Source organism: Maricaulis sp. (assembly GCF_034670125.1).
Lineage (GTDB): Bacteria > Pseudomonadota > Alphaproteobacteria > Caulobacterales > Maricaulaceae > Maricaulis.
In genome coordinates this window covers 171589-226202 of sequence record NZ_JAXMOC010000002.1, presented here as the reverse complement: position 1 = coordinate 226202, position 54614 = coordinate 171589, and the positions used below count along the sequence as shown (strand labels likewise).

The window sequence follows — 54614 nt, the reverse complement described above, 5'->3', positions numbered from 1 at the left end:
CTCGTGAAGGCATGCGCAGCGGCCACATGCCCGGCGCCCGCAATCTGCCCTTCACCGAATTGCTCGATGCCAACGGCCTGTTGCGCCTCGACCCGACACTGTTCGAGCGCGCCGGCGTTGAGCCTGGCCGCCCGGTGATCACGACCTGCGGCTCCGGTGTCACCGCCTGCATCCTGTCACTGGCGCTGGATTGCCTTGGCCGGGAATCAACCGTCTATGATGGGTCCTGGACCGAATGGGGCAGCCGTCCCGATACCGAGATCGAAACAGGACGGGCCCCGTCATGAAGGATGATACCAAACTCACCCGCCTCGGCCGGCCTCATGATGATCGCGGCCAGGTCAATCCATCCGTGGCCCGCGGCTCGACCATGCTCGCCCCGTCGGCCTCCGCCCTTTACGACTTCCCACCCGGACGCAAGCATTACGGCCGGGTGGGCCTGGAAACCCATGACGCCCTTCGGGGTGCACTGACAGACTTGCAGGGCGGCGCGGGCTGCGCGCTCACCTCGTCCGGACTGATGGCGAATACCTTGTCCATCCTCGCCGCGACACAGGCGGGCGGCGAAGTCCTCGCCGCCGATTGCATCTATGGACCGGTCCGCAATTTCCTGACCACCCAGATGACGCGCTATGGCGTAAAGACGCGCTTTTTCCCGCCCCGGATGGGGTCTGAGATCCGCGACCTCATCACCGATGAAACCCAGGCCATCCTGCTGGAAAGCCCCGGCTCACTGACCCTGGAGATGCAGGACGTTCCCGCCATCGCCAAAATCGCGCGCGAGCGGGGCGTGGTCACCATTATCGACGATACCTGGAGTGCCGGACTGACGATGAAGCCACTCCAGCTGGGTGTCGACTACGCTGCCCAGGCCCTGACCAAATATGTGGGCGGACACTCCGACTTGCTGATGGGAGCCGTGGTCGCCCGTGACGACGTCCTGTTCCAGCGGCTGCAGACAACCGAACGTGCCTTTGGCTTTCACACAGCACCGGATGATGCCTATCTCGCCCTGCGCGGGATGCGATCGATGGCCGTGCGGATGCAGCGCAGCGCCGAGAGCAGTCTGGCCATCGCCGACTGGCTGGCCGCGCGGTCCGAGGTCGGCGCCATTCGCCACCCGGCCCGGTCCGATCATCCCGATCATGCCCTATTCAAGCGCGATTTCACCGGCGCCTGCGGCCTGTTCGCCTTTGAAGTGCCCGGCTGGGACATCCCGACATCGGAATGCTTCCTCGACGCACTCGAGGTGTTTGGAATGGGTTTTTCCTGGGGCGGCTATGAAAGCCTCGCCATCCATTGCGATCCGCAATTGAAACGCACCCAAACCACCCACAAGCATGAGGGCGCGCTGATCCGACTGTCGATCGGCCTGGAAGCGCCGGAAGACTTGATCGCCGACCTGGAGCGCGGGTTTACGGCGGTCGCCGCAACAATGTGACCTAGCTCCCGGCCCCACCGGACCGCACGCGCGACCGTGCGTCGGCGCCCATGCGCCGCCCCATCGGTGGCGTTCGCGCAGCGAATTGCCATGAGATCAGCTCCCGGTCCCGCCGGACCGCAAGCGCGACCGCGCGTCGGCGCCCATGCGCCGCCCCATCGGAGGCGTTCGCGCAGCGAATTGCCGTGAGATCAGCTCCCGGCCCCACCGGACCGCACGCGCGACCGCGCGTCGGCGCCCATGCGCCGCCCCATCGGAGGCGTTCGCGCAGCGAATTGCCGTGAGATCAGAAAACTGGCGCTTCCGGCAGGACTCGAACCTGCAACCATCCGCTTAGAAGGCGGGCGCTCTATCCGGTTGAGCTACGGAAGCGGATATCCGGACGACAGGCGCTAGTGCGACCAGGGTTGCTTGCGGTCGGCGGAAAAATTCTCGGAGTAGGATTTGGCGTAGCGCTTGGGTTCCTGCGGTTCGACGACCTGGAACGGGATGCCCTGACGTTTGGCGTAGGCAACCGCGTCGTCCTGGCTGTCGAAATCGAGCTTGATCTGGCCGCGCATGTCCGACGACGAGGTCCACCCCATCAAGGGATCGGGACGTTTGGCCATTTCGGGCGTGAATTCGAGCACCCAGCGTTTGGTCTTGCCGCGGCCGGATTGCATCGCATTGCGAGCGGGACGGTAAATCTTTGCGAACATTCGCCTCTCCCAGTCAAATCCCCGGCAGGCCGTCGCCGACCTGGCCTCGTTATCCGCTCGAGCATCCGGACAACTGGTCGGGGCGGCAAGATTCGAACTTGCGACCCTTCGCTCCCAAAGCGAATGCGCTACCAGACTGCGCCACGCCCCGACTGTCTGACCTTATGTAAGCGCTCTCGCCTTAAGGCAAGCCTACTGAGCGTCCGCAGGTGCATCGAGTGCAGCGGGTTCGTCGTCCGAGGGTGCGGGCTCGGGACCGTCATTGCCGAAAATGGCGTGCCGGACCGTGTCACCCGGCCGGATACCGAGGGCAATCGCCTGGCCGGCACCCAGCTCGAGCACGCCGCCGACGATCGCATCAGACGCAAGGCTGCGACGCGATTCCGCCTGCGCAAACGCAATGATCTTCACAACGTTTCCAGTGGGATCGATGAACACCAGATCAAGATCGACCAGCGTGTTTTCCATCCACATCGAGGCTGGCTCGGCGGGGGAATACTCGAACAACATGCCGGTTCCCGGCTCGACCGCCTCGCGCCACATCAGTCCGCGCTGTTTCTGTTCCGGCGTCGTGGCGATTTCCGCCATGATCTCGACCGTCTCACCGGTCGTGGTGGCGATGACAACGCGGTCCGGGCCGCCAAACACGACTTCAGCGTCGCGGGCGGTCGGATCAGAAACCGGTAGCGGAGCGGGCTGCTGGGCCGAAACGGCAGCAGCAACGCCAAGAGCCAGGAGGCTGGAAAGGATCAGGGTACGCATGGCCGGAACCTAGCCGCGGGCCCGAATGGACGCAACGCCCAAACGCAAGTGGCCCGGGCTGGGCAACCGCCTGCGGGACGGGTGTGCCCCGCCCGCGCGACCGACCCGACTCACGTCAGGCCAGCGACCTTGATCTCAGCGGCCAGAGCCCCTTTGGGCCCCTCCACGCAGCGGACCTCGATTCGGTCACCCGGCTGGATGTCTTCGAAACCGGCCCGGCGCAAAGTCGCGGCGTGCAGGAAGACGTCACCCTCAACACCGTCGCAGGTGACGAAGCCATAGCCCCGAAGCGCGTCGAACCATTTCACCACGGCTTCGCAGAACGGCGTATTGACCACTGCGTAGGGATGGAAGCGTCGGGGCCGCGCCTCGGCCTCGCTGTCGCCGCCGGTCATCTCGACCAACTCAACCGCCTGTCGGCCCTTGTCGCCCTGGACTGCCTTGCAAAGAATTTTCGCGTTGGGAAGGGCTGGCCCCTGCCCGAACCGTCTCAGGCAACTGGCATGAAGCAGAATGTCGCCCTGCCCGTCGCTTGCATCAATGAACCCGTAGCCCCGAGCCGGATCGTACCATTTTACCCGGCCTTCGAGCTCAAGCATCTCTGTGTCTTCAAAGACTTCGTGAGCCAAAACCATAATGTCACTCGCTTAAACAACCCTCGAGCGAAAGATTGTTACACAAGTCGCAATGTTAAGAGAAGGTGAATCGCGCGACTGGTTGCGTAACACATCTTCCAAATATTGACAGTGAAATCCATTCTCACCAGCAAAACCACAACATATTGTGGTTTGGGTGATTTTTCGACGCTACCTGATGCGGTTGTGATAACATATTCATCACCTGCTATTTTTCGCCTGACAGGCGAGTCGGGCGGCCGTTGATGACGACTATGGCCGGAAACAGGCTGTGACCGATCAGTACCCCGACCGGCGACAGCGGTCCCGAATCATTTGCTGGCCAGCTCATCCTGCATGCGCTCGACCTCGACGAGGCGGGTCATGGCCGTGGCCGACCGGTAGATGGCTGAGTTGGAGGCATGTTCGGAGCATTCGACCGACTCCACCCAGCACCGGCCGCCGGTGGCCGCAAGGACAACCTCGGCGGCCTTGTGAAACGCCATCTCGGCCATCCGCTCGCAGCTGGTACCCGGCACAATTTTAACCCGCGCCAGACCTCGGGCCCCGAGGGCCTCGAGGGTCGGACGTTCAGGATCATCCTCGGCAATCAGCAAGGTGTGGTCGAACATCTCGTGGAGCCAGTCCTTGATCGGACCAAACCCACCCTTGCCGAAATCCAGCACCCAGCCGCGCCTGTCGAGCTGTTCAGCGGCAAACACGAAATGAAAGCCGAAGGAATAGCCGTGCAGCAGCGCACAATGACTGTCGGCCGCCCATTGCCGGGAGCAACAGGTCAGTCCGCGCTCATTGCCATAGGATTTGGTCGACAGGTGGGCCATGCCGGAACTCCCGTTGCGTGTTCGGTGTGGGCCTATAGCCTGCGGCCCGCGCCGACGCAAACCAAGGCGCATGTCCGCGCGGCGGTCACTGTATCGAAGCGATCTGTGGGGGGAAGAACATCGTGGCAGTCCCTAGGGGAATCGAACCCCTCTTTCCAGGTTGAAAACCTGGCGTCCTAACCGATAGACGAAGGGACCGCAGCGATGTGAGGGCCGTCGTATAGAAAAGCCTGAGCGACCTTGCAAGCGGGATTTCCGCAAAATGTCATCGAGCTGCAGTTGAAAGATCTTCCAAGTGAAGCTGGACACGCTCGCGACCCTGCCAAGCATCAAGTTTAAGACGTCCGAAGGCATGGAACAAGCCCGGTCCGGCGGCCAGCAGGGCCTCGCCGATCGGTGTGTCGGCACAGCGAAAACAGATACCGTCCACCCGACGTCCGTCCCGATCGCTCAAGGTGAAGCGGACATGATCGGTTCCGACCCGCTTGGCGAAGCTCACCCGCATGTCCGGCAGCACAAAGCGGGGCTCGGCATTGCCCTGCCCGAAGGGAGCGGCTCGCTCGAGCATGCGGGCCAGCTCCAGGTTGACACCGGATGCGGTGAGCACGCCGTCAGCCTTCAGCGCCATCTCATCGGCCGCAGCGGCCAGCTCGGGCGCCAGCCGGTCGTCCAGGAATGCCACCAGCTCCGTGATCCGGTCCGGGTCCATGCTCAAACCGCCGGCCATGGCATGGCCGCCGCCGGAGGTCAGCAGGCCGGCCTCGCGCGCGGCCGCGATGGCGCCGCCCAGATTGACGCCCGGCACCGACCGGCCGGAGCCCTTGCCGACCGGCGGCGTGGCATCGCGGTCGATACCGATCACGATGACCGGCTTGTCGAACCGTTCCTTCAGCCGTCCGGCCACAACACCGATCACGCCGGGATGCCACCCTTCGCCGGCTGCAATCAGGATGGCGCGGTCGGCAGACTGGCCCTCCAGCTGATGTGACGCCGCCTCCAGAACATCGGCTTCGATCGCACGGCGCTCGGCATTGAGGCCATCAAGCTCGCCGGCGATGCGCCGGGCCAGGGCCTCATCCTCGGTTGTCAGCAAGGTCGCCCCCAGGTCGGAACGACCAACCCGGCCGCCGGCATTGATCCGCGGTCCGATCAGGAAGCCGGCGTGATAGGTGCTCGCCTCGCCTTCGACGCCGGACGTCTCTGCCAGGCAACGCAGTCCGAGATGACGCCAGCCGCCCATCGCCTTGAGGCCCTGGGCGGTGATCGCCCGATTGACGCCGGTCAGGGGCACCACGTCGCAGATCGTGCCGAGGGCTGCCAGATCGATCCAGTCGAGCAGGCCGGGTTCGTTGTCGGCAGTGATGGTACCGCGACGGCGACCTTCACGATTGAGTGCGGCCAGGAAGACAAAGGTCACGCCAGCGGCCGCCAGGTGACCACACCCGGACCGGTCATCCGGCCGATTGGGATTGACCAGGGCCGCCGCGGGCGGCATCGCCTCATCCATCAGGTGATGGTCGATCACGATGACATCCAGCCCTATGGACGCCGCATGGGTCAGGGCCGCATGGGCCGCAGCACCGCAATCGACCGTGATGACCAGCTCGGCGCCGCGGTCCTTCAAGCTGTCGAAGGCGGCGCCCGAAGGACCATACCCCTCCTCGACCCGGTCGGGCACATAGATATCGGCGCGACGGCCGAAATGGCGGAAATAGCGGATCAGCTGAGCGGCCGATGTGGCGCCATCAACGTCATAATCGGCGAACACCGCCATCGGCCTGTCGGCCTCGATCGCGTCCCAGACAAGACCGGCCGCCTTGTCCATGTCGGCAAAATCGGATGGATCGGGGAAACTGTCCCGCAGGCGCGGCGTGAGGTAGGCGGCGGCCTCATCCGGTGCAATCCCGCGCGCGGCCAGGACCCGCGCCAGCGCGTCCGGAATGGATTGTTGACGAGCCATGGTGACCACATCGCCCTCGTCCGTCGGACGCAGGCGCCAGCGCTTGCCGGAAAGCGAACGGCTCACCCCCAGGAGTGGAGGTGAGCCATCTGTTTCGTTCACCGTTTCGTCGAGCATCACACCATCAATCAAGCCGCCGGTCGGGCTGACCGGATACGGCGGATCGAATGATCGGCTGAGTCGAGCAAAAGCGTATGGGTATGCGCCATGCCGTCGGAGAAGCTGACCCCATCGACCAGATCACCATCGGTGACGCCCGCCGCCACGAACAGGCAGTGGCTGGCGGCCAGCTCGGCGACGTCGTACTTGCGGTCCAGGTCGGTCACGCCGGTCCGTGCCGCCCGGGCCCGCTCGTCATCATTGCGGAAGACCAGGCGCGCCTGCATCTGGCCGCCAATGCAGCGAAGGGCAGACGCCAGCAGCACGCCCTCCGGCGCCCCGCCCTGGCCGATATACATGTCGACGCCCGCGCCCAGCCCGGCTGTCCCCATGCCGCCGGCAACATCGCCATCCGGGATCAGCCGGATACGACCGCCGGCAGCCTTCACGCCATCAATGATCGACTGGTGCCGTTCGCGTTCCAGGATACAGACCGTGATCTGGGACACGTCCACACCCTTGGCCTTGGCCAGATTGCGCACATTGTCCGCCGGAGAGGCATCAAGATCGACCACGCCGTCCGGCAGGCCGGGGCCGACCGCGATCTTGTCCATATAGGTGTCGGGCGCATGCAGCAGGCCGCCGCGAAGGGCGAATGAGACCAGCACCAGGGCATTGGCCTGGCCCTTGGCCGTCAGGGTGGTGCCTTCAAGCGGGTCGAGGGCAATGTCGATTTCCGGCCCCTCGCCGGTCCCGACTTCCTCGCCGATGAACAGCATCGGCGCTTCGTCGCGTTCGCCTTCGCCGATCACGATACGCCCCTTCATCGGCATCGCGTTGAGGCCGGTGCGCAGGGCGTCAACCGCGGCCTGGTCTGCCAATTCCTTTTCACCGCGACCGATCCAGCCGGAGGCCGCAACGGCAGCGCTTTCAGCGGCACGGACGGCCAGGAAGGCCAGATTGGTCAGGGCTTGGGTATCGCTCATGTCGTCTTCCTTGCATGCCTGTCGGGACCGGCCCGGCAGGTTTCGTCTCTGGTTATGGCTGGGGTGGCTCGGTGCGGGCCTGCCCGTCGGTGACAAACTCTTCGGCGGATCCGCGCTGATTGGCTTCAACCTGATGCGCGGCCGCGGCTTCCATCGCCGCCTTTTCCGCCAATAATTGCCGAGCCGCACGGTCCATGGCTTCGCCTTCGCCATCGGCCAGCGATGTTACCGGCACCACCGGCGGTGCCTGACGTCCATCCCCGGCATTGTTCAGGCGGTCCTCGACCCAGTCCGGATGCCGGACATCGGCCGTCGGCATTTCGACGACGGCACAGCCCCCCAGCAAAAGCATGATGGACAGGGCGAACGGGACGTGTTGCATGAGCTCTCCTCGCGCTGGACGCGCGTCGCGCTTTCTATACGCTGATACGGGTCCGAGTCACCCGTTGATAACAAGGGACCACCATGAGCGAAAAGTCGGAAAAAGGCAGCACGGGATCCGACAGCACCAGCTGGGGCGCCATGACCGAGAAAGAGCTGGAAACGCTCGACCAGGTGTCACGCAACCTCATGCAGGCCTCGCTCAAATCCCAAAAACTCCTGTCTGATGTGATGGGCAAGGCCCTTGAGGGCGACGCCGTCATGCCCAATGCCGATCCCTTCCATTCCGCGCCGGAATTTCATGAGGTCTGGGAAAAGATCGCCGGCCAGCCGGACCTGATGATGCGCGCCCAGGCGGATCTGATGAAAGGCTATATCGACCTCTGGTCCAACACCTCAAAGCGCATGATGGGGACAGACGCCCCGGGTGCCCCAGCCATCGAGCCGGAGCCGGGCGACAAGCGCTGGCGGTCGAGTGAGTGGTCGGAAAGCCCGGTTTTCGATGCCATCAAGCAGTCCTACCTGCTCAACCAGCATTTCATGATGGGGCTGGTTGGCAGCGTTGACGGGGTCGACGATCGGACCCGCCGCAAGGTCGAGTTCCTGACGCGGATGATGACCGATGCGCTGTCGCCCACCAATTTCGCGCTGACCAATCCCGATGTGCTCCGTGAGACATTCGAGAGCCAGGGGACAAATCTGACCCGCGGCCTCCAGAACCTGCTCGACGACCTGTCCTCCGGCGGCGGACGCCTGGCGCTCAAGCAGACCGACATGGACGGTTTCCAGGTCGGCCGGGACATGGCGACCGCTCCCGGCGAGGTCGTGTTCGAGAACGAGCTCATGGAGCTGATCCAGTACGCGCCGACCACCGACACGGTGAAGCAGCGCCCCCTGCTGATCGCACCGCCCTGGATCAACAAATTCTACATCATGGATCTTCGCGAGAAGAATTCGATGATCCGTTGGCTGACCGCGCAAGGTTTTACGGTCTTCCTGATCTCCTGGGTCAATCCGGGGCCCGAGCTGAAAGACAAGACCTTCAACGATTACATGCATGAAGGCCTGTTCGCCGCACTGCACGCCATCGAAGCGGCAACCGGCGAGACATCGGTCAACGCGGTCGGTTACTGCGTCGCCGGCACGATGCTTTCAACGGCTCTGGCCTGGCTGGAAGCGGAAGGGCAAGGCGACCGGATCGCGTCGGCAACCTTCTTTGCGGCCCAGTCCGACTTCGAGAAAGCCGGCGACCTGCTGATCTTCATCGATGATATCTGGATGAAGGAAATCGAGCGGATCATGGACAGCCAGGGCGGTGTGCTCGACGGGCGCTCGATGGCGGACACCTTCAACCTGCTACGCTCGAACGACCTGGTCTGGTCCTTTGTGGTCAACAACTACATGCTCGGTCGCCAGCCACAGGCCTTCGACCTTTTGTACTGGAATGCCGACCAGACCCGGATGCCCAAGGCACTGCACCTCTGGTATCTCGACAATTTCTACAAGAACAACCGGCTGGCCAAGGGCGAGCTGGAGCTCGGCGGTCACAAGCTGTCACTCGGTGCCGTGACGACACCGGTCTATATCCAGGCCTCCAAGGAAGACCATATCGCGCCCTACCCGTCGGTTTACCGCGCCGCACGCCTTTATGGTGGTCCGGTGCGTTTCATGATGGCCGGCTCCGGGCATATTGCCGGCGTGATCAATCATCCCGACGCCCGGAAATACCAGTACTGGACCAATGACGCCCTGCCGGAAACGGTCGAGGAATGGATCGACGGCGCCAGCGAGACCCCCGGGTCTTGGTGGGGCGATTGGCGCGACTGGCTCAATACACACTCCGGTGACGACATTCCCGCCCGCCAGCCCGGCGACGGCAAGCTCAAGCCACTGCGCAAGGCGCCAGGTCGCAATGTCCTGGTGAGGAGCGACGCCGGCACGTCAAAGGCGGAATCGGCGGCCAAACCCAAAGGCTAGCTGGCCTGCATCCCCGTCGATGTCATGATGCCGGGACGGTTCCCGGCTCGCTGCCGAATTGCAGATCGACATAGCGTGCGTAAAGCCCGCCGCGCGTCAACAACGCGTCGTGTTGACCCACATCGACCACCGCGCCGTCCTCGAGCACCACGATGCGATCAGCCGATCGCACGGTTGCCAGACGGTGGGCGATGACCAAGGTGGTGCGCCCCTCCGACAGCCGTTCCACGGCCGCCTGGATCAGTTGTTCACTCTCGGAATCGAGGGCGCTGGTCGCCTCATCCAGCAACAGGACCGGAGCATCGCGCAGGATGGCCCGGGCGATCGCCAGCCGCTGCCGCTGACCGCCGGACAGGGCTGCCGCCCGTTCACCGAGGCTGGTCTGGTAGCCTTGCGGCAAGGCTTCGATGAAGCCATCGGCATTCGCGGCGCGAGCAGCGGCACGGACATCGGCCTCACTCGCATCCGGACGGCCAAAGCGGATATTGTCGGCCACACTTCCCGAAAACAACGGCGCATTCTGTTGCACGATGGCCAGCTGGCGGCGCAGGTCCTGCGGGTCGAGCTGGCTGATGTCCTGACCATCCAGGCTGACGCGCCCGGTGACCGGGTCGTGCAGGCGCAGCATCAACTGGAACAGCGTGCTCTTGCCGGCGCCCGAAGGCCCGACAATCGCCACGGTCTCGCCGGGCTCGACGGTCAGGGACACATCACGAAGGGCCAGGTCATCTGGTCGGGTCGGATAGGCAAATGACACGCCCTCGAAGCCGATGGCGCCGCGCACCGGCCCTCGCAGCGGCGCGGGCGGGGTCTGCACCGGCAGGGTCGAGCGGGCGCCCAGCAACTCCATCAATCGCTCTGTCGCACCGGCGGCCCGCATCATTTCGGTATAGGTCTCTGTGAGCATGCCAACGCCGCTGACGGCGACAAAGGCATACATCACGAACTGGGTCATCGCGCCGGGCGTCATGGCGCCGGCCTGGACCTGTACCGCACCAAACCAGAGCACGGCGATCAGGCCGCTCAGGATCACCGAGAATATCAGCGCGGTCATGATCGAGCGGACGCCGATCCGACGCATCGCCGACGTAAACGTCATCTCGACCGCTTCGGCAAAACGACCGCTTTCCTCAGCCTCGCGGGTGAAGGCCTGGACCGTATCGATGGCCTGCAGGGTCTCTCCGGCCCGCGCCGAGGCATCCGCCAGATTGTCCTGGCTGACCCGCGACAACCGCTGGATGCGACGCCCGAACAACATGATCGGACCCAGGATCAACGGACCCAGCGCCAGCACCAGCAAGGCCAGTTTCCAGCTCACCACCACCATCAGCACAAGCGCGCCTGTTGTTGTGGCAACCGTGCGCAAGGCCACCGAAATCGACGAACCGACCACGGTCTGGATCAGGGTGGTGTCGGTCGTCAGGCGGGACAATACCTCCCCGGTCCGGGTCGTGGCGTAAAAGCCGGCATCAAGCGAGAGAAGATGTCCGAACACGTCACGACGCAGGTCCGCGACAACGCGCTCGCCCAGCCGGCTGATGAAATAGAAGCGGAACGCGCTGGCCAGCCCCAACAGGATGGCGACACCCATTCCGGCTACGAAATATCCGCCCAATCCCTCGCCGGTACCCAGCGCCGGACAGGCGGCTGGCGGTGAGGCTCCGGCGAAACCGCAATCGACCACCAGACGGAAGGCCGCCGGCAGCAACAGGGTCAGGCTCGACGCCAGCACAAGAAATACCGAGAATGCGAGCAACAGGCCCGGGTAGCGGGTAATGTAGGGAAGAAGGCGGCGCAGCGGCTGCACGCTGCGGGCTTTCTCGCGATGGGCCTGGTCCCGCTCGAGTTCTGCCGCAAACCCCGACCCGCGCGCCTCGTCAACGGCATCCGCCGCTGCACCATCCTGTCTGGTCATCGTGTTGTGTCCTGTATCAGAGCGATGATCGACGGCGGGTCAATCCACCGGTTTGCGGGCGACGATAAAGTAGGCGCCGCTCGGCTTGGGCCGCCACTCATACTCGATGTCGAAGCCGGCATCGACAATCTCCCGCCTCAGCTTGCGGCCGCCAAAGGCCTTCACCGGCGGAAACGCGCCCAGCATCCGCCCGATCGGCAGGATCGGCACCATGAACCAGAAGCCGTCCAGCAGGCAGGCCGTGCTGGTGATGAAGACGCCATCCGGCTTGAGCAGGCGCATGGCCTTCTGCATGGCAGCGTGACGGTCATCGAGCAGGTGCAGGATGCTCATCCCGAGCACCACATCGAAATGACCGTCGGGCGCGTCCAGGTCGACGAAGTCACCGCGCTCATAGCGGATATTGGTCATTCCCTCGTCACGCCCCCGGGCTTCGGCGATTTCCAGCATCTGACCGGACAGGTCGGTGGCCAGGATGGAGTCGACATGGGGTGCGAGACGGCGCGCCGTCCCGCCCGTCCCGCAGCCAAACTCCAGCAATTGTGTCTGCGGGGTCAGATGGTCCCGGATGCGGTCGAGCTTGTGTTCCCAGGCCGGAACATCGGCGATGGGCTGGTTGGAATACTTCTCGGCGATCTTGTCCCACCAGCGGTGCGCTTGCGTCATGTCGTGTCACTCCTGTCGACTCTCGCCCTGTGCGATGGCGTCCGCTGTCATTTAGACATACGCAGACCGAATATGAATTGCGACAGAACGGCTTTCTGTTATACGCAAATCCATGAATTGGTCCGCTATTGCCTTCGACTGGAATCAGATCCGCGCCCTCCTCGCCACCATCGAGGAAGGCTCCTTTTCAGGTGCCGCCCGCGCCCTGGGACAGACCCAGCCCACCCTGAGCCGGCAAATCGCCGCGCTGGAATCAGATCTCGGCGTGACCCTGTTCGAACGCAATCGCCGCGCGACCGTACCGACAGGCGCCGCGCTGGAACTGGTCGAGCATGTCCGCTCGATGGGTGAAGCGGCACAACGGATTTCCCTGACCGCGTCCGGCCAGTCCAGCGCCATTGAAGGGCGGGTGACGGTCACCGCGACCAATATCATGGCCTCCTACTACCTGCCGCCCATCATCAAGCATATCCGCGAGACGGCCCCGGGCATCCGGCTGGAGATCATCGCCTCGAACGAGCTGCAGGACCTGCAAAAGCGCGAGGCCGACATCGCCATCCGGCATGCGCGTCCGGAACAACCCGACCTGATTGCCCGCCTCGTCAGTGAGACGACCGGCCATCTCTATGCCCATCCCGACTATCTGGACCGGGTCGGCCGTCCGACCTGTATCGAGGACATCAACCGGCTGGATTTCATCGGGTTCGAGCAGAATGAGCGCGTCATCGAACATCTCAACGCGATCGGCCTGAACCTCACCGCCGACAATTTCCGCATCAGCTGCGGCAGCAGCACCGTCCATCACGCCCTGGCCATGCAGGGTCTCGGCATCACACCGATGACGCGCGACTGGATCGAGCAACATTCCGAGCTGGAAGAGCTATGGCCGGCACTGCCTCCCATTCCGGTCCAGACCTGGCTGGTCACCCACCGCGAACTCAACACCAGCCGCCGCATCCGGCTGGTTTTCGACGCGATTGCGGACGGGTTGGCCGCGCAGCGCCGCGAAACGCGAAACCGCGTGACGGCGATCTAGCCGTAGTCGACCAACCCCAAAACGAAAAACGGGCGGCGCCAATGGCACCGCCCGTCTTGCATTCGGCGTGTTCTGGAAAGCTTAGCGCTTCGAGAACTGGAAGGAACGGCGGGCCTTGGCCTTGCCGTACTTCTTACGCTCGACAACACGGCTGTCGCGGGTCAGGAAGCCACCGGCCTTCAGGACCGGGCGCAGGCCCGGTTCGAACAGCTGGAGGGCCTTGGAGATGCCGTGACGCACAGCACCGGCCTGGCCGGACAGACCACCACCGGTGACGGTGGCAATGATGTCGAATTCGTCGACGCGCTCGGCAGCTTCCAGCGGCTGCTGGAGCAGCATGCGAAGGACCGGGCGGGCGAAATAGGTTTCCTGATCGCGGCCATTGACCGTGATCTTGCCATTGCCGCGCTTGATCCAGACGCGGGCGACCGCGTTCTTGCGCTTGCCGGTGGCGTAGGAACGACCATGCTCATCAATCTTGGGCTCAGCCGGAGCAGACTCTTCGGCCACCACGGCGCCGGCATCGGCTTCCTTGATGACTTCCTTGAGGTCTTCGAGCGAGCGGGCTTCTTCAGACATATCAGCCTCGCGTATTCTTGGAGTTCATGGACTTGAAATCGACCACTTCAGGCTGTTGGGCCTCGTGCTTGTGATCGGGACCGGCATAGACGCGCAGGTTCGAGTACTGCTGACGGGCCAGCGGGCTGTCTTTCGGCAGCATGCGCAGCACGGCTTTCTCGACGACACGCTCAGGGAAACGACCGTCCAGGATCTTGGCCGGGCTGGTTTCCTTGATCCCACCCGGGTGACCGGTGTGGTGATAGTAGCGCTTGTCGTCACGCTTCTTGCCCGTGAACACGACCTTGTCGGCGTTCACGATGATGATGTTGTCGCCCATGTCGACATGGGGCGTATAGTCCGGACGGTGCTTGCCGCGAAGGCGGGTGGCGACGTAGGCAGCGAGGCGACCGACAACGGCACCTTCTGCGTCGATCACGACCCACTTCTTTTCGACATCCGCCGGTTTAACGGAGATGGTTTTCATAATAATCCTGCCTCAGGCCTGATTGGCTCAGGTTGAATTCGAGGGCGCCGTGTAGGAGGGATTTGCTGTTCGGTCAAGCGCGTGTCGAATTTCGACTGCAATTTTATACACCTAGATATACGGTTATATAATACCGCATACTGTCAGAACGTCATGCATCCGTCGCGAAGTCGTTGTAGTTACACGATGATCAAGCCCCCGCTGGAGACCCCATGCCCCTGTCCCGACGCCACTTCCTGCGCAATACCGCGGCGACCTCCCTCGCCTTTTCCGGCTTGGCCGCCCTGTCGGCGTGTCAGCGTCGCTACCCGGCCGAACAGGGATATTTCAACCAGGTCGAGGGTTTCGGTGAGCTGCGGGTCGATCCGGACGGGCTGTTCGATCTGCCGCGCGGCTTCACCTACGAGGTCATTTCGTCGGCGGGCCAGCCGATGAGCGACGGTCTCGTTGTTCCGGGGGACTTTGACGGCATGGCCTGCTTCCAGCGGGCCGACGGGCGGCTGGTACTGGTCCGCAATCACGAGCTTCGGCTTGGCGATGGCGACAAGTCGCCGTTTGGCCCCGACAACGCCCTGCTCGACCGGATCGACCGCGACCGGGTCCATGACTGGGATGAGGCCGGCAATCCACATCTTGGCGGCACGAGCCATCTGGTGCTGGATCCGGAGACCCTGGCGGTCGAGGATGAATACCTTTCCCTGGTCGGCACCATGAACAATTGCGCCGGCGGCCCGACCCCCTGGGGCACCTGGCTGACCTGCGAGGAAACCGAGTTGAACATCGGGCCCCAGGCCGGCAAGGAACACGGGTATGTGTTCGAAGTGCCAGCCGACGTCAGCGGACTGGTTGAACCGGTGCCCTTGAAGGCGATGGGTCGCTTCCGCCACGAAGCCGTGGCGATCGATCCGCGCACCCTGATCGCCTATGAAACGGAAGATCAATATGAGCGGGCCCTGTTCTATCGTTTTCTGCCGGACGTGCCCGGCCAACTCGCCGCTGGCGGCCGCTTGCAGGCGCTTGGCGTACGTGGGCGTCCTGCACTCGACACCCGCAACTGGCAGAGTGCGGGCATCGCGCAGGGCGAGTGGCTTGAGGTGGAGTGGATCGATCTCGACGATGTCGAGGCCCCGAATGCCGACCTTGCCCAGCGCGGCATCGAAGCCGGTGCCGCCCACTTTACGCGTGGCGAGGGTATCTGGTGGGGCGATAATGAGTGCTATTTCACCTGCACCGACGGCGGTCCCGAACGGCTTGGCCAGATCTGGCGCTATCAACCCAGCCCGGCCGAAGGCCAGCCGGGCGAAACCGCACAGGCCGGGCGTCTGCAACTCTTTTTCGAGAGCCATGACGAAGCCGTGATGGAGCGATGCGACAATCTGTGTGTCGCGCCCTGGGGTGATCTGATTGTGGTCGAAGATGGACCTGAGGATCAGTACATCCGCGGCGTGACGCCTGATGGCGAGGTGTATACCATCGGCCGCAACGCGGCCTCAGGGCCGGAAGGTCAAAAAAGCGAGATTTGCGGTCCATGTTTCAGTCCCGACGGTTCGACCCTGTTTTTCAACGTTCAGCGCCATCCCGGCCGGACATTCGCCGTCCGTGGGCCCTGGCCCGCACGGTCGCTCTAGGCGCCTCCCTGCTGGCGCTGGCCGCTTGCGGACCGGCGACGGACGAGGTCGTGGAAGAGACCGGACTGGCCGAGACCGGTGGTCCGGTGGAACTGCTGGTGACCGCTGCGTTCACGGCCGTGGAAGGCGGCGGCGGAGCGGTCGGCTTTCTGCCCGATCCGCAATCACCCTCGCTGGGCCTGATCCTGTCCGCGCCGCGTGTCGGCGGGCTCGACCTTTACGACCTGGACGGTATCCTGAAGACCCGCCATGCCGGTGAACGCCTGACCGGCCTCGCCACGGCACCCGATTTCGAATTGCGCGGCGAAGCGCTGCCGCTGATCTTCGGCGCCGCGGCCGACAGCCAGGCCGTGCGCGGTTTCGCCGTGGTCCGCGACGGCGCCCAGGTGCTCGACCTGCCGCTCGGTGCCATCGAGCCGCTCGACGGAGTCTCCGGCCTGTGCCTGATGCGCGAAGGCGCGGGTTTTGTTGAACTTGTGGTGCTCAATACCGGGGCCCATGCCGAAATCTGGCGCGTCCGCGATGCCGGCGAAGATCAGCTCAGCGTCGAACGAATCCGGGACTTCCCGCTTCCCGACCCGGCCCGGCATTGCGCCACTTTCGACGGCGACATCTATACCGCCAGTCCTGCCGGCGGTCTCGCCCGTCTGTCGGGTGACGGCACCCTGCTCGCCGAGACACCCTACCCGGCCGCCAGCCTGACCGTCGGCGAATTCAATGGCACCCGCCTGGTCCTGGCCACAAACGGCAATGGCGAAACGGTCGAGACCTTTGACGCCGCCACGCTGGACGCGGGCATCTCGATCGACATTGTCGACGGGCTGTCCACGCAAGGCGTGCAGGTGCCCGGCGCCCTCGCTGTGACCTCAGCCGATTACGGCTACACGGCTTACGCCAACGGTCTGCTGGCGGTTTATGATACCGGAGCCGGTCGGTTGAAGGTCGTCTCCCGCGATGCCCTCACCCGCGCCGTGGTCTCGGCCGACTAGCGAGCGCACATCCCCCTTCCTGACATCAAGGTGAGCCGCGCAAGCGGCTCATTTTGCATGGGCGGGACCTGGTGAGGCAATTCGGTCGACCAAGGGCCGCGCCTTCAGGGATTGCACCGCCTCGACGGACTTGGCGGCCAGATCAACGCCCAACTCGTCAAACAGCGCGTCCATGGCGTCGCGAATTTTTTCGAGCATCACCATCATCAGACCATACTGGTCGCGGCCAAGGGCGGTGAATTCCAGCACCTTGCGACGGCTGTCGGTTGAGTGCGGCCGTTTCGAAACGAGACCGAGCTTGATGAGGAGCGCCACGCGTTGCGTCGCCACCTGGTGCGGTTGATCCAGCGATGTGGCGATGTCGGCGGCTGTCACGTCCGGCACCTCACCGATCATCAACACGGTCGAAATGGCACGCGGCGGAATGACAATCCCGGCCGACGACAACAACACCTCTCCCTGATCGGCAATGGTTTCGACCAGCCGCAGCAGCTTGTTCGACACGAAAGCCCGGCTCAGCGGGTGGGTATCCATGATGTTGCTGTCGCGCATGCCTTGCCTTTTATACAATCAATTGTACAATTAAGTGTGTAAACTACACTCGATGGTCCAACCCGTAAAGGAAAGCCACACATCATGACCGCCGCGCAGACCGACAAACGCACAACGATCATCACCCTGCTGACCTTCCTCGGCATTCTGACGGTCGCGAGCGCCCTGGCCCACTACGCCATTGTCGCCCTGGTGCCGACCTCGCTTTATGTCGGCACGCTGATGACGATGCCGACCCTGGCAGCCTTCCTGACCCTCAAACTCCGCGGCCGCAAGATTTCAGACCTGCCCTGGCGATGGGGTAGCCATGGCGCCAATTGGGCCGGCTATCTCATTCCGGTTCTCTATGTCTCGATTGCCTACGCACTTATCTGGCTGACCGGGCTGGGCGGTTTCGGCAATCCGGAAACACTCAACGATTGGAGCCAGGCACTCGGCCTGCCGGACGCGCCCGCCTTCGCAGTGATCGCGCTGATGGGCTTGTTGATGGCGGTTGTGCAATTCGCGAAATCCCTGGGCACGATTGCCGGCGAGGAAATTGGCTGGCGCGGCTTCTTTGTGTGGGAGTTGCGCAAGCTCTTCTCATTCAATGCCACATGCCTGATCAGCGGCAGCATCTGGGCCGTCTGGCACTACCCGGTCATCATCGCCTATGGCGGCGGGAACACCCTGTTTCAGCTGGCGTGCTTCACCGTGATGATCATCGCGATGAGCGTCATCATGACCTATTACACCTTCAAGAGCCGCTCGCTCTGGCCCGCCATCATGTTTCACGGCGCCCACAATATCTACATCCAGAAAATCTTCACGCCCTTGACGGTGGATAGGGCCTCAACCGCCATGTGGACGGATGAGTACGGGCTCATGATCCCGATCATTGTGAGCCTGATCGCGGTCATTTACTGGCAACGGGCCCGCAAGGCCGGTCTCTAGGTCAGACAGCTGATTTATACCGCTCGTCGCGCCGTCCAGGCCGCGGCGACCATCGCAATGAAAAGCAGGATCGCACCGGCCTGATGGGCCAGGGATAGCGAGAGCGGGACCACCGCCAGGAGTGCGGCAATGCCAAGCGCTATCTGGCCGATCACCAGGGCCGGCAGGATCACCATGAAGGGTTTCAGCGAGACCCGCGGCTCACGCCAGATCAGCCAAGCGTAGGCGAAAACACCGAGTGCAACGAGATAGCCGGTCCAGCGGTGATGCATCTGAACGGCGGCGTGGCTCTCGAAAATTGCCGGGAAGAAACTCATTCCGCCGAGATAACCCTCGGGAATGAGATCACCATTCATCAGCGGCCAGGTATTGTAGATGCGTCCGGCATCAAGACCGGCCACGAATGCGCCGAGGATGATCTGCGCGAAGACAAGGCCCAAAAGTCCGGCCGTTACCCCGGCCAGGCGTCCGCGCCGCAAGGGCGGCGGCCCGTAGCGGGCTTCCAGCGAGAACCAGATCGACAGGCCCAGGATCACGAAGGCCATGCCCAGATGGGTGGCCAGGCGGTATTGGCTGACATCAAGCCGGTCCGACAGACCGCTTGCCACCATCCACCAGCCAATGGCGCCTTGCGCGCCGCCGAGCAGCAACAATCCGAAAAGGCGCGGCTTGAGCCGGGCGCTGATTTGGCCGCGCAGCCAGAAGAAGACGAAGGGCGCGAAATAAACCAGCCCGATCAGACGGCCCAGCTGGCGATGGCCCCACTCCCACCAGAAAATGAATTCGAACTCCTCCAACGTCATCGCCGAATTCTGGACCTGGAATTCCGTGGTCTGCTGGTAGAGCGAAAACTCGCGCTGCCAGTCCGCGTGCGACAATGGCGGTATGGCCCCGGAGATCGGCTTCCATTCGGTGATCGACAGGCCGCTATCGGTCAGCCGGGTCGTGCCGCCAATGATGATCATGACGCAGACCAGGGCGGCGACGACGAGAAGCCAGAGCGAGACGGCGCGACTTGTGGTGCTGGAATGATAGGTCATGCGAACTCCCGGAACGGCTAGGTAGCCCATTCACACATCCGTGCAAGGCTTGCGCTTCACCCCTACGCCGCGACATGCTGATATTGCACTCGCAGGGCTGGACCGGACGCGCCATCATGTCGCAACCGGGCCGTGACTTGGGGGGAGAAGGCGTGAGCAAATCCAATGAGACAGTAATCATCCTCGGCGCGGGCCAGGCCGGAGGCCAATGCGCGGCGTCCCTGCGACGGGGTGGATTTGAGGGCCGCATCATCCTGGCCGGCGAGGAACCCCATCCGCCCTACCAGCGTCCGCCCCTGTCCAAGGCCTATCTGTCCGGCGAGATCGACGAGAGTCGTTTGTGGCTGCAGCCGCCGGAAACCTGGGCCAAACAGGATGTCGAACTGAAACTGGGACGCCGGGCCAAGCGGATCGATGCCGACCGCAAGCGGGTCATCTTCGCGGACGGGCGCGAAACCGCCTACTCCCATCTCGTTATCGCCACCGGATCCCGTGTCCGCCCCCTGCCGGTGCCGGGGGCCGATCTTGAGGGTGTACGCTATCTGCGCTCCATCGCCGATGTCGACGCGCTGAAGGCGGATTTCCAACCGGGCAAACGCATCGCCATCATCGGTGGCGGCTATATCGGCCTGGAAGTGGCCTCGGTTGCCCTGAAGCTTGGCGCCATTCCAACCGTGATCGAGGCGATGGACCGGCTGTTGGCACGCGTCGCCGTACCGGACGTCTCCGAATTCTACCGCCAGGCCCATGAGGCGCGCGGCGTCGCGGTCCGCCTCGACAGTCAGGTCGCGGCCCTGAAACCCAAATCCGGCCTGTTCTCGCGTGGCACGACCGTTCGCTCGATCGAACTGACCAATGGCGAGACCCTTGCCTGCGACAGCGTGCTGGTCGGTATCGGTGTGCTGCCCAACCAGGAGCTCGCCACCGCCTGTGGACTGGAAACCGGCAATGGCATCACCGTCGACGAGACCGGCCGCACCTCCGACCCCGCCATCTTCGCCATCGGCGATTGCGCCGAACAGCTCAACTGGCTGACCGGCAAACGCCTGCGCCTGGAAAGCGTGCCCAACGCGCTCGACCAGGCCAAACACGCCGCCGCTGCGATCTGCGGCACACCGCCCCCCAAGCCGGACGTGCCGTGGTTCTGGTCCGACCAGTATGATCTCAAACTCCAGACCGCCGGCCTGATCGGCGATCACGACACCACGATCACCCGCGCCGGCGACGATGAAACCCCGCGCAGTTTCTTCCACCTCGCCGACGGCGTCCTCATCGCCGCCGACTGCATCAACGACCCGCAAAGCTTCATGGCCGCCAAGATGATGATCGCCAAGCGCGCCAAGCCGGATCCGGCCGCGCTGGCAGACCCGGACGTGGCGATGAAGGATGTGATGAAAGCGGCGTTGGCGGGGGGATAGACGCAGTGAAACAGGCGTCAGCGCGGCACTGCCCGACGACACCATCAGGCATCAGTGCCTCACAATGCGCGTGCGGCGCACACTTCGCCATAAACCGCTTGCCGAGAGAAAGCCGTATCCGGTTCTTCAGCTCAAGGGTTTCAACCGCGAAGCAGCACTTGCAAGCAAATGGTCGGAGCGGCGAGATTCGAACTCGCGACCCCCGGTCCCCCAGACCGGTGCGCTAACCGGGCTGCGCCACGCTCCGACACTCACTTGCTGGACAGGCAGGCCCGTCCGTTGGGGAAGTCGCTTATAGGGGGAGGTTTGCCGCTGGGCAACAGGGCTGTCAGCGTGTCCTGCGGTCAATGCAGACCGGGGCCGGAAATCAGGGTTCCAGGGCGGCTTTCAGCTTGGCCTGGGCGTTTTCCAGATCAGCCAGGATGTCGTCGATCTGCCGTTGCGGACCATCAGCCGGTCGCGGCCGCGACGGCTTTGCCACCGTCGGATGTTCCTGGTCAGCGGCATCCACCGCCAGCGCGTCGCGCGGCGAGGCGGAATTCGCCTGAGCCCCGGACTGATCAGCCAACGCCATGACGGCGGCGACACCATTGTCCTTGATGTATTTGCGGGCGCCCTTGATCGTGTAGCCGTCCTCATAGAGGAGCCGCTTCACGCCGCGCAGCAATTGCAGGTCCTGCGGCCGGTAGAAACGGCGACCGCCGGCCCGCTTCAAGGGGCTGATCTGGGGGAATTTGCTTTCCCAGAAGCGCAGGACATGCGCCTGGATATCGAGTTCTTCGGCCGCTTCGCTGATCGTCCGAAACGCGTCTGCAGACTTGGTTGTGACCGACATGCGCTGTTCGCGTCAGTCTGCGGGTCCGCCCTAATCCTTGGACAGAGCCGAGTCGACGCGCTCCTTGAGAACTTGAGACGGTTTGAAGACCAGAACCCGGCGGGCATCAATGGGCACTTCCACCCCGGTCTTCGGATTGCGACCGACCCGCCCGCGCTTGTCGCGCAACAGGAAGGACCCGAATGATGACAGTTTCACCGATTGGCCGGCAGCCAGATTGTCCGACACCATGGCCAGGACCGACTGGACCAGATCCGCTGATTCCTGGCGTGACAGGCCGACCTCTCGGTAGACCGATTCAGCCAGATCTGCTCGCGTCAAGGTTTTATCCGACATAGGCATCCCCACAAAGACGAGCCAAGGCTACGCCTCGAAGCCCGGTCAGGTCAACGCCAAGGTCTTGGTTAAGTGCGTGAAACTGGTGAAATAAGATATCAATAACGCGCGAGCGCCGCGCCCCAGGTGAATCCACCGCCCAGCGCTTCCATCAAAACCAGGTCGCCCCGCTTGATGCGGCCGTCCTGCACAGCCCGGTCAAAAGCCAGCGGGACCGAGGCTGCCGAGGTGTTGCCATGGTCTGCAACCGTGGAGATCACTTTTTCCGTCGGGATCGACAAACGGCGGGCCACGCCCTCCAGGATACGCTGATTGGCCTGGTGCGGCACGAACCAGTCGACCTCCTCGATCGTCACGCCGGAGCGTGAGGCGATCGTGGTCATCGACTCGGCGATATTGGTGATGGCGTGCCGGAAGACCTGGTTGCCGACCATGCGCAGATGCCCGACCGTTCCCGTCGAGGATGGTCCGCCGTCGACATGGAGCAGGTCCTTGAACCGTCCATCGGAGCGCAGATACGTGCCCAGGATGCCGGACCGGTCGGTGCCCTCACCCGTCGGCTCGGCGGCCTGCAGGACCATGGCCCCGGCTCCGTCGCCGAACAGCACACAGGTCGACCGGTCCGTCCAGTCGAGGATGCGCGACATGGTCTCGGCGCCGACGACGAGCGCCGTTTTGGCCTGGCCGCGGGCGATCATGTTGTCGGCCATGGACAGGGCATAGACAAAGCCGGTGCAGACGGCCTGGACGTCAAAGGCAGCGCCTTGCGTCGCACCCAGCCGCGCCTGCAGCATGGTGCCAACCGACGGGAAGGTGAAATCGGGTGTCGTGGTTGCAACCACGATCAGATCCAGCTCTTCGGCGGCAATGCCGGCATCCTCGAGCGCGCGCCGGGCGGCGCGTTCAGCCAGATCGCAAGTCGTGACACCCTCACCGGCAATGTGGCGCTGGCGAATGCCAGTGCGTTCGCGGATCCAGCTGTCACTGGTGTCGACCATGGCGGAGATTTCGTCATTGGTCAGAATTCGTTCGGGCAAATGCGACCCGATACCGGCGATACGCGCACTCAGTTCAGTCATGACGCTGCTGCGACTTCCTGTTCTTCGAAACTGGCAAACTTGTCGAGATTGGCCCGGATCTGGGCCATGAAATCACTCTTCGCCATCACATAGGCGAGGCCCAGGGCGGAGGCGAAACCTTCACCGTCAGCGCCGCCATGTGACTTCACCACAATGCCCTTGAGGCCCAGCAAGACACCGCCATTGATATAGCGCGGGTCCATGCGCTGGCGCAGACGCTCCAGGGCGCCCAGCGACAGAAGGCCGGCAGCCAGCTTGGCCAACAGCGAACTGGTCAGCGCATCGCGCACCCAGCCGGCCACGAGGCGGGCTGTGCCTTCGGCCGTTTTCAGGGCGATATTGCCGGTGAAGCCGTCGGTGACCACAACGTCGATGCCGCCGGCGGAGATGTCATTGCCCTCGATGAAACCCTGATAGGCAATATCCAGATTGGCCTTGCGGATCAGCTGGTCGGCCTCGCGCACGGTATCATTGCCCTTGAGTTCTTCCTGGCCGACATTCAGCAGGCCGACACTGGGTGCTTCGCCGCCGAACACGGCCCGATGATAGGCCTCCCCCATGATCGCAAATTCAACCAGCTGGGTCGCATTGCACTGGACATTGGCGCCCACGTCGAGAACCACCGTATGCCCTTTCGGAGTCGGCCAGTTGGCCGAGATCGCCGGACGATGAACGCCCTTCTTCATGCGCAGGATGACCTTGCCGATCGCCATCAGCGCGCCGGTATTGCCGGACGACACGATGGCACCGGCCTCGCCGGTCTTCACACTCTGGATCGCGTTCCACATCGACGACCCCCGCGCGCGGCGAACCGCCTCGCTGGGCTTGTCGGTCATCTGGACCAGCGTTTCGGTGTGCCGCAGCTCGCAAACCGCGGCGACCTTTGGGTGTTTGGCCAGAAGCGGCGCAAGCTGGGCTTCGTCGCCATGCAGAAGATAGGTCGCCTGCCGGTCCGGCCAGCGCTTGAGCGCGTGGCCGATACCCTCAACGACCGCTTCCGGTCCGAGATCGCCGCCCATGGCGTCGACCGAGATCGTGGGAATAGCTGTCATGGGTTGCGGTGCTGTGTCCCTCGCAAAGGCGCCGAAGCGCCAAAAAAGCCCGCGGAACTTAGACCATGAACCAAGCAATGCAAGGCAGCAAGACGGCGATCAGCGCGTCACGAAATCCGGTTGACCACCGTCCAGCAGTGCCGCCCCGCCCTGCGCATCCAGCCGGTCGATGGCCGAGTTGACGTATAGGGCAAGGGCTGGCGCCCGGGCATCATCCGGATCGGCAGCAAAGACATTGCGGGCCAGAACGGTCTGCAATCCGGCCGGATCATCCTCATTCGCGGCCTGCCTCAGGGCCTCGGCGCGACCATAAAAGCCCTCCGCCATGAAACGGATCTTCTTGCCGACCCCCGAATCCCCGACCCCCATTTCGCGCATGCCGGCGTCGAAATCATCAAACATGGTGTCAAACAGGGCCTGGGACAGCTTGCGCGCCTCGTCTTTGTCGAGCGCCTGCAATTGCAAAACCACCAGGGCGCAGTGCAGGACGATCATCTCGAACCGGCCCTCGACCGTATCAGGCACACCCAGACCGGCATATAAATCCGGTTCCCGCGCCACCGTGACAATATGCCGGTAGAGCGCTTCAGCGCGCGTTTTTTCGGGCTTCTTGCCGAACAGACGGTCCAACATGCGATCCGCACTCCCAAGAATTCGCGCTTGAAGCTAAGCTCGCCCCCGGTTAGGTCAAGACAGGGCCGCACGCGACACCCCGTCGCGCGGGGTCTGGCCATCTTGCTGGAGTTCCTGATGAAGCGTCGCGTTAGCCTTACAATCCTGATCGCCGCCTGCGCGATCGGCGCCTCGGCCTGCAACCCGGTCCTGCGCTCGCACGGCTATCGCTACACCACCCAGGACGTCCCCGAGATCGTCGTCGCCGAAGACACCGAGAGCTCGGTACTGTCCCGTCTGGGCAATCCGTCCACCCGCGGCACGTTCGAAGAGAACACCTGGTACTACATCTCGGCGACACGCGAGAGTCTCGCCTATCTGCGTCCGGCAACCCGCGACCGCCGCATCATTGCGGTGACCTTTGACGAGAACGGTCTGGTCAGTGACGTGTCGGAGTACGGCCTTGAAGACGGACGCGTGGTGGCCTTCGCCGACCGCGAAACCCCGACCCGCGGCCGCGAACTGACCCTGCTCGAGCAATTGCTCGGCAATGTCGGGCGCCTGCCCACCGAGCAGTTCGGCGGCGAACAGAACCTGCCCGGCGGCGCCGGCGGTCCGCGTCGCGACCAGTAGTCGGTCGACACCACAGCGCACATCCCAAAAACCCCGATCGATTGACCGGGGTTTTTTGTGTGTGCCTGTACCGGCTCCTGCACCTCACGAAGCAGCCGCCCGGGTGACTGGGCGCTATGCATTTCATCCGGCCCGGCCGTTCCAAACGGCAATCTCCATCCTAACCCCGTCATCCCCCGCTGACGACGCCGATACGCCCTTTTCATCCCGGGTGGAGCCCAGACTTGATCAGGGCGAAGACCCGGGACCCATCAGCCCGGTGCTGCCAGCTTTCGTGATAATCGGTCCCGGATCTCCGCCCGGCTCGAAGCCGGGCATCCGTCCGGGATGACAAAATTTTGTGCCTTTATCCCCGCTCTGCACCACTTTCCTTCTCCCATGGGAGAAGGTGGCCGCGGGCCGGATGAGGGGGATTCGTTCTGCTTTCACCGGGATTTACCCCTCACCCTGACCCTCTCCCGGGGGAGAGGGAAAGCGCGCCACATCAAAAAATCGACAAAACTTATCCGCCCCCCTTTTCGCCCATCGCATAATCCTTCCCGTTCCCAGGCCATCTTGAGGCCCGGACCGGTTATCCGGGGGTTTGGGAGTAGCGGAGCGCATCCGGTTTGGTGGGGTTGACCACCACCCGACCCGGTGCGGCCGCCGATGGGACTCGCGGCACAACGATTGACCGCCCTGATCCCGTCGGCTTCGATTCGGGGGCTGGAAGGCAACCCGGGAAAACTCCGCGTGCGGGATGCTTGTCGTGGCTACCGTTATTAAATCAGCGCTTTATCGGCTCCGGCCGGTATCCCGCACACCCTCTTTGCCCAAAACGCCAGGCGAGCTCGCCGTGGCGACCGTCAACGCGTGTTCAATTTGAAACTGAAGGACACATCATGCGCAAACGCCGACATGTCCGCCGTCGCAAGGCGCTCGATCAACGGCAAGCCCGGCTTTCAGATGGGCCCACCTCCTCCGCCCCAGATGATGACGACGATCTTGACGTCATCCCGCCGTGGGAGCGCGACAGCATAATGGAGGATTTCCGGGCGATAACCGTGGCCCGCGAGACAGGGCAACCATTGCCGGAGCCTCGCGATACACTCTCATGGATTTTTGCAGAGCCTGTCGCCGACCATGAGACCGTTATCCCGCACCAGGAAAGCCTGATCTGGCGCGCCTGTCAGGCCGCCTATGCCGACGCCGAGGACAGATGGAAATCGCGCTGCGAGACCCTGGCAAAAAGAAAGAGCTCCGGCCGCTGGCCGGAGCTCTCAGACAGGTTCGATGATGCTGACTAGTGGGCCAGGAAGGCCAGCAGCAGCAAGGCCACGATATTGGTGATCTTGATCATCGGGTTCACAGCCGGGCCGGCGGTGTCCTTGTAGGGATCACCAACAGTGTCACCGGTCACGGAGGCCTTGTGGGCTTCCGAGCCCTTGCCGCCATGATGGCCGTCTTCGATATACTTCTTGGCATTGTCCCAGGCACCGCCGCCGACGGTCATGGAGACCGCGACGAAGAGACCGTTGACGATGACGCCCAGAAGCATCGCGCCGACAGCCGCCAGCGCCTGCGCCTGACCGGCGATGGCGTTGATGGCGAAGTAGAGCACGATCGGCGACAGCACGGGCAGAAGCGACGGCACGATCATCTCGCGGATCGCCGCCTTGGTCAGGATGTCCACGGCGCGGCCATAATCCGGCTTTGCCTTGTACTCCATGATGCCCGGAATCTCCTTGAACTGGCGACGCACTTCGGCAACGACCGCAGTGGCCGCACGGCCCACCGCCATCATCGACATGCCGCCGAACAGGTAAGGCAGGAGACCACCAAACAGGAGGCCGACGATCACGTAGGGATTTTCCAGCGAGAAGTCAGGCTGGATGCCCAACAGGTGCTCGACATCCGTGGTGTAAGCCGCAAACAGGACCAGGGCACCCAGACCGGCAGACCCGATGGCATAGCCCTTGGTGACAGCCTTGGTGGTATTGCCCACCGCGTCCAGCGTGTCTGTCGTGTTGCGGACGCTTTCGTCCAGACCGGCCATTTCCGCAATGCCACCGGCATTGTCGGTGACCGGACCAAAAGCATCGAGCGCCACGATCAGACCGGCCAGGGCCAGCATGGTCGTCACCGAGATGGCAATGCCGAACAGGCCGGCGAGCATGTAGGTGCCGAGAATGCCGCCGATGATGATCAGGGCCGGCAACGCCGTCGATTCCAGCGAGACCGCGAGGCCCTGGATCACATTGGTGCCATGTCCCGACTCGGACGCCTTGGCGACCGACTTCACCGGACGGTATTCGGTCCCGGTATAGTATTCCGTGACCCAGATAATCGCCGCGGTGACGATGAGGCCGATGATGCCGGAGTAGAACAGGTTCATTCCGGTGATCATCTTGCCGTTGACCTCGGCGATGTCACCCATGCCGATGGTGTAGTTGGTAACCGCCCACAGGGCACCGATCGACAACACACCGGCAACGATAAGGCCCTTGTACAGCGCCCCCATCACATTGGTGCCCTTGCCCAGGCTGACAAAGAAGGTGCCGATGATCGAGGTCACGATACAGGCCGCTGCAATCATCAGCGGGTAAAGCACCATGTCGGTCGCCAGACCGCCAGTGAAGAAGATCGCCGCGAGCACCATGGTGGCGACCACGGTCACCGCATAGGTCTCGAACAGGTCAGCGGCCATGCCGGCGCAATCACCGACATTGTCTCCGACATTGTCGGCGATCGTGGCGGCATTGCGCGGATCATCTTCCGGGATGCCGGCTTCGATCTTGCCGACCATGTCACCGCCGACATCCGCACCCTTGGTGAAGATACCGCCGCCGAGACGGGCGAAGATCGAGATCAACGAAGCACCGAAACCGAGCGCAACCAGGGAATCAATGATGATCCGGCCGGTGTCCTCGCTTCCGAGCACGAGGCCCATCGGGCCTGTCAGGACCCAGTAGTAGCCAGCCACGCCCAGCAGGGCCAGGCCAGCGACGAGCATGCCGGTCACCGCGCCGGAGCGGAACGCCACGGCAAGACCGGCAGCGAGGCTGGTGCTGGCGGCCTGGGTCGTGCGCACATTGGCGCGAACCGAGACCAGCATGCCGATAAAGCCCGCGGCTCCCGACAGCACGGCGCCGATGGCAAAGCCCAGTGCAACCTGCCAGCCAAGGAAGACGGCGAGCAGGACACAGACGGCAACGCCGACGATCCCGATGGTGGTGTATTGACGTTTGAGGTAGGCGTTCGCGCCTTCCTGAATGGCCGATGCGATTTCCTGCATCTTCTCGGTGCCCGCGCTCGCCGACATCAGACGCTGGGTCTGAACGACCCCGTAGATGATGGCGAGAACAGCGGCCGCAATGGCCAATAATAGCATGTTCATGGATTCCAGCCCCGTTTGTTCACAACGTTATGGTCTCGGAAGGAAAACGGGAAAGCATGCGCGTGTGACCACGCCGACCTTAGACACCTCCCCCGTCATTCTTTTTATTGTTGGGGGGACTATGCCCAATGGATCAGGGCGGTGCAATACGCGCGTCTTATCCAATCAGGGCTTTGACTTGCTGCGGTGCAATATAGTGCTAGCGGCGGAAAATCCGGGTGTCGGCCTGGCGAATCTCCACATGGTCAATCGCCCGCTGGCCATAATGCTCGCGCAGGGCGGCCTCCCAGACCCGAACAGCGCGCTCGGGGTCGAGGTCGGTGCCCTCGTCATTGGACACCGAATTGCGGTAACAGGCCCGTACGGCGGCATCCAGCGCATAGTGGGCCGCCTCGCGCACATCCCAGATGTTCTGGCCATCCGCCACGCGGACCCGCAGCTGGACATAGGCATAGCCGGTCAGCCGCCCGTCGCGGGACAGCGGCGCGACAACGGTCGGCATGGTGAAGGCACGCGGATCATCGCTGTCATCTTCCTCGGCCTCGTCCTCATCCTCGGATCCGGCCAGGTTGAACAGCGTCAGGATCCGATTCGACCGCCCGCCCTCGCCCGATCCACCTTCCGATTCGGCCGGCGGCGACGCAGCGGCAAGCACCGGCGCCGACAGCACCGGAGACAGCAAAAGGGACAACAGAAGGGCGAAAAGAATGCGCATGACAGCCTCTCAATCACGGCGAGACTGACAGCTTTGCCTCAAAAATGCGTAAATCCCGCTTTGCCGGGCTGCATCAGGCGGCCATCGCGATGACGCAGCACAGCGCCCTCACCCGTCTGCACCACGCCGATGCGTGTCAGCGCAACGTCGCCGTGCCGAGCCAGCGCCTCGACCCGGTCGCGGCAAGCGGCCGGTACCGTGAACAGGAGTTCGTAATCATCCCCGCCGGTGAGCAGGGTCGCAAGCTCGCCGCCGGACCCAAGCCAGGCTGTCGCGGTGGCCGAAACCGGCACCGCCTCGGGATCAATCACGAGACCGCAACCGCTCGCGGTTGCAATATGCCCGGCATCGGCCAGCAATCCGTCCGACACATCGATGGCGGCACTGGCCAGGCCGCGCAATGCCTGCCCCAATCCCAGTCTCGGCTCGGGCGCCTGGTAGCGCGCCAGCGAGCCTGGCAGGGCTCCAGGCAGGTCAGGGCGGTCCCCGCGGGCCGCCTGCAGCCCGAGATACCCGTCACCGATCACGCCGGACACCCAGACCTCATCCCCCTGAACCGCTCCCGACCGCTGGATGGCGGTACCGGTCTGCACTTCTCCGACAAGGGTCATGGACAGGGTCAGCGGCCCCGGGGTGGAGGTCGTGTCACCTCCGATCAGGGCCAATCCGAACGCACGCTGCTCGACGTGCAGGGCGTCCACAAACGCGGTACGCCAGGGCGCATCCAGCGCTTCCGGCCAGGCGATCGCGGACAGGTAGGCGCGTGGCCGCGCCCCCATGGCGGCGAGATCGGACAGATTGGTGCGCAAGGCCCGCGCCGCGACCACCGCCGGCGCATCCCCGTCGAGAAAATGCACGCCGGCAACCAAGCTGTCACACGCGAGGACGATTTCGTGTCCGGGCTCGGGGCGCAGCAGGGCCGCATCATCACGCAGGCCGAGCGCAGCAGGGTCGCCTTCCGTCAACGGCAGAAGCCGCGTGCGGATGAAGTCGAACTCGCCGTCGCCGGCCATGGCTCAGAATTCGTCCGGACGGGCGCCACGTGCGCAGCGATCAAAGGCCGCATTGATGAATTTCGGCTCGGCGCCTTCGAAAAAGGCGTTGGCGACCTCGATATACTCGTCAATCACCACGCGCGCCGGCACATCCTTGCGGTAAAGCAGCTCAAAACCACCGACCCGAAGGATCGCCCGCACTGTCGCATCGAGGCGCTCGAGCCGCCATTTGTCGGCCAGCAACGCATCCATGGCCGGATCGACATCGGCTTGACGTTCGACCACACCGGCAACGAGGCTCTCAAAGAAATCCTCGTCGGCCTCGACAAACTCCGGCGCCTCGTCGCTGACCCCGAAACGGTGCTCGCGGAACTCGCGGATGACCGCGCTGGCACCCAGACCGCCGATCTCCATCTGGTAGAGGGCTTGTACGGCCGACAGGCGCGCTGCGCGGCGCAGGCGGGCACGGTTTTCAGATGGTGATTCCTTGCTGGCAGTGGCCATGTTCATGCGCTCCTGAACCGGTTGCGCAGCTCGATCAGCATCATCGCCGCATTCGCTGCATCCGCGCCCTTATTCTTGTCGACCGCCCGCTTCAAGGCCTGAGCGCGGTTCTCGACGGTCAGGACACCATTGCCGACGGGAATCGCCTGCAGGTTCAAGTCCATGATTCCACGCGCCGATTCACCACAAACATAGTCGTAATGGGAGGTCTCTCCACGAATCACACAGCCCAGGGCCACATAACCATCATAGCCCGCACCAGCCTTCTCGGCCTGGGCGATCGTACCCGGGATTTCGAGCGCCCCAGGCACTTCGACAATATCGAAGACGAAGCCCTTGGCCTCGATGGCCTCGCAGGCGCCCTTGATCAGGGCATCGGCGATGTCGCGATAGAAGGTCCCAGCAATGATGAGATATTTCGGCGCGCTCATGCGTCACCCTCCGGAAAATGCCGCTCTTCGCGGATGGACAGACCATACCCCTCAAGCCCGACGATCGTCTGCGGCTTTGTTGACAGGAGCACCATGTCGCGCACACCCAGATCCAGCAGGATTTGCGCGCCGACACCATATTCCCGCAAACGCCGGGCTTCGCGTTCATCCTGGGCCAACACGGGATGAGCGCCGAGACGCTCCATGATAGCGGTGTGGGAGGTCTCACGGATGAAGACCATCACCGCCGGCCCGTCAGCGTCGGAGATCGCGCGGATACCGGCTTCGACCAGGGCGCCGCGCGGACCGCTTTCGTGCAGGACATCATCGACGAAACTGACCTTGTGCATGCGTACCGTGGTCGGCTCATCGGAGTTCGGTGTGCCCTTGACCAGCGCAACATGCTCGGACCCGTCCAGGGTGTTGCGGAAGACGACCAGCTTGAACGGACCCCCGAACTGCGAGGAAAACTCGCTTTCGATCCGCCGCTCGATGAAGCGGTCATTCTTGCGGCGATAAGCGATCAGGTCGGCAATCGTACCAATCTTGAGGCCGTGCAGCTGGGCGAAGGCGACCAGGTCCGGCAGGCGCGCCATCGAGCCGTCTTCATTCATGATCTCGCAGATCACCCCGGCCGATCCGGCTCCGGCCAGCCGCGCGACATCAACCGAGGCCTCGGTGTGGCCGGCGCGGACCAGCACGCCGCCATCGCGGGCGACCAGCGGGAAGACATGACCGGGCGTCGCGATATCGTCGGCGCCCTTGGACGGGTCGGTCGCGACCTCGATGGTGCGGGCGCGATCATGGGCGGAAATCCCGGTCGTCACCCCTTCGCGCGCCTCGATCGAGGTGGTGAAAGCGGTCTGGTGTCGCGAGCGGTTGTCGCTGGACATCAGCTTGAGATCGAGCTGCTCGACCCGCTCCTGGCTCATCGCCAGACAGATCAGGCCGCGGCCATGCTTGGCCATGAAATTGACGGCGTCGGGTGTGGCGAACTTGGCGGGGATGACCAGATCGCCTTCATTCTCGCGGTCCTCGGCATCGACCAGAATGAACATGCGCCCGTTGCGCGCATCCTCGATGACGTCCTCGATAGGGGAAAGTGGGATGTCGCTCACGCGCGTCTCCAGAAATCAGGTCGGCGAGAATTCGCTCAGACGGGCGGCGTAGCGCGCCATGAGGTCAACCTCAAGATTGACGTGTGCGCCAATTTGCAGCGCGCCCAGCGTCGTCACGTCGGCTGTATGGGGAATGATCATCAGATCAAAGCTCTCGCGCGTCACCCCATTGACGGTCAGCGATACGCCATCGACGGTGATCGAGCCCTTTTTGGCAATGAATTTGTTGAGCTCTGCCGGCGGTTTCACTGTCAGCACGATCCATTCATTCTCGTCACGCCTCGAGACAAGTTCGCCCACCCCGTCAACATGCCCGGTGACCAGATGCCCGCCCAGCTCTTCGCCGATCGCCAGGGCGCGCTCGAGATTGACCGCGTCACCCTCGCGCCAGCGGCCCAGCGTGGTGAGTGCCAGCGTTTCGGGCGAGACATCGACGGCGTACCAGCAGCCGTCCGAGGTCCGACCTTTTTCGACCACGGTCAGGCAGGCTCCGGCGTGCGCAATGGAAGCGCCTAGGGCGATTCCGTCCGGGTCGTAGGGCGCTTCGATTTCGATGCGGCGGACGCTGTCGCCGCTGATCGAACGGATCCGGCCCCTGGCTGTCACTATTCCGGTAAACATCAGCAAATCCGTTCGTATGTTTCCTGCAGGTCGGCGCCGCGCTCAACCACGCCCGCCCGCCTGAAGATGGGCGCCCTGTCCAGGGTCTCAAGTCCCAGCGCTGAAAGAGCCGACAATCCGTCGCCTCCCAGAACCATCGGAGCCCGGAACCATTCGATGCGGTCGACCAGACCGGCTCCGATCGCCGCGGCGGCGATCCGGGCGCCAGCCTCGATCATCACGCGCCCATACCCATCCATCGCCCGCGCCAGATCGCGGTGCGGTATCAGGGTGACCGACCGGTCACCGCCCTTGAAGACCCGTGCCGAGGCGGGCGTGCGCCCCTGGCTGTCCATGATGATCACATCGGGTTGCCGTTCACAGCCACCCTCTGGCCGCGCCGTCATCCGGGGGTCGTCTGCCAGGATGGTCCCGATCCCCGTCAACACCGCGTCATGGGCCGCACGCATCCTGTGGACGACCACCCGGCTCTCCGGTCCTGTGATCCACTGGGATACGCCATTGGCCAAGGCGATCTTCCCGTCGAGCGACGTGGCCAGCTTCAAGGTGACATGCGGACGCGCCGCGCCACTCATCCGTCGTCGTCTTCGCGGGAACCGAAATGGGCTGTCAGCGCTTCATCGGTGATAAACTCGCGGAAATCCTCAACCTTGTGGAAATCCTTGTACACCGAGGCATAGCGGACATACGCAACGGCATCGAGATTTTTCAATCCCTCCATCACCAGCTCGCCGACCCGATCCGACGTGACATCAGTCTCGCCGGTCGACTCCAGTCGGCGGACAATGCCCGAAATCATCTGGTCGATCCGGTCCGGCTCGATATTGCGTTTTTGCATGGCGAGCTGGATGGAGCGATTGAGCTTGTCCCGGTCGAACGAAACACGACGGCCCGATTTCTTCATCACCGTCAGTTCGCGCAACTGCACGCGTTCAAACGTGGTGAAACGGGCCGAGCACGACGGGCACTGCCGTCGGCGCCGGATGGCATTCCCGTCCTCGGCAGGACGGGAATCTTTGACCTGAGTATCAGGATGACCGCAAAAAGGACAACGCATGCCGGTATCTTAGGCCAGTTCGGGATAGATGGGGAAGCGCGCTGTCAGAGCCTTCACCGTCTCGCGGACTTCCGCCTCGACTTCGGCATTGCCATCGGGATGATCAACCAAGGCATCGAGCACCTTCACCATCAGCTCGCCGACCTGCGTGAACTCGGCCTCTCCGAAACCGCGGGTGGTCGCGGCCGGTGAGCCGACGCGGAGGCCGGACGTGACGGTCGGCTTTTCGGGATCGAAGGGAACACCGTTCTTGTTGCAGGTGATATAGGCGCGTTCCAGCGCCTGTTCCGCGGCATTGCCCTTGAGGCCCTTGGGCCGCAGGTCGACCAGCGCCAGGTGGCTGTCGGTGCCGCCAGAGACGATCGCGTAACCACCGTCGGTGATGGCTTTGGACAGGGCCTGGCAGTTGGCCACGACGCGGGCCACATAGTCCTTGAATTCGGGCTGGAGTGCCTCGCCGAAGGCTACCGCCTTGCCGGCTATGACATGCATCAGCGGGCCACCCTGGAGACCCGGGAAAATGGCGGAATTGAACTTTTTGCCAAGATCAGGGTCATTGGACAGGATCATGCCGCCACGAGGGCCGCGCAAGGTCTTGTGGGTTGTCGTTGTACAGACATGCGCATGCGGCATCGGATTGGGATAGACACCGCCTGCCACCAGACCGGCGACATGGGCCATGTCGACCATGAAATAGGCACCGACCTCATCGGCAATCTTGCGGAATTCGGCGAAATCGATCTCGCGTGGGTAGGCGGAGCCGCCGGCGATGATCAATTGGGGCCGGACTTCCAGGGCCTTGGCGCGCACGGCGTCATAATCGATACGGGCATCGCTTTCCCGGACGCCATAGCTTTCGGCCTTGAACCATTTGCCGGACATGTTGGGACGTGCGCCATGGGTCAGGTGACCGCCCGCGTCGAGCGACATGCCCAAAATGGTATCACCCGGCTTCAAAAGGGCGAGAAAGACACCCTGATTGGCCTGGCTGCCCGAATTGGGCTGGACGTTTGCGTACTGGGCGCCAAACAGCGCCTTGGCCCGCTCGATCGCGAGGGTCTCGACCACATCAACATGCTCGCAGCCGCCATAATAGCGACGGCCGGGATAGCCTTCGGCATACTTGTTGGTCAGCGGTGAACCCTGCGCTTCCAGGACCGCACGGGAAACAATGTTCTCCGACGCGATCAACTCGATCTGACTCTGCTGCCGCTGGATTTCCTCATGGATGGCATGGGCCACTTCACGATCACTCTCGACGATGGATCGGGTGAAGAATGGGCTGTCGGTTCCGGCTTCGATCTGGGTATCAGGCATGACGCATCCTCAGGCATTTTGACCCGTTTGATAAGGTGCTGCTTGGAGCGGGGCAAGCGGGCAATTGGCCGGCACGCAGATCGGGCCTGCGCGGGGGTGGTGCCGGATGCATTTATTTGCCCAATTCAGACTGCGCTGCTGCAAATTAAATATATTCAACTTTGCAGACTTGAACTGATGTTCGACACATAATATCGATCTGGCATTGAAATAATCAGTGAAGTCACCACGTGTGACAGAAGCAAGACAGCGTTTCCCGAAAGGTTTGCCCTATGGCCGATGACATGCTCCCCGATATCGACAAGGAAGAATTGCTGCGAATGACGACCGATGTCGTGGCGTCCTACCTGTCCCACAACTCCATGCCGGCCGACAATGTGCCGGATCTGATCCGGTCAGTTCATGCAACGATGAAGGAAGTCTCCGAATCCGAGGTCAAGCCGGAACCGAAGACCAAGCCTGCAGTCGCACTCTCCAAATCGGTTGCCGATGATTACATCGTCTGTCTGGAAGACGGCAAGAAACTGAAAATGCTGAAGCGCTATCTGCGCTCGCAATACAACATGTCGCCGGACGATTATCGCCGCAAATGGAACCTGCCGTCCGATTATCCGATGGTGGCTCCCGCCTATTCGCGCAAGCGGTCGCAGTTTGCCAAGGACATCGGACTGGGCCGCGGCAAGAAGGACGGCTAAGGCCGACCCGACTAGACTTCGATACCTCGACGGCCGGGCCCCTTGCCCGGCCGTTTTTCATTGGCTGCGGCCCGCTTGAGTTTCCAGGCCAGCTTGGCCCGCGCCAGCATGTCTATGTCGGCACGGGGGGTTCGGGCCGGGACCTGGAACACAACCTCCTCCGCCGTCGCGCCATCGATGGCTGCGACGCGCAAGGCGTTGCCGACTTTCTGGATTTCGACGAAGATTTCGCCGGCCATTGAGCACCTCGGGGTCCGGGACGCTGACGATCAGCCCCGGGCCACTCCGGTCTGCTCGCTCGCCCGTTCCCAGACATCTTCCAGCGCCTCGGCCAACTGGTCAAACATTGCGTCGGTATGCAGCGGGGTCGGCGTCAGCCTCAACCGCTCGGTACCACGCGGAACAGTCGGGTAGTTGATCGGCTGGACATAGATCCCGTGCTCATCGAGGAGCATGTCGGAAATACGCTTGCACAGCACCGGGTCACCCACCTTGACCGGGACAATATGGGTTTCCGATGGCATGACCGGGAAGCCGGCCCCGGCCAGCTGGGTCTTGAGGGTCGCAGCCCGCTCCTGGTGACGCTCCCGCAGATGGTGAGCCGCCTTGAGATATTCGACACTGGCCCTCGCTCCGGCCGCCAGGGCCGGTGGCAGGGCGGTGGTGAAGATAAAGCCGGGAGCCAACGAACGGATTGCGTCGACAATGGCCCCGTCAGCGGCGATATAGCCGCCCATCACGCCGAACGCCTTGCCCAGAGTTCCCTCGATGATGTCTATGCGGTCCATCAGCCCGTCTCGCTCGGCGATACCGGCACCGCGCAGCCCGTAAAGGCCGACCGCGTGAACCTCGTCGAGATAGGTCAGCGCGCCATACTTGTCGGCCAGATCGCAAACCGCCTCGATCGGTCCGATATCACCGTCCATCGAATAGACCGACTCAAAGGCGATGACCTTGGGGGCGTCCTTGGGGGCAGCGGCGAGCAGTTCTTCCAGATGGGAGACGTCATTGTGGCGCCAGATCCGCTTTTCGCAGCGCGCACCCTTCACACCCTCGATCATCGAGGCGTGATTGAGCTCGTCGGAAAACATGATCAGCCCGGGCAGGATCTTGCCCAGCGTGGCCAGCGTCGCCTCATTGGCGATGTAGCCAGATGTGAAAAGAAGCGCGGCATCCTTTTGATGCAGGTCGGCGAGCGAACGCTCGAGCTCGACATGGTAGTGCGTGGTACCCGAAATATTGCGCGTGCCACCCGCGCCGGACCCGACATCATCGATGGCTTTCTTCATCGACTCGACGACGCAGGGCAACTGGCCCATGCCGAGATAGTCGTTGGAGCACCAGACGGTGACGTCGCGGACCTTGCCGTCCTCGGAGCGCCAGCGCGCGACAGGAAACTCGCCCTTGCGACGCAACAGGTCGGCAAAGACGCGATACCGTCCCTCTGCCTTGACGCGGCGGACGGCATCCTGGAACGCGGATTGGTAATCCATGGGCGGGCCTTTCACGACGATCTATACATGCCGACACGACAATGAGTCGACGTATAACGCCTCGGCCTTCATCCGTATAATGGACGAAGCGCCGCACCCAATGGATAATTTCAGTGGTGGCCTGACCGCCGCCTACATCCGGAAACGGATATGGTCGGCCCAGAAACGCTCGATCCGTGCCAATGCCGTGTTCATCGTGGGCAATTGCTCGGCATCGACGCCGCCAACCGGCGTCAGCGACGTGCCCTGCCGTTCAAACAGCGCGTTCAGATGCCCGCACACCGCATGACCGCTCTCGGTCAGGCTGACACGAACGGACCGTCGATCGACGGCCGACCGCTCATGGCGGATATAGCCGGCGTCGACCAGCTTCTTGAGATTGTAGGAGACGTTGGAGCCCAGATAGTGACCGCGCGTCCGTAGCTCACCGGCGGTGAGCTCCTGGTCACCGATATTGAACAGGAGCAAGGCCTGGACACTGTTCAGATCGTCCATGCCCTCCCGATCGAGTTCGTCCTTGACGACATCGAGCAATTGCCGGTGCAGACGCTCAACCAGTTGGAGAAGCTCAAGATAATCGGAACTCGGCGCCGCTTCCGGTGCCACGCTTTCTGCCATCGCCATCACACACACTCCACCCGACCTTTGATGGTCGTTTTATTGATTACGGAGTTGACGTTAGCGGCAAAGCGCGAAAATCCCCTTAACAGGATTGGTTAAATTGCTCTCAACGCTTGTCCCAGCTGCCATCGAGCAATTTGTAGATGCCGGAGAAGTCCGACGCCCCGCCACCCAGATTGTCAAACATGGCGTACAAGGCTTCGGCCTGGGCACCCAGCGGCGTGGTCGCCCCGGCACTCTGGGCGGCATCCTGGGCGAGCTTGAGGTCCTTGAGCATCATCGCGGTGGCAAAGCCCGGCTTGTAGCCATTATTGGCCGGCGTGGTCGGGATCGGGCCGGGCACCGGACAATAGGACGTCATCGACCAGGACTGGCCGGAGGCCTTGGACGAGATGTCGAAGAAGTTCTGGGCGTCCAGTCCCAGCTTTTCGGCCAAGGCAAAGGCTTCACAGGTCCCGATCATGGTGATCGCCAGCAGCATGTTGTTGCAGATCTTGGCCGCCTGGCCGGCGCCCACGTCACCGGCCCGGATCACCGCCTTGCCCATGGCATCCAGGATCGGTTCGGCCGCCGCGAAATCACCTTCGCTACCGCCGACCATGAAGGTCAGCGTGCCGCCCTGGGCTGCCGCGACGCCGCCGGAAACCGGGGCGTCGACAAAGCGGAAGCCCTTCTCGACCGCCAGACCACCGACATGGCGGGCGCTGTCGACATCAATGGTCGAGCAATCGAGGAAGAGCGTGCCCGGTGCGGCCGCGTCAAAGATCTGGCCTTCATAGACACCGCGCACATGTTTGCCGGCGGGCAACATGGTGACGACCGCGTCCGAGCCTTTGACGGCATCCGGTGCGCTGGAAGCGGCAACAGCGCCCTGCCCGACCGCCTGCGCGACGGCGTCGGCGTTGAGGTCAAAGGCATGGACCTCGTGACCGGCCTTGACCAGGTTGGCGGCCATGCCGGATCCCATGTTTCCAAGTCCGATGAAGGCAATGCGGGCCATGTTGGTCTCCCCGTTGATGGTGGTGTTCTTTGTGGTGTCTTGTTGGTGGTCTTCGTGTGGTGTCCGTCAGGCGTCGTCGAGAAAGCTCATCTCATTGGCCGCATCGAGCGGCGCAAACGCCTTCTCGATCGCGCTGTCATCCGCCGCCGGTGCCCAGTTCGGCGACTGGTCCTTGTCGATGATGACCGCGCGGACGCCCTCGTAGAAATCGGTCCCGGTCAGGCACCAACTCGATACGCGCAGGTCCTGACGCATCACATCCTCGAAGGAGAGCTCGGCACCCTTGCGCAGGCAGGCCAGGGTCAGTTTGAGCGCCGTCGGCGACTTGGTGCCGAGAATTTTCGCCTGCTTGGCCGACCACGGATCACCGGCATCTTCGATACGGGCGACAATGTCTTCGACACTGTCACCGGCAAAAGCCGCATCGATCAGGCCACCGGTCACCGACAGGTCACTGTCGCCCGGATCGCCGGAGAACTCTTCCAGCAGGACTTCCAGCGCGTCCTCACCGGTCAGGTCGACACTCTCGAGCGCCGCGACCAGCGCGTCATACTGGCCGGACGGGCAGTAATGCGTCGCCAGACCCGCCGCGACACAGTCAGGTGCTTTCAGGCGCGCACCGGTCAGGCCCATCCAGGTGCCAACTTCGCCCGCCAGGCGCGGCAGGAAATAGGCACCGCCGACATCGGGGTGAAAACCGATCCCGGTTTCCGGCATGGCGAACATCGTCCGATCGCCGGCGACGCGGTGTGAGCCATGCACCGAAACCCCGACACCGCCGCCCATGGTGATGCCATCGATCAGCGCGACATAGGGTTTGGGATAGTGATGGATCAGCGTGTTGAGCTGGTACTCATCGCGCCAGAACAGCCAGGCCTTGTCGTCGCCCGCCTTGCCGGAATTGTGCAACTGGAGAATATCCCCGCCAGCGCAAAACCCTTTCTCGCCAGCCCCGTCAACGACGATGGCCTGAACGTCATCGTCATTCCGCCAGGCCTGCAGCGCCTCGATCATGGCGAGGCACATGCCATGGGTCAGCGCATTCAGCGCCTTGGGCCGATTGAGCGTGATACGGCCAACCTGGCCAATCTTGCGGGCGATGATTTCGGGTTCGTCGGTCACTGTACTCATCCTCGGCGTTCTGGCACTCGGGGTTTAGGGAGGTGGGCGCTCTACCTCATCACATCCTTCGCAATGATCACCCGCATGATCTCATTCGTGCCTTCCAGGATCTGGTGGACACGCAAGTCACGCAAGATACGCTCGAGCGGGTAGTCCTGGAGATAGCCATAGCCGCCATGCAGCTGCAGGGCCTGGTTGGCGACGTCGAAACAGGTGTCGGTCGCAAAGCGTTTGGCCATGGCGCAGAATTTGGCGGCGGACGGATCCCCGGCATCAATCGCCGCGGCGCCGCGATAGAGCATCATGCGCGAGGCTTCGAGCTCGGTGGCCATGTCGGCCAGCTTGAACTGGGTGACCTGGAATTGCCCGATCTCGCGGCCGAACTGCTTGCGCGTGCCGACATAGTCCTTGGCCAGCTCGAAAGCCTCGGTGGCGCCGCCCAGCGAGCAGGCCCCGATATTGATGCGGCCGCCATTGAGGCCCTTCATCGCCAGGGTGAAGCCCATCCCCTCTTCCGCCAGCAGGTTGGCGGCAGGGACGCGGCAATCCTCGAAGGTGACGACGCGGGTTGGCTGGGCGTTCCAGCCCATTTTCCGCTCGTTCGCTCCAAAGGAAAGACCGGGCGTGCCCTTCTCGACGACGATGGTCGAGATGCCCTTGGGACCGTCACCGCCGGTGCGGCACATGACGACGTAATAATCCGACGTGCCGGCGCCCGAGATGAAGGCCTTGGCGCCGTTGAGCACATAATCATCGCCATCGCGCACGGCCTTGGTGCGCAGCTGGGCCGCATCCGACCCGGCGCCCGGCTCGGTCAGGCAATAGGAGGCGATCTTTTCCATCGTCATCATGCCGGGCAGGAAGCGCTGGCGCTGCTCCTCATTGCCCCAGCTATCGATCATCCAGGCGCACATGTTGTGGATCGACAGGAAGGCCGCCGTCGGCACACAGCCGCGCGACAATTCTTCAAAGATGATCGCAGCATCAAGGCGCGAAAGGGCCGATCCGCCGACGTCTTCGCGCGTATAGATCCCGGCGAAACCGAGCTCGGCCGCTTCGCGCATCACTTCGACGGGGAAGTATTTCTCTTCGTCCCACTTGGCCGCATTGGGCTTCAAGCGGTCCTCGGCGAATTTTCTCGCCATGTCGCGGATCAGGGTCTGATCTTCTGTGAGAGCGAAATCCACAGCAGCACTCCTGTTGCTATTCGGTTGTTTGGCGGACAAATCTTGTCCGACGGCTTTGGCCGGAGCCGTAACGCGGGTTTGCCGCGGCGGCAAGTTTGATATGTCATTGCAGACGAAGAAGACCAGAGGCCGACATGTATCCCAATACCCGCCTTCGCCGCACCCGCCAGGCCGACTGGTCACGCCGCCTTGTGCGCGAAAATGCCCTGTCGGTGAATGATCTGATCTGGTCGGTCATTGTCTCGGACACGGCGGATCCGGTCGAGCCGGTCGCGGCCATGCCGGGCGTCGAGCGCCTCTCCCTCGCTGCACTGGCGAAGGCGGCGAAGGACGCCCAGGCCTTGGATATTCCGGCGATGGCGATTTTTCCGCATATCGATCCCGCCAAAAAAGACGATGCCGGTTCCGAGGCCCTGAACCCGGACGGCCTGATCCCCAATGCCATCCGCACCATCAAGGACGCCGCGCCCAATGTCGGCGTGATCTGCGATGTCGCGCTCGACCCCTTCACCACGCATGGCCATGACGGCATTTTGCAGGGCGACCGGATCGCCAATGACGAGACGGTTGAGCGTCTGATCGAACAGGCGCTTGTCCAGGCCGGTGCAGGCTGCGATATTGTCGCCCCGTCCGACATGATGGACGGCCGCATCGGCGCCATCCGCGAAGCGCTGGAAGGCGAAGGCCATCACGACACGATGATCCTCTCCTATGCCGCCAAATACGCGTCGGGCTTTTACGGCCCCTATCGCGAGGCGATCGGCTCGGCCGCCGCCCTCAAGGGCGACAAGCAGACCTATCAGATGGACCCGGCCAATCGCAATGAATGCCTCCGCGAGGTCGAGCTCGACATCGCCGAGGGCGCCGACATGGTCATGGTCAAGCCCGGCCTGCCCTATCTCGACATCGTCCGCGCCCTCTCCGACACCTTCCCCGTCCCGGTCTACGCCTTCCAGGTCTCCGGCGAATACGCGATGATCGAAGCCGCCGCCGCCAATGGCTGGATCGATGGCGACCGGGTGATGATGGAAAGCCTGCTGGCGTTCAAACGCGCAGGGGCTGCGGGGGTGGTGACGTATTTTGCGCGGCGGGCGGCGATGAATCTGGGTGGGTAGGCGCACATGGCGTGGGGACGAATGGAATGCGTCGGTTGCGGCCATGTTTTCGATGCGTACACCGCCGAACTCCAGGATCAGAGACGGCAGCTCGGTCCCGTCGGCGAGCCAACAACTCAAATTGGGGACTATTATTACTTCACGGGTCGTGACCCCATCCCGCATTGCCCTGAATGCAATCTTGCTAAACGCATGGCGGTCTGGCCGTTTGTCCCGCTGATCTGTTCGTTTGCATTGGTATGGCTGGCCGGGATGACTATGTTGGTCATCACGTTTTCCGACAAAATTCCCGACGAACTTGCCGCGCCCTTGCCTTGGATTGTGGGCCTATGTTTCGCGGGAAGCCTAGTCTACGCCATCATTGCTCACTCAATCGCAAAGCCGATCCGATGCTAGCGCCTCTGGCGCCCTGTTTTTGCCCATCGAGCTTCCGCAGCGATTGTCATCCCTGATGGACGCCCCGCGCATGCGGGGCGAAAGTCAGGGACCTATGTGGCTGCGACGAGTTAGCTCCCCGTCTTGCGCCCGGCCTACGCCGGACATCCAACGGGGATGACAAGCGTACCGAGGCGAAGAGTTTGCGCCTTCGGCGCCCTTGACCTCAAGAACCGGATACGGCCCGCTTTCTGACAATGGATTTAAAGATGGGTCCGCGCGAGGCGCTGCCCCTTCGTACTCATCGCGCACCTCCAGCTGTTGTCATCCCTGATGAACGCCCGGCGCAGGCCGGGCGAAAGTCAGGGACCTAACTTGTGGCCACTACCTAGCTCCCCGTCTTGCGTCCGGCATTCGCCGGACATCCAACGGGGATGACAAACGGGGGGATGCGGTTCCCGCGCCGCCCGTGCACCGCAAACATGTAAGCCTCCTGCAAACGCTGTAATCTCCACCCGCACGCAGCCATTCCGGACCCGCCATGACCGCCCCATCCCGCACCACCCTCACCGTCCAGGCGATGCACGCCATCGACCAGATCACCGGCGCGGTCATCCCGCCGATCCATCCGGCGACGACCTATGCGCGCGGGGCGGACAACCAGCTGATTGGTGATCAGGACTATCGCCGTCCGGAAGGGCCGACCGAGAAACAGGCGGCAAAGGTTCTGGCCATGCTGGAGGGCGCACCGGAGGCGAAACTCTTTTCCTCCGGCATGGCGGCGATCGCGGCTGTGGTCGAGAGCGTGCCGACCGGCGGGCATGTGATCGCCCAGACCGAGATGTATTACGGCGCCAAATTGTTGTTACAGCGCGCGGCGACCAAGAAGCGCATCACGCTCAACCTCATCGCGCCCGGTGATCTGCACGCGCTCACTGCCGCGGCCCGGCCCGATACCGACCTGATCTGGATCGAGAGCCCGGCCAACCCGTCCTGGGCCGTCGTCGACATCGCCAAGACAGCGGATATCGCCCATGCAGTCGGCGCGACATTGGGGGTGGATTCCACCTGTGCCCCGCCCTGCACAACCCAGGCCCTGGCGCTGGGCGCCGACATCGTCATGCACTCGGCGACCAAATACCTCAACGGGCATTCCGACGTTCTCGCAGGGGTGCTGGCCACGCGTGAGGTCAATGCGAGATGGCAAGAGATCGGCGAAATCCATTCCAAGACCGGTGCTGTGCCCGGCGCGTTCGAAACCTGGCTCCTGATGCGCGGCTTGCGCACACTCTGGGTTCGCTTCGAGCGACAAAGCGCCAGCGCCCTGATGATTGCCGACGCGCTGCAGGGCCAGGCTGGTCTCGACGCCGTGCTCTATCCGGGCCTGCCGGGCCATCCCGGTCATGACATCGCCACGCGCCAGATGACCAACGGCTTTGGCGGCATGCTGTCCCTGCGCCTGTCCGGCGGCCATGACGCCGCCGCCAGGCTGGCCGCCTCCACCAAGCTTTTCACCCAAGCCACATCACTGGGCGGGGTGGAAAGCCTGATCGAACACCGCAAGCCGATTGAGGGGCCTGACAGTCCGACGCCGAACGATCTGGTCCGGCTGTCAGTTGGTCTGGAAGACCCGCAGGACCTGCTTGCAGACCTCCGCCACGCGCTTGCGGCAGGCCCGAAAGCGGTTTAGCCATCGACCTTTCACCGCTTGGAGCGTTTATGCGCCGCTTTTCTGATTCCTGATACGGCCAGCCCGTCCTTTGACCGGGCAGGCTGGCTTGATTGAAGACCGTTCGCGACCGGCGTTGCGAACGAACGATACTTCTTTATCAGGAACAAGACATTGCAAGATCTATCCAAAGTAATACTTCGGCCTGCGACGCTGGCCGATGCCGACCCGCTGGAAGCGCTGTCCGCGCGCACCATCCGGGTCAGATATCCCGATATCATCGGCGCCGAAACCGTCGTGGGCTATATCGCCTCCGGCGCCATCGCCGCCTATTATCGCGACAATGTGGCGACGCTCATGGTGGCTGAACTCAATGGCGTCCGGGTCGGGGCCTGTGCCACGAAGCCGGGGCGGATCGATTTGATGATGGTCGACCTCGATCTCCATCGCATCGGGATCGGGAAACGTCTGCTCGATCACGGAGAGGCCACCCTGTTCCGCGACAGCAATCAGATCGGGCTCGACTGCTTCCGGGACAATGATCAGGCGCGGCGTTTCTATGCCAAGCATGGATGGCGTGATGGTCGCCTGTTCACCGATCCGGACAGCGGCATCGAGATGATCGAGCTGACCAAGGACAGACCCGCCAGCTTCACGGTCTGACCTGAAAACCCGATGCCCCGCGGTGCGCAAATGCGCCGCGGGGCCGTCCTCTTGACGGGGTCAGCCGCGCAAAGCGTGTCAGTCACCCAGCTTGATCGCCGGCAGGGACCATTTGAACTGGATGGCACAGCCACGCAGGACAAAAGCCAGCAGGGCCGAACCCAGGGTCACGGCACTGGGATTGAGACCCAGCGTCATGCCGCCGACATAGGCCGCCGCCCCGGCCAGCGCTGCCAGGGCATAAATGTCCTCGCGCAGCACCAGCGGCACGTCATTGACGATGATGTCGCGCAACAGCCCGCCAAAGGCGGCGCTCATCATCCCGGTCAAAAGCGCAATGGTCCAATGCGCGCCGGCGGCCAGCCCGGCCTGGGCGCCGAGCACACAAAACACCGCCAGGCCGACGGCATCGGCCCAGATCAGGGCGGCGCGGCGAGTGGCGATCGCCTGCGCCCAAGGCGAGGTAAAATAGCCCAGCAAGGCGCCAAACAGCGCCACCAGCAGGTATTTCGGTTCGATGATCCAGTAGACCGGCAGCGATCCCAGCAGTACATCGCGCAGCGTGCCGCCGCCCATCCCGGTTACCGCGCCGACAATCACCGCCCCGAACGGGTCAAGCGATTTGCGCGCCGCCAGCATGCCGCCGGAATAAGCGAAGAAGCCGATGCCTGCATAGTCGAGCACGATGAAGATTAGCTCGATGCTCATGGCTGGTTGGAAACCTGTGCCTGCTGATGGGTGCGTAGCGCCCGCCGGGCCTTCTCGAGCTTGACCAGGTCGGCAAGGTCACGGGCGCGCCATGCGGCCGCCATCATGATACCGCTGACGACCATCCAGCCTGCAATGATGAAGATCAGCGTATCCAGCCGTTCGAAGCCAATCTGCTCCCAGAAGGTTGGATCAAACTCTGAAATCCCGAAGACACCCGCGACCGGTATGGTCACAATCAGCAGCGCCGTGGAACGGAAAATCCGCTCGGTCCGGTCGGCATTGAGTTGGGTCCACTCGACCAGAAAATCGATCTGGGCGGCATCAAGTCCGCCGAGCAGGCCGAGAGCGAGCTTCCAGTGTCGGGTCCGCATCAGGGTCGACATCTGGTCGTTTGTGACCTGATAGAACATCCGCCGCGTGAACGGTGCAAACACGATCAAACGCCAGACCGCGAACAGCTTGGTCAGTCGCTTCCAGACGTCCATCACCACCGGGTCGTTGGCGATCATGCCCTTTGGTTCACTCATACGCCTGATCCCCCCTTGGGTCGCTCGAGCCGCGCAATCAGGCTCGATGTATCCCAGCGATTGCCGCCCATGGCCTGCACGTCGGCATAAAATTGGTCGACCAGCGCCGCGACCGGCAGGGTCGCCCCATTGCGGCGGGCTTCGTCCAGCGTAATGCGGAGATCCTTGCGCATCCAGTCGATGGCAAAGCCATAGTCGAACTTGCCGGCGACCATCGTCTCCCAGCGATTTTCCATCTGCCAGGACTGCGCCGCGCCCTTGGAAATGGCACCGATCACCAGCTCCGGATCAAGCCCGGCGCGCTGGGCAAAGTGCAGGCCTTCGGACAGGCCCTGGACGATGCCGGCGATGCAGACCTGGTTGACCATCTTGCAAAGCTGACCGGCGCCCGCGGGACCAATCAGCGTGATCGCCTTGGCATAGCTGTCCATGACCGGCTCGGCGGCGGCAAATGTGTCCGCCTCGCCGCCACACATGATGGCGAGCTGGCCGTTCTCGGCTCCGGCCTGACCGCCGGAAACCGGCGCGTCGAGAAAGCCGATGCCGGCATCTCGGGCCTCTATGTCGAGGTCGTGGGCGAGCTCTGCGGACGCTGTGGTGTGATCGACCAGGACCGCGCCCGGCTTCATGGCGGGAATCGCCTGCTCGGCCACGCGCCGGACGTCGGGGTCGTCACCCAGACACATCAGGACGAAGTCCGCCTCGGCGACAGCGGCCTCCACCGTTTCAGCAGCCGAACCGGCATACTGGTCGGCCCAGGCCTGCGCCTTGCTGGCCGTGCGGTTCCAGACCGTCACCGTGTGGCCGGCGGCCGTCAGGTGACCGGCCATCGGATAGCCCATCACTCCAAGACCCAAAAACGTGCAGCGTGCCATTGCGCTCTCCCCAATCAATCCGCCCCTTGCTAGTCTCGCCGCGAATGGGGAGCAAGTCATCATGATCAAACGTGTTCTGCGCTATCTCGGCTGGGCCGCCGGAGGACTGGTCGCGCTGGCCCTGGTCGGCGCGCTGATCGTTGCCAACCGGCTCTATGCCTCCCTGCCGCAGACGACCGGCGAAATGACCATGGCCGGCCTACAGGGCGAGGCGACCATCGCCCGCGACCGTCATGGCGTGCCCCATATCTTCGCCCAATCCGAGCAGGACGGCTTTTACGCCATGGGCGTCGCCCACGCCCAGGACCGGCTGTGGCAGATGGAAATCACCCGCCGCGCCTTGCGCGGCCGTCTCGCGGAAATCCTGGGAGAGCCGGGTCTCGACACCGACATCTTCTTCCGCACCATGGGTCTGGGAACGGCGTCGGATACAGCGGTCGACAATCTGCCCGATGATGTCCGCGCCGCCCTGCAGGCCTATGCCGACGGCGTCAACGCGGTGATCGAGGCGCCGGGCTTTGTGCCGCCGCCGGAATTCCAGATCCTGATGTTCGATCCCGAGCCCTGGCAGCCCGCCGACACGGTCGTGGTCTACAAGGCCATCGCGCTGGACCTGTTTGGCAATGCCTTCCAGGAACCGCGCATGGCGGCTCTGGTGGCGCAGCTGGGCGAGCAGCGCACGGCCGAATTCATCGGCCGCTATCCCGATGACGCGCCGCGCTCGCTGACCATGGCCGATATCGGCATTGAGGCGACCACCCTGCCCCCGGTCGAGGAACCGGCACCCGTGATGGGTCCCGAGGACACGGGACGCGACGGGTCGAACAATTGGGTGCTGTCCGGATCACGGACCGCCTCCGGACTGCCGATCCTGGCCAACGACCCGCATCTGGGTCTGGCGGCGCCGGCGATCTGGTATCTGGCCCGCCTGACCACGCCGCAGGGCTCGGTCGTCGGCGCCACCCTGCCCGGCACACCCTTTGTCACCTTGGGCCGCACCGACGAGATTGCCTGGGGCTTTACCAATACCGGTCCCGATGTTGGCGACTTGCACGCGATCACCGAGGCTGACATCACCGGCCAGCGCGAGGAACACATCACTGTCCGCTTCGGCGAGGACGTGATCATCACCCGCCGCGAAACCGCGACCGGGCCGGTCCTGGATCCCAAGCATTTCAACTATCCGGTGCCGGACGGCAGCGACTATTTCGCCCTTCAATGGATGCTCGACGAGCCGGATGACGCGACCACCGGGGTTGGCCTGCACATCATCGAGGCCGACGACTGGGATGGGTTTGTCTCCGCAATCCGCGGTTTTGTCGCTCCCCAGCAAAGCATGGTCTTCGCCGACCGGGACGGAGATATCGGCTTTTACGCTCCGGCCCGGATCCCCGTACGCGACGAGACCGGCGCCTGGGTCTCCACCATCCCGTTCGAGGAACTTCCGCACACCCTCAATCCGGATCGCGGTTTTGTTGCCACCGCCAACAACAAGATCGTACCGGATGACTACCCGCACTATCTGACCTCGGAATGGTACGGGGTTTCGCGCATTCGACGGATCAATGACGGCATCAATGCCGCCCCCATCCACGATATCGAGACCATGCAGTCGCTGCAGGTCGACACGGTCAGCGATACGGCCCTGCGCCTTCTGCCAGTCCTGCTACGGGCCGAGCCGGAGACCGAGGCTGGTCGTGCCGCACTGGCGCTGCTGGCTGACTGGGACGCCGACATGGCCGTCGACCGGCCCGAACCGCTGATCTATTCGGCCTGGATGCGGGAGCTTTCGACCGATATTTATGGTGACGAGCTGGGCGAGCTTCTGCCATCCTGGCATGGTGACCGGCGCGTTTTCATGATGGACGTGCTGACCGGCGATCTGGGTCACTGGTGTGACGACGCCGGAAGCGATCCTGTCGAAACCTGCCAGGATCTCACCGGCCCGGCCCTGGACCAGGCGATGGACGCGGCTGCGGCAGATTACGGAGCGGACGTCTCATCCTGGCGCTGGGGCGATGTGCACTATGCTCGCCACGCCCACAGGCCGTTTTCCGATTTTCCGGTCCTGTCGGACTGGTTCACCATTACCACGCCGGTGCCGGGCGACGGCTCGACGGTCAATGTCGCCCATTACTCCTACCGGACACCGGGCTATGAAGTGTTCCACGGTGCGTCCTACCGGGCGCTCTACGACATGGCGGCACCCGACACCTCACGCTTCATGATCACCACCGGGCAATCCGGCAATGTGATGTCGCGTCACTATGATGATCTCGCACCGATGTGGGGACGGGGTGAGTACATCACCATTCCCACGGGTTGGACGATGGACGATGCGCCCGAGGGGCTGGCCGTGCTGCGGCTTCAACCCGGTTCGCAATAAGCCGACCGGTAAAAGACCAGTGATGGCACATCGCGCGGCATGTCGAGCGTCAGGACGCGGCCGACCATGATGTCGTGATCGCCGCCGGCGTGGACCGCTTCGGCCTTGCAGGTCAGGCGGGCCACGGCGCCGTCGATCAGCGGCACGGTTTCACCACTCCAGCGCGTGTGACAGGCCCCCAGGTCAGCATCCAGCGCGCAGGCATGAGCGAGCCCGGCCTGGTCGGCGGCCAGCACGTTGACGCCCCAGTGCGCGGCTTTGCCGAAAATCGGATAGCGCTCACTCGCGGTCTCGATCGACCACAGCACCAAAGGCGGATCGAGCGATACAGACGCGAAGGAGTTAACCGTCATCCCGAGCGCCTTGCCGTCGACAAAGGCGGTCACGATGGCGACCCCGGTCGGGTAGCGTCCCAGGGCATCGCGGAAAGAGCGACTTTCAGCCACGGCATGTCCTCATCGGTTTGCGGCGGGTTCGGGTTTTGAAACCGGACCTTAAGGATAACGGTCTACAAGACGGCAAGGTAAGTAAACAAGGTGGGTGGACATGGCAGCCTCGGATCAGCCGATTGTCATCAAGAAAGTCGTCAAGGGCGGCGGCGGCGGACACCATGGTGGCGCCTGGAAAGTCGCCTATGCCGACTTCGTCACCGCGATGATGGCATTCTTCCTGCTGATGTGGCTCATCAACACCACCACCCCCGAGCAAAAACGCGGCATTGCCGACTATTTCGCCCCCGCCAGCGTTTCGCCCTCCAACTCCGGATCCGGCGCCCCGCTTGCCGGCACCTCGCCGGGCGATGATGGTGTGCAGGGATCAGGCGACAGCTCACAGCGCCAGCGTCTGGCGCCGACAGCCCCGCAACTCAATGACCGTGACCGTCAACAGTCGCCGGAAGGGTCTCCGGAATCCGTGGAGTCCGTCACCGCGGTTACCGCCGCGGCCATGGCCGAAGCGCAGCAGCGCCGCGACGCCGCGGAACTGCACTCGGCGTCCATGTCTTTGCGCCAGGCCATGCAGGAGATGCCGGAACTGGCCGAGCTGTCCAATCATGTCCTGATCGACGAAACGCCGGAAGGCCTGCGTATTCAGCTGATCGACCAGGAAGGTCGGCCGATGTTCAATCCCGGCGCGACCCAGCCGAACGAGCGCGCTGTCACCCTGCTCCGCGCCGTCGCCCGCATCGCCGAGCGTCTGCCCAATCGCCTGTCTGTCGCGGGTCACACCGACAGCGCTCCCGCCACGCCGGGCGCCGACTACACCAATTGGGAATTGTCCGCCGACCGGGCGAACGCTGCCCGCGCAGTGTTGCAGCGCGCCGGAATCAGCGACGACCGTATCTACGAGGTCCGTGGCAAGGCGGGATCAGAGCCGCTTTATCCGGATGATCCCTACATGCCGGGCAATCGCCGGATCTCCGTTGTCCTGCTGCGTGAGGCTCCGGTGATGCCGAACGGGCACGAGCTCTAGCCAGCAAGCAGTCGGTCGGCCAGTTTTTCGAAGGCTTGGCTCCAACCGCCTTCGCCGGCACTCCCGGCAGGCACACCGACATGGGTCATGACCATCACGGTTTTGCCGTTCTGCTCTGTCAGGTCGACGATGACTTCTGTTATGTCCGGTGTGCCGGGCGGCATGCCCATCGCTTCCGGCTTGAAAATATTGCCATCCGGATCACACATGCTCTCAGTGTAGCGCAACCGGCCCGGTGCCGAGACTTCCTTGAAAACTCCTGTAAACCACATCGTTATGGTGCGGTCGGGTGTCTTCATTTCCATGCAGATTTTGCGGACCCCACCGACCCTGAGATCCATTTCGGCGACCGGTACAGAAAACCCTTTCGGACCGTACCAGGCGCTGAAGAGGGTCGGGTCACTCCACATCCGCCAGACCACATCGATCGGGGCATCAAATGCCCGCTCCAGCCTCACCCAGTCCTGCAAGTCAGTCATTTCGCTCTTCCTTCGATTTGATCGTGTTCATGATGTTATCCATCGCATCGAAGCGGGCCTCCCAGATGTGGCGATACTGATCGCTCCACCTGGCGACCGCTTCGAGCGGCTCTGTGTTGAGATGACAGGGCCGAAACTGGGCCCGCCTGCCGCGCGAAATGATTCCCGCTGCTTCCAGAACCCTCAAATGCTTGGATATCGCCGGCAGGCTCATTTCGAACGGCTCGGCCAATTCATTCACCGTCGCATCGGCCTCAGCCAGACGAGCAAGAAGTTGCCGGCGAACCGGATGGGCCAAGGCAGAAAAGACCCTGTCGAGATGTTGTGAATCAGTCATGCATGGATATTACACCAATTAGTTATTTAACCAACTGGTTATTTTCAAGGGCCAGAAGACACCCAAATCCCTGCGTTGTCCTCAGGTCAACCAAAAGGCATTCCGCGCTGTCGCACGCGAGTGTGCGGAGAGGATCATGAAAGGCTTCGCAAGCCGGCCAACCGCATGCTAGCTTTTTGTGGCGGATACATCGGATCCACGGCTTCCTGAAATTTGCGATGATTGAATCAGCATCACTTGATGTGTGGCAAATGTGGGCAATTCTCGGCGGTCTGACGCTGGCGATTGTCTTTTATGTCTGGGACCGCGTGCCGATCGAGATCGTGTCGGCCTCGATCGTTGCGGTCCTGATGGCATTCTTCCATCTGTTTCCGCTCGAAACGAGCAACCCCACCACAGCGGACCTGCTGGCCGGTTTTGCCAATCCGGCGCTGATCACCATTCTTTGCCTGCTGATTGTCGGTCAGGGCATATTCCAGACCGGCGCCATGGAAGGCCCGACCCAGCGCCTGTTGGAATCCTACGACCAGCATCCGAAAATGACCCTGGTCGGGATGTTCGCCTTCGTCTTCGTGATCAGCGCCTTCATCAACAACACGCCGGTTGTGGTGATGTTCGTGCCGATTCTGGTGGCGATTGCAAAACGGATGGAGAAAAGCCCGTCCAAGCTGATGATCCCGCTGAGCTATATCTGCATCCTCGCGGGCATGACGACGCTGATCGGCTCGTCCACCAACCTGCTGGTCGCCGATACCTTGCTGAATGTGACCGGCGAACAGCTCGGCTTTTTCACCCCCACCATTCCCGGCCTGTTTCTGGCCGCCGTGGGCATTGTCTACATCATCTTCATCCTGCCCCATCTCCTGCCCGACCGGGCCTCGATGGAGAGCGAGATCGCCGGGGCCGGTGGCAAGCAATACATCGCTCAGCTTGAAGTCACGAGCGATCACCCGCTGGTCGGAAAAAAACCGGTCGCCGGCATGTTTGTCGACCTGCCGGACATGACCGTGCGCATGATCCAGCGCGGCGAACACGCCCTTCTGCCGCCCTTCGACCAGATCGAATTGAAGACGGGTGATCTGGTTATTGTCGCCGCGACCCGCCAGACCCTGACCAATCTGCTCGCCAAACGGGCCGATTTCATGCGCGGCATGCTGGAAGCGTCAGGCCCCGGCGAGAGCCCCACGCCCGGCGAGAACCTGGTGATGGCCGAGGCTGTGGTCGCGCCCGGATCCCGGGTCATTGGTCGGACGATTGCCCAAATCGGATTCCGGCATGCCACGGGTTGTGTGGTGCTGGGCATCCAGCGCCGCTCGCGGATGATCCGCTCGCGCATGGGCGAGATTCGGCTGGAAGCCGGCGACACCCTGCTTCTGGTTGGCGCCTCCTCCTCCCTGCGCGGCCTGCGTGCTGACCGGGACCTGCTGGTTATGGAGTGGGCGACCACGTCACTGGCCGATCCCCGCCGAGCCAACCTCGCCCGACTCATCTTTGGCGGGGTCGTGGTGACCGCCGCGACCGGCATTCTGCCGATCATCCTTGCCTCTTTCCTGGGCGCAGTGGGGATGATCGTCGCGGGTTGTCTCAACACGCGGCAGGCGGCACGGGCATTCGACATGCGTGTCTACCTGCTGATCGGATCGGCGATTTCACTGGGCACGGCGCTGCAGGTCACCGGCGGCGCCGACCTGCTGGCGACCGGCGTCGTCTCGGTATTTGCGCCGTTCGGGCCCATCGTTCTGATGTCGGCGCTTTTCCTGCTTGTCGCGATCCTCACCAACGTCCTGTCCAACAGCGCCACGGCCATCCTGTTCACACCGATCGCGGTGGGAGCCGCGAACCAGATGGGGGCTGACCCGACGCTGTTTGCGATGACTGTTCTGCTCGCCGCGAACACCTGTTTCGCAACACCGATCGGCTATCAGACCAATCTGCTGGTGATGGGCCCCGGACATTATCGCTTCGCCGATTATCTGCGGGCGGGTGCGCCAATGGTGGTTCTGTTCTGGATTGCGTACACGGTCTATGTCAGCCTGCAATACGCATTCGGACTGGCCTGATTGAGATGACCGGGCTGACCCGCGGATTCCGGCGCGACAGAAGGCAGCAGGCGTGACACACCCCTTCGCGACCAAGCAGATACCGTTTTTCCTCACGGCCTCGGCGCCGTGTCCCTATCTGCCGGGCCGGTATGAGCGCAAGGTCTTCACCCGTATCGATATCGGC

58 protein-coding genes and 4 tRNA genes (2 of these 62 only partly in view) are annotated in these 54614 nt (G+C 63.1%); 18 read left to right on the top strand and 44 right to left on the bottom strand.

What is annotated here, in order from left to right:
• A protein-coding gene (locus VOI18_RS04430) for a sulfurtransferase (protein WP_323761200.1) crosses the window boundary here: on the top strand, positions 1–287 show its 3' end. 544 nt of this gene lie to the left of the window's left edge; the window shows 287 of its 831 coding nt (coding positions 545–831); its start codon lies beyond the left edge, outside the window; its stop codon occupies positions 285–287.
• Positions 284–1441, top strand: coding sequence for a cystathionine beta-lyase (gene metC, locus VOI18_RS04425; protein WP_323761199.1), 1158 nt, complete (start codon positions 284–286; stop codon positions 1439–1441). The genes VOI18_RS04430 and metC overlap by 4 nt, the downstream gene beginning before the upstream one ends.
• A 295-nt stretch (positions 1442–1736) precedes the next feature.
• Here the strand turns inward: metC and VOI18_RS04420 are convergent.
• The 10 genes from VOI18_RS04420 to VOI18_RS04375 all read right to left on the bottom strand — a co-directional run bounded on the left by VOI18_RS04420 (position 1737) and on the right by VOI18_RS04375 (position 7784).
• Positions 1737–1813 (bottom strand) — tRNA-Arg (locus VOI18_RS04420).
• 20 nt (positions 1814–1833) lie between these two features.
• Positions 1834–2139, bottom strand: a complete 306-nt coding sequence (locus tag VOI18_RS04415; protein ID WP_323761198.1) for an ETC complex I subunit — start codon at positions 2137–2139, stop codon at positions 1834–1836.
• A 74-nt stretch (positions 2140–2213) separates the two neighbouring features.
• Positions 2214–2290: transfer RNA gene (locus VOI18_RS04410), tRNA-Pro, on the bottom strand.
• Positions 2291–2331: 41 nt separating this feature from the next.
• Positions 2332–2901, bottom strand: a complete 570-nt coding sequence (locus VOI18_RS04405) for a DUF192 domain-containing protein (RefSeq protein WP_323761197.1) — start codon at positions 2899–2901, stop codon at positions 2332–2334.
• A gap of 110 nt (positions 2902–3011) precedes the next feature.
• Entirely contained in the window at positions 3012–3500 is a 489-nt protein-coding gene (locus VOI18_RS04400; RefSeq protein ID WP_323761196.1) for a cold shock domain-containing protein, read from the bottom strand.
• A gap of 347 nt (positions 3501–3847) precedes the next feature.
• Positions 3848–4357: a 6-pyruvoyl trahydropterin synthase family protein gene (locus VOI18_RS04395; RefSeq protein ID WP_323761195.1), complete on the bottom strand. Its 510-nt coding sequence runs from the start codon at positions 4355–4357 to the stop codon at positions 3848–3850.
• A gap of 123 nt (positions 4358–4480) precedes the next feature.
• A tRNA-Glu gene (locus VOI18_RS04390) sits at positions 4481–4555 on the bottom strand.
• Positions 4556–4622: 67 nt separating this feature from the next.
• The gene (gene recJ, locus VOI18_RS04385; protein WP_323761194.1) at positions 4623–6434 is read right to left on the bottom strand and encodes a single-stranded-DNA-specific exonuclease RecJ; all 1812 of its coding nucleotides are present in this window, start codon (positions 6432–6434) and stop codon (positions 4623–4625) included.
• Between the two features lie 11 nt (positions 6435–6445).
• Positions 6446–7402, bottom strand: coding sequence for a class II fructose-bisphosphatase (glpX, locus tag VOI18_RS04380; RefSeq protein WP_323761193.1), 957 nt, complete (start codon positions 7400–7402; stop codon positions 6446–6448).
• Positions 7403–7454: 52 nt separating this feature from the next.
• The gene (locus VOI18_RS04375; protein ID WP_323761192.1) at positions 7455–7784 is read right to left on the bottom strand and encodes a hypothetical protein; all 330 of its coding nucleotides are present in this window, start codon (positions 7782–7784) and stop codon (positions 7455–7457) included.
• An 83-nt stretch (positions 7785–7867) separates the two neighbouring features.
• Here VOI18_RS04375 and phaC point away from each other — a divergent pair, with 83 nt between their 5' ends.
• Entirely contained in the window at positions 7868–9760 is a 1893-nt protein-coding gene (gene phaC / locus VOI18_RS04370) for a class I poly(R)-hydroxyalkanoic acid synthase (protein WP_323761191.1), read from the top strand.
• A gap of 22 nt (positions 9761–9782) precedes the next feature.
• Here phaC and VOI18_RS04365 read toward each other — a convergent pair whose 3' ends face one another.
• Both VOI18_RS04365 and VOI18_RS04360 read right to left on the bottom strand, forming a co-directional pair.
• Positions 9783–11675 carry an ABC transporter transmembrane domain-containing protein gene (locus VOI18_RS04365; protein ID WP_323761190.1) on the bottom strand — a complete coding sequence of 631 codons (1893 nt, stop codon included), beginning with the start codon at positions 11673–11675 and terminating at the stop codon, positions 9783–9785.
• 39 nt (positions 11676–11714) lie between these two features.
• Positions 11715–12341: a class I SAM-dependent methyltransferase gene (locus VOI18_RS04360; RefSeq protein WP_323761189.1), complete on the bottom strand. Its 627-nt coding sequence runs from the start codon at positions 12339–12341 to the stop codon at positions 11715–11717.
• 112 nt (positions 12342–12453) lie between these two features.
• Between VOI18_RS04360 and VOI18_RS04355 the strand changes: the two genes are divergently transcribed.
• Positions 12454–13377, top strand: a complete 924-nt coding sequence (locus tag VOI18_RS04355; RefSeq protein WP_323761188.1) for a LysR family transcriptional regulator — start codon at positions 12454–12456, stop codon at positions 13375–13377.
• A gap of 81 nt (positions 13378–13458) precedes the next feature.
• Here the strand turns inward: VOI18_RS04355 and rpsI are convergent, their stop codons facing one another.
• A complete protein-coding gene (gene rpsI, locus VOI18_RS04350) occupies positions 13459–13956 on the bottom strand; it encodes a 30S ribosomal protein S9 (RefSeq protein ID WP_011643452.1) in 498 nt (165 codons plus the stop codon).
• 1 nt (position 13957) lies between these two features.
• Positions 13958–14422: a 50S ribosomal protein L13 gene (rplM, locus tag VOI18_RS04345; RefSeq protein WP_011643453.1), complete on the bottom strand. Its 465-nt coding sequence runs from the start codon at positions 14420–14422 to the stop codon at positions 13958–13960.
• Between the two features lie 212 nt (positions 14423–14634).
• Between rplM and VOI18_RS04340 the strand changes: the two genes are divergently transcribed.
• The gene (locus tag VOI18_RS04340) at positions 14635–16050 is read left to right on the top strand and encodes an alkaline phosphatase PhoX (protein WP_323761187.1); all 1416 of its coding nucleotides are present in this window, start codon (positions 14635–14637) and stop codon (positions 16048–16050) included.
• Complete coding sequence (locus VOI18_RS04335; protein WP_323761516.1) at positions 15951–17039, top strand: hypothetical protein; 1089 nt, start codon at positions 15951–15953, stop codon at positions 17037–17039. The genes VOI18_RS04340 and VOI18_RS04335 overlap by 100 nt, the downstream gene beginning before the upstream one ends.
• Positions 17040–17087: 48 nt before the next feature.
• Here the strand turns inward: VOI18_RS04335 and VOI18_RS04330 are convergent, their stop codons facing one another.
• Positions 17088–17591, bottom strand: a complete 504-nt coding sequence (locus tag VOI18_RS04330) for a helix-turn-helix domain-containing protein (RefSeq protein ID WP_323761186.1) — start codon at positions 17589–17591, stop codon at positions 17088–17090.
• Between the two features lie 84 nt (positions 17592–17675).
• Between VOI18_RS04330 and VOI18_RS04325 the strand changes: the two genes are divergently transcribed.
• Positions 17676–18524 carry a type II CAAX endopeptidase family protein gene (locus VOI18_RS04325; RefSeq protein ID WP_323761185.1) on the top strand — a complete coding sequence of 283 codons (849 nt, stop codon included), beginning with the start codon at positions 17676–17678 and terminating at the stop codon, positions 18522–18524.
• 14 nt (positions 18525–18538) lie between these two features.
• On the opposite strand, the gene VOI18_RS04320 is transcribed toward VOI18_RS04325, so the two are convergent.
• Entirely contained in the window at positions 18539–19564 is a 1026-nt protein-coding gene (locus VOI18_RS04320) for a COX15/CtaA family protein (RefSeq protein ID WP_323761184.1), read from the bottom strand.
• Between the two features lie 152 nt (positions 19565–19716).
• On the opposite strand from VOI18_RS04320, the gene VOI18_RS04315 reads away from it, so the two are divergent.
• On the top strand, positions 19717–20982 hold the full coding sequence (locus tag VOI18_RS04315; RefSeq protein ID WP_323761183.1) for an NAD(P)/FAD-dependent oxidoreductase: 1266 nt from the start codon (positions 19717–19719) through the stop codon (positions 20980–20982).
• Between the two features lie 169 nt (positions 20983–21151).
• Here the strand turns inward: VOI18_RS04315 and VOI18_RS04310 are convergent.
• The 6 genes from VOI18_RS04310 to VOI18_RS04285 form a co-directional block, all read right to left on the bottom strand.
• Positions 21152–21229 (bottom strand) — tRNA-Pro (locus tag VOI18_RS04310).
• A gap of 120 nt (positions 21230–21349) precedes the next feature.
• Complete coding sequence (locus VOI18_RS04305; protein ID WP_323761182.1) at positions 21350–21817, bottom strand: MerR family transcriptional regulator; 468 nt, start codon at positions 21815–21817, stop codon at positions 21350–21352.
• Between the two features lie 30 nt (positions 21818–21847).
• Positions 21848–22153: an integration host factor subunit alpha gene (locus VOI18_RS04300; protein WP_011643461.1), complete on the bottom strand. Its 306-nt coding sequence runs from the start codon at positions 22151–22153 to the stop codon at positions 21848–21850.
• 98 nt (positions 22154–22251) lie between these two features.
• Positions 22252–23232, bottom strand: a complete 981-nt coding sequence (locus VOI18_RS04295) for a beta-ketoacyl-ACP synthase III (protein WP_323761181.1) — start codon at positions 23230–23232, stop codon at positions 22252–22254.
• Positions 23229–24284 carry a phosphate acyltransferase PlsX gene (gene plsX / locus VOI18_RS04290; protein ID WP_323761180.1) on the bottom strand — a complete coding sequence of 352 codons (1056 nt, stop codon included), beginning with the start codon at positions 24282–24284 and terminating at the stop codon, positions 23229–23231. The genes VOI18_RS04295 and plsX overlap by 4 nt, the downstream gene beginning before the upstream one ends.
• Positions 24285–24383: 99 nt before the next feature.
• On the bottom strand, positions 24384–24917 hold the full coding sequence (locus VOI18_RS04285; RefSeq protein ID WP_323761179.1) for a ubiquinol-cytochrome C chaperone family protein: 534 nt from the start codon (positions 24915–24917) through the stop codon (positions 24384–24386).
• Between the two features lie 117 nt (positions 24918–25034).
• Between VOI18_RS04285 and VOI18_RS04280 the strand changes: the two genes are divergently transcribed.
• Together VOI18_RS04280 and VOI18_RS04275 are read left to right on the top strand one after the other, a co-directional pair.
• Positions 25035–25529: an outer membrane protein assembly factor BamE gene (locus tag VOI18_RS04280; RefSeq protein ID WP_323761178.1), complete on the top strand. Its 495-nt coding sequence runs from the start codon at positions 25035–25037 to the stop codon at positions 25527–25529.
• A gap of 881 nt (positions 25530–26410) precedes the next feature.
• A complete protein-coding gene (locus VOI18_RS04275) occupies positions 26411–26815 on the top strand; it encodes a hypothetical protein (RefSeq protein WP_323761177.1) in 405 nt (134 codons plus the stop codon).
• Here the strand turns inward: VOI18_RS04275 and VOI18_RS04270 are convergent.
• The 10 genes from VOI18_RS04270 to glyA form a co-directional block, all read right to left on the bottom strand.
• Positions 26812–28905 (bottom strand): sodium-translocating pyrophosphatase, encoded by a 2094-nt coding sequence (locus VOI18_RS04270; protein ID WP_323761176.1) that lies wholly within the window; start codon positions 28903–28905, stop codon positions 26812–26814. The genes VOI18_RS04275 and VOI18_RS04270 overlap by 4 nt on opposite strands.
• Positions 28906–29104: 199 nt before the next feature.
• Positions 29105–29620, bottom strand: a complete 516-nt coding sequence (locus VOI18_RS04265) for a hypothetical protein (protein ID WP_323761175.1) — start codon at positions 29618–29620, stop codon at positions 29105–29107.
• Between the two features lie 38 nt (positions 29621–29658).
• Positions 29659–30633, bottom strand: coding sequence for a thiamine-phosphate kinase (gene thiL / locus VOI18_RS04260; RefSeq protein WP_323761174.1), 975 nt, complete (start codon positions 30631–30633; stop codon positions 29659–29661).
• A 3-nt stretch (positions 30634–30636) separates the two neighbouring features.
• Positions 30637–31119: a transcription antitermination factor NusB gene (nusB, locus tag VOI18_RS04255; protein WP_323761173.1), complete on the bottom strand. Its 483-nt coding sequence runs from the start codon at positions 31117–31119 to the stop codon at positions 30637–30639.
• A gap of 2 nt (positions 31120–31121) precedes the next feature.
• The gene (gene ribH, locus VOI18_RS04250; RefSeq protein ID WP_323761172.1) at positions 31122–31550 is read right to left on the bottom strand and encodes a 6,7-dimethyl-8-ribityllumazine synthase; all 429 of its coding nucleotides are present in this window, start codon (positions 31548–31550) and stop codon (positions 31122–31124) included.
• A complete protein-coding gene (ribB, locus tag VOI18_RS04245) occupies positions 31547–32668 on the bottom strand; it encodes a 3,4-dihydroxy-2-butanone-4-phosphate synthase (protein ID WP_323761171.1) in 1122 nt (373 codons plus the stop codon). The genes ribH and ribB overlap by 4 nt, the downstream gene beginning before the upstream one ends.
• A gap of 15 nt (positions 32669–32683) precedes the next feature.
• Positions 32684–33289 carry a riboflavin synthase gene (locus VOI18_RS04240; protein WP_323761170.1) on the bottom strand — a complete coding sequence of 202 codons (606 nt, stop codon included), beginning with the start codon at positions 33287–33289 and terminating at the stop codon, positions 32684–32686.
• Entirely contained in the window at positions 33289–33864 is a 576-nt protein-coding gene (locus VOI18_RS04235; RefSeq protein ID WP_323761169.1) for a RibD family protein, read from the bottom strand. The genes VOI18_RS04240 and VOI18_RS04235 overlap by 1 nt, the downstream gene beginning before the upstream one ends.
• Positions 33861–34346 (bottom strand): transcriptional regulator NrdR, encoded by a 486-nt coding sequence (gene nrdR, locus VOI18_RS04230; RefSeq protein WP_323761168.1) that lies wholly within the window; start codon positions 34344–34346, stop codon positions 33861–33863. Before nrdR ends, VOI18_RS04235 begins: the two co-directional genes overlap by 4 nt.
• Positions 34347–34355: 9 nt before the next feature.
• Entirely contained in the window at positions 34356–35663 is a 1308-nt protein-coding gene (gene glyA / locus VOI18_RS04225) for a serine hydroxymethyltransferase (protein WP_323761167.1), read from the bottom strand.
• A 272-nt stretch (positions 35664–35935) separates the two neighbouring features.
• On the opposite strand from glyA, the gene VOI18_RS04220 reads away from it, so the two are divergent.
• A complete protein-coding gene (locus VOI18_RS04220; protein ID WP_323761166.1) occupies positions 35936–36358 on the top strand; it encodes a MucR family transcriptional regulator in 423 nt (140 codons plus the stop codon).
• A gap of 11 nt (positions 36359–36369) precedes the next feature.
• Here the strand turns inward: VOI18_RS04220 and VOI18_RS04215 are convergent, their stop codons facing one another.
• The 6 genes from VOI18_RS04215 to VOI18_RS04190 form a co-directional block, all read right to left on the bottom strand.
• Entirely contained in the window at positions 36370–36597 is a 228-nt protein-coding gene (locus VOI18_RS04215) for a DUF6898 family protein (RefSeq protein WP_323761165.1), read from the bottom strand.
• A gap of 30 nt (positions 36598–36627) precedes the next feature.
• The gene (gene hemA / locus VOI18_RS04210) at positions 36628–37851 is read right to left on the bottom strand and encodes a 5-aminolevulinate synthase (protein ID WP_323761164.1); all 1224 of its coding nucleotides are present in this window, start codon (positions 37849–37851) and stop codon (positions 36628–36630) included.
• A 132-nt stretch (positions 37852–37983) separates the two neighbouring features.
• Positions 37984–38475, bottom strand: coding sequence for a transcriptional regulator LdtR (ldtR, locus tag VOI18_RS04205; RefSeq protein ID WP_323761163.1), 492 nt, complete (start codon positions 38473–38475; stop codon positions 37984–37986).
• Positions 38476–38578: 103 nt separating this feature from the next.
• Positions 38579–39472, bottom strand: coding sequence for a 3-hydroxyisobutyrate dehydrogenase (gene mmsB / locus VOI18_RS04200; RefSeq protein WP_416374854.1), 894 nt, complete (start codon positions 39470–39472; stop codon positions 38579–38581).
• Positions 39473–39538: 66 nt separating this feature from the next.
• Positions 39539–40603, bottom strand: coding sequence for an enoyl-CoA hydratase/isomerase family protein (locus VOI18_RS04195; protein ID WP_416374853.1), 1065 nt, complete (start codon positions 40601–40603; stop codon positions 39539–39541).
• 41 nt (positions 40604–40644) lie between these two features.
• On the bottom strand, positions 40645–41781 hold the full coding sequence (locus VOI18_RS04190) for an isobutyryl-CoA dehydrogenase (protein WP_323761161.1): 1137 nt from the start codon (positions 41779–41781) through the stop codon (positions 40645–40647).
• Positions 41782–41915: 134 nt separating this feature from the next.
• Between VOI18_RS04190 and hemB the strand changes: the two genes are divergently transcribed.
• From hemB to VOI18_RS04175, 3 genes are all read left to right on the top strand, one after another.
• Positions 41916–42896: a porphobilinogen synthase gene (hemB, locus tag VOI18_RS04185; protein WP_323761160.1), complete on the top strand. Its 981-nt coding sequence runs from the start codon at positions 41916–41918 to the stop codon at positions 42894–42896.
• 916 nt (positions 42897–43812) lie between these two features.
• Entirely contained in the window at positions 43813–44961 is a 1149-nt protein-coding gene (locus tag VOI18_RS04180) for a PLP-dependent aspartate aminotransferase family protein (protein ID WP_323761159.1), read from the top strand.
• A gap of 153 nt (positions 44962–45114) precedes the next feature.
• Positions 45115–45603 (top strand): GNAT family N-acetyltransferase, encoded by a 489-nt coding sequence (locus VOI18_RS04175; protein ID WP_323761158.1) that lies wholly within the window; start codon positions 45115–45117, stop codon positions 45601–45603.
• 78 nt (positions 45604–45681) lie between these two features.
• Here VOI18_RS04175 and VOI18_RS04170 read toward each other — a convergent pair whose 3' ends face one another.
• From VOI18_RS04170 to VOI18_RS04160, 3 genes are read right to left on the bottom strand one after another with little or no spacing between them, the layout of a single operon-like run.
• Positions 45682–46311, bottom strand: coding sequence for a trimeric intracellular cation channel family protein (locus VOI18_RS04170; protein ID WP_323761157.1), 630 nt, complete (start codon positions 46309–46311; stop codon positions 45682–45684).
• Positions 46308–46841: a hypothetical protein gene (locus VOI18_RS04165; RefSeq protein WP_323761156.1), complete on the bottom strand. Its 534-nt coding sequence runs from the start codon at positions 46839–46841 to the stop codon at positions 46308–46310. The genes VOI18_RS04170 and VOI18_RS04165 overlap by 4 nt, the downstream gene beginning before the upstream one ends.
• On the bottom strand, positions 46838–47716 hold the full coding sequence (locus VOI18_RS04160) for an NAD(P)-dependent oxidoreductase (protein WP_323761155.1): 879 nt from the start codon (positions 47714–47716) through the stop codon (positions 46838–46840). Before VOI18_RS04160 ends, VOI18_RS04165 begins: the two co-directional genes overlap by 4 nt.
• Positions 47717–47777: 61 nt before the next feature.
• On the opposite strand from VOI18_RS04160, the gene VOI18_RS04155 reads away from it, so the two are divergent.
• Complete coding sequence (locus tag VOI18_RS04155; RefSeq protein WP_323761154.1) at positions 47778–50102, top strand: penicillin acylase family protein; 2325 nt, start codon at positions 47778–47780, stop codon at positions 50100–50102.
• Here VOI18_RS04155 and VOI18_RS04150 read toward each other — a convergent pair.
• Complete coding sequence (locus tag VOI18_RS04150; protein WP_323761153.1) at positions 50084–50548, bottom strand: flavin reductase family protein; 465 nt, start codon at positions 50546–50548, stop codon at positions 50084–50086. The two genes, VOI18_RS04155 and VOI18_RS04150, sit on opposite strands and share 19 nt — an antisense overlap.
• Positions 50549–50648: 100 nt before the next feature.
• On the opposite strand from VOI18_RS04150, the gene VOI18_RS04145 reads away from it, so the two are divergent.
• Positions 50649–51572 carry a flagellar motor protein MotB gene (locus VOI18_RS04145; RefSeq protein WP_323761152.1) on the top strand — a complete coding sequence of 308 codons (924 nt, stop codon included), beginning with the start codon at positions 50649–50651 and terminating at the stop codon, positions 51570–51572.
• Here VOI18_RS04145 and VOI18_RS04140 read toward each other — a convergent pair.
• Entirely contained in the window at positions 51569–52051 is a 483-nt protein-coding gene (locus VOI18_RS04140; protein WP_323761151.1) for an SRPBCC domain-containing protein, read from the bottom strand. The two genes, VOI18_RS04145 and VOI18_RS04140, sit on opposite strands and share 4 nt — an antisense overlap.
• On the bottom strand, positions 52044–52388 hold the full coding sequence (locus VOI18_RS04135) for a metalloregulator ArsR/SmtB family transcription factor (RefSeq protein ID WP_323761150.1): 345 nt from the start codon (positions 52386–52388) through the stop codon (positions 52044–52046). Before VOI18_RS04135 ends, VOI18_RS04140 begins: the two co-directional genes overlap by 8 nt.
• Positions 52389–52639: 251 nt before the next feature.
• On the opposite strand from VOI18_RS04135, the gene VOI18_RS04130 reads away from it, so the two are divergent.
• Both VOI18_RS04130 and VOI18_RS04125 read left to right on the top strand, forming a co-directional pair.
• Entirely contained in the window at positions 52640–54448 is a 1809-nt protein-coding gene (locus tag VOI18_RS04130; protein WP_323761149.1) for an SLC13 family permease, read from the top strand.
• A gap of 52 nt (positions 54449–54500) precedes the next feature.
• Positions 54501–54614, top strand: partial view of an arginyltransferase gene (locus VOI18_RS04125; RefSeq protein WP_323761148.1) — the 5' portion only. It continues 651 nt past the right edge of the window; only the first 114 of its 765 coding nucleotides appear in the window; the start codon lies at positions 54501–54503; its stop codon lies beyond the right edge, outside the window.

Excerpts from the sequence above, each read along its gene's own strand:
- metC (WP_323761199.1), top strand. The coding sequence starts at position 284 with ATGAAGGATGATACCAAACTCACCCGCCTCGGCCGGCCTCATGATGAT.
- VOI18_RS04415 (WP_323761198.1), bottom strand. The coding sequence starts at position 2,139 with ATGTTCGCAAAGATTTACCGTCCCGCTCGCAATGCGATGCAATCCGGC.
- VOI18_RS04405 (WP_323761197.1), bottom strand. The coding sequence starts at position 2,901 with ATGCGTACCCTGATCCTTTCCAGCCTCCTGGCTCTTGGCGTTGCTGCT.
- VOI18_RS04400 (WP_323761196.1), bottom strand. The coding sequence starts at position 3,500 with ATGCTTGAGCTCGAAGGCCGGGTAAAATGGTACGATCCGGCTCGGGGC.
- VOI18_RS04395 (WP_323761195.1), bottom strand. The coding sequence starts at position 4,357 with ATGGCCCACCTGTCGACCAAATCCTATGGCAATGAGCGCGGACTGACC.
- recJ (WP_323761194.1), bottom strand. The coding sequence starts at position 6,434 with ATGCTCGACGAAACGGTGAACGAAACAGATGGCTCACCTCCACTCCTG.
- glpX (WP_323761193.1), bottom strand. The coding sequence starts at position 7,402 with ATGAGCGATACCCAAGCCCTGACCAATCTGGCCTTCCTGGCCGTCCGT.
- VOI18_RS04375 (WP_323761192.1), bottom strand. The coding sequence starts at position 7,784 with ATGCAACACGTCCCGTTCGCCCTGTCCATCATGCTTTTGCTGGGGGGC.
- phaC (WP_323761191.1), top strand. The coding sequence starts at position 7,868 with ATGAGCGAAAAGTCGGAAAAAGGCAGCACGGGATCCGACAGCACCAGC.
- VOI18_RS04365 (WP_323761190.1), bottom strand. The coding sequence starts at position 11,675 with ATGACCAGACAGGATGGTGCAGCGGCGGATGCCGTTGACGAGGCGCGC.
- VOI18_RS04360 (WP_323761189.1), bottom strand. The coding sequence starts at position 12,341 with ATGACGCAAGCGCACCGCTGGTGGGACAAGATCGCCGAGAAGTATTCC.
- VOI18_RS04355 (WP_323761188.1), top strand. The coding sequence starts at position 12,454 with ATGAATTGGTCCGCTATTGCCTTCGACTGGAATCAGATCCGCGCCCTC.
- rpsI (WP_011643452.1), bottom strand. The coding sequence starts at position 13,956 with ATGTCTGAAGAAGCCCGCTCGCTCGAAGACCTCAAGGAAGTCATCAAG.
- rplM (WP_011643453.1), bottom strand. The coding sequence starts at position 14,422 with ATGAAAACCATCTCCGTTAAACCGGCGGATGTCGAAAAGAAGTGGGTC.
- VOI18_RS04340 (WP_323761187.1), top strand. The coding sequence starts at position 14,635 with ATGCCCCTGTCCCGACGCCACTTCCTGCGCAATACCGCGGCGACCTCC.
- VOI18_RS04335 (WP_323761516.1), top strand. The coding sequence starts at position 15,951 with ATGTTTCAGTCCCGACGGTTCGACCCTGTTTTTCAACGTTCAGCGCCA.
- VOI18_RS04330 (WP_323761186.1), bottom strand. The coding sequence starts at position 17,591 with ATGCGCGACAGCAACATCATGGATACCCACCCGCTGAGCCGGGCTTTC.
- VOI18_RS04325 (WP_323761185.1), top strand. The coding sequence starts at position 17,676 with ATGACCGCCGCGCAGACCGACAAACGCACAACGATCATCACCCTGCTG.
- VOI18_RS04320 (WP_323761184.1), bottom strand. The coding sequence starts at position 19,564 with ATGACCTATCATTCCAGCACCACAAGTCGCGCCGTCTCGCTCTGGCTT.
- VOI18_RS04305 (WP_323761182.1), bottom strand. The coding sequence starts at position 21,817 with ATGTCGGTCACAACCAAGTCTGCAGACGCGTTTCGGACGATCAGCGAA.
- VOI18_RS04300 (WP_011643461.1), bottom strand. The coding sequence starts at position 22,153 with ATGTCGGATAAAACCTTGACGCGAGCAGATCTGGCTGAATCGGTCTAC.
- VOI18_RS04295 (WP_323761181.1), bottom strand. The coding sequence starts at position 23,232 with ATGACTGAACTGAGTGCGCGTATCGCCGGTATCGGGTCGCATTTGCCC.
- plsX (WP_323761180.1), bottom strand. The coding sequence starts at position 24,284 with ATGACAGCTATTCCCACGATCTCGGTCGACGCCATGGGCGGCGATCTC.
- VOI18_RS04285 (WP_323761179.1), bottom strand. The coding sequence starts at position 24,917 with ATGTTGGACCGTCTGTTCGGCAAGAAGCCCGAAAAAACGCGCGCTGAA.
- VOI18_RS04280 (WP_323761178.1), top strand. The coding sequence starts at position 25,035 with ATGAAGCGTCGCGTTAGCCTTACAATCCTGATCGCCGCCTGCGCGATC.
- VOI18_RS04275 (WP_323761177.1), top strand. The coding sequence starts at position 26,411 with ATGCGCAAACGCCGACATGTCCGCCGTCGCAAGGCGCTCGATCAACGG.
- VOI18_RS04270 (WP_323761176.1), bottom strand. The coding sequence starts at position 28,905 with ATGAACATGCTATTATTGGCCATTGCGGCCGCTGTTCTCGCCATCATC.
- VOI18_RS04265 (WP_323761175.1), bottom strand. The coding sequence starts at position 29,620 with ATGCGCATTCTTTTCGCCCTTCTGTTGTCCCTTTTGCTGTCTCCGGTG.
- thiL (WP_323761174.1), bottom strand. The coding sequence starts at position 30,633 with ATGGCCGGCGACGGCGAGTTCGACTTCATCCGCACGCGGCTTCTGCCG.
- nusB (WP_323761173.1), bottom strand. The coding sequence starts at position 31,119 with ATGGCCACTGCCAGCAAGGAATCACCATCTGAAAACCGTGCCCGCCTG.
- ribH (WP_323761172.1), bottom strand. The coding sequence starts at position 31,550 with ATGAGCGCGCCGAAATATCTCATCATTGCTGGGACCTTCTATCGCGAC.
- VOI18_RS04240 (WP_323761170.1), bottom strand. The coding sequence starts at position 33,289 with ATGTTTACCGGAATAGTGACAGCCAGGGGCCGGATCCGTTCGATCAGC.
- VOI18_RS04235 (WP_323761169.1), bottom strand. The coding sequence starts at position 33,864 with ATGAGTGGCGCGGCGCGTCCGCATGTCACCTTGAAGCTGGCCACGTCG.
- nrdR (WP_323761168.1), bottom strand. The coding sequence starts at position 34,346 with ATGCGTTGTCCTTTTTGCGGTCATCCTGATACTCAGGTCAAAGATTCC.
- glyA (WP_323761167.1), bottom strand. The coding sequence starts at position 35,663 with ATGCCTGATACCCAGATCGAAGCCGGAACCGACAGCCCATTCTTCACC.
- VOI18_RS04220 (WP_323761166.1), top strand. The coding sequence starts at position 35,936 with ATGGCCGATGACATGCTCCCCGATATCGACAAGGAAGAATTGCTGCGA.
- VOI18_RS04215 (WP_323761165.1), bottom strand. The coding sequence starts at position 36,597 with ATGGCCGGCGAAATCTTCGTCGAAATCCAGAAAGTCGGCAACGCCTTG.
- hemA (WP_323761164.1), bottom strand. The coding sequence starts at position 37,851 with ATGGATTACCAATCCGCGTTCCAGGATGCCGTCCGCCGCGTCAAGGCA.
- ldtR (WP_323761163.1), bottom strand. The coding sequence starts at position 38,475 with ATGGCGATGGCAGAAAGCGTGGCACCGGAAGCGGCGCCGAGTTCCGAT.
- mmsB (WP_416374854.1), bottom strand. The coding sequence starts at position 39,472 with ATGGCCCGCATTGCCTTCATCGGACTTGGAAACATGGGATCCGGCATG.
- VOI18_RS04195 (WP_416374853.1), bottom strand. The coding sequence starts at position 40,603 with ATGAGTACAGTGACCGACGAACCCGAAATCATCGCCCGCAAGATTGGC.
- hemB (WP_323761160.1), top strand. The coding sequence starts at position 41,916 with ATGTATCCCAATACCCGCCTTCGCCGCACCCGCCAGGCCGACTGGTCA.
- VOI18_RS04180 (WP_323761159.1), top strand. The coding sequence starts at position 43,813 with ATGACCGCCCCATCCCGCACCACCCTCACCGTCCAGGCGATGCACGCC.
- VOI18_RS04170 (WP_323761157.1), bottom strand. The coding sequence starts at position 46,311 with ATGAGCATCGAGCTAATCTTCATCGTGCTCGACTATGCAGGCATCGGC.
- VOI18_RS04165 (WP_323761156.1), bottom strand. The coding sequence starts at position 46,841 with ATGAGTGAACCAAAGGGCATGATCGCCAACGACCCGGTGGTGATGGAC.
- VOI18_RS04160 (WP_323761155.1), bottom strand. The coding sequence starts at position 47,716 with ATGGCACGCTGCACGTTTTTGGGTCTTGGAGTGATGGGCTATCCGATG.
- VOI18_RS04155 (WP_323761154.1), top strand. The coding sequence starts at position 47,778 with ATGATCAAACGTGTTCTGCGCTATCTCGGCTGGGCCGCCGGAGGACTG.
- VOI18_RS04145 (WP_323761152.1), top strand. The coding sequence starts at position 50,649 with ATGGCAGCCTCGGATCAGCCGATTGTCATCAAGAAAGTCGTCAAGGGC.
- VOI18_RS04140 (WP_323761151.1), bottom strand. The coding sequence starts at position 52,051 with ATGACTGACTTGCAGGACTGGGTGAGGCTGGAGCGGGCATTTGATGCC.
- VOI18_RS04135 (WP_323761150.1), bottom strand. The coding sequence starts at position 52,388 with ATGACTGATTCACAACATCTCGACAGGGTCTTTTCTGCCTTGGCCCAT.
- VOI18_RS04130 (WP_323761149.1), top strand. The coding sequence starts at position 52,640 with ATGTGGGCAATTCTCGGCGGTCTGACGCTGGCGATTGTCTTTTATGTC.